34 protein-coding genes, 9 tRNA genes, 1 pseudogene and 1 riboswitch are annotated in these 46,943 nt (G+C 72.7%); of the genes and pseudogenes, 25 read left to right on the top strand and 19 right to left on the bottom strand.

Going from position 1 to position 46,943, the window contains the following annotated elements; genetic code table 11:
* From IE271_RS32410 to IE271_RS32430, 5 genes and pseudogenes are all read left to right on the top strand, one after another.
* A pseudogene (locus IE271_RS32410) lies at positions 1 to 732 on the top strand (DNA polymerase III subunit gamma and tau); the annotation flags it as partial.
* A gap of 194 nt (positions 733 to 926) precedes the next feature.
* Entirely contained in the window at positions 927 to 2,180 is a 1,254-nt protein-coding gene (gene purD / locus IE271_RS32415; RefSeq protein WP_190194068.1) for a phosphoribosylamine--glycine ligase, read from the top strand.
* Between the two features lie 318 nt (positions 2,181 to 2,498).
* Positions 2,499 to 4,586, top strand: a complete 2,088-nt coding sequence (locus tag IE271_RS32420) for a hypothetical protein (protein ID WP_373308878.1) — start codon at positions 2,499 to 2,501, stop codon at positions 4,584 to 4,586.
* Between the two features lie 210 nt (positions 4,587 to 4,796).
* Positions 4,797 to 6,590 (top strand): N,N-dimethylformamidase beta subunit family domain-containing protein, encoded by a 1,794-nt coding sequence (locus tag IE271_RS32425; RefSeq protein ID WP_229919696.1) that lies wholly within the window; start codon positions 4,797 to 4,799, stop codon positions 6,588 to 6,590.
* Between the two features lie 240 nt (positions 6,591 to 6,830).
* A complete protein-coding gene (locus IE271_RS32430; RefSeq protein ID WP_190194070.1) occupies positions 6,831 to 7,730 on the top strand; it encodes a phosphoribosylaminoimidazolesuccinocarboxamide synthase in 900 nt (299 codons plus the stop codon).
* A gap of 240 nt (positions 7,731 to 7,970) precedes the next feature.
* Here the strand turns inward: IE271_RS32430 and IE271_RS32435 are convergent.
* The 8 genes from IE271_RS32435 to IE271_RS32470 form a co-directional block, all read right to left on the bottom strand.
* A tRNA-Gly gene (locus IE271_RS32435) sits at positions 7,971 to 8,043 on the bottom strand.
* A gap of 23 nt (positions 8,044 to 8,066) precedes the next feature.
* Positions 8,067 to 8,696, bottom strand: a complete 630-nt coding sequence (locus IE271_RS32440) for a response regulator transcription factor (protein WP_190194071.1) — start codon at positions 8,694 to 8,696, stop codon at positions 8,067 to 8,069.
* Complete coding sequence (locus IE271_RS32445) at positions 8,696 to 10,072, bottom strand: sensor histidine kinase (RefSeq protein ID WP_190194072.1); 1,377 nt, start codon at positions 10,070 to 10,072, stop codon at positions 8,696 to 8,698. The genes IE271_RS32440 and IE271_RS32445 overlap by 1 nt, the downstream gene beginning before the upstream one ends.
* Positions 10,073 to 10,125: 53 nt before the next feature.
* Positions 10,126 to 10,968 carry an ABC transporter permease gene (locus tag IE271_RS32450; RefSeq protein WP_190194073.1) on the bottom strand — a complete coding sequence of 281 codons (843 nt, stop codon included), beginning with the start codon at positions 10,966 to 10,968 and terminating at the stop codon, positions 10,126 to 10,128.
* A complete protein-coding gene (locus IE271_RS32455; RefSeq protein ID WP_190194074.1) occupies positions 10,965 to 11,954 on the bottom strand; it encodes an ABC transporter ATP-binding protein in 990 nt (329 codons plus the stop codon). Before IE271_RS32455 ends, IE271_RS32450 begins: the two co-directional genes overlap by 4 nt.
* A gap of 146 nt (positions 11,955 to 12,100) precedes the next feature.
* Positions 12,101 to 12,173, bottom strand: a tRNA-Gly gene (locus IE271_RS32460).
* A gap of 79 nt (positions 12,174 to 12,252) precedes the next feature.
* Positions 12,253 to 12,324: transfer RNA gene (locus IE271_RS32465), tRNA-Gly, on the bottom strand.
* Between the two features lie 436 nt (positions 12,325 to 12,760).
* Positions 12,761 to 13,078, bottom strand: coding sequence for a histone-like nucleoid-structuring protein Lsr2 (locus IE271_RS32470; protein WP_190194075.1), 318 nt, complete (start codon positions 13,076 to 13,078; stop codon positions 12,761 to 12,763).
* A gap of 339 nt (positions 13,079 to 13,417) precedes the next feature.
* On the opposite strand from IE271_RS32470, the gene purS reads away from it, so the two are divergent.
* From purS to purM, 7 genes are all read left to right on the top strand, one after another.
* Positions 13,418 to 13,684, top strand: coding sequence for a phosphoribosylformylglycinamidine synthase subunit PurS (gene purS / locus IE271_RS32475; RefSeq protein WP_190194076.1), 267 nt, complete (start codon positions 13,418 to 13,420; stop codon positions 13,682 to 13,684).
* Positions 13,681 to 14,361 carry a phosphoribosylformylglycinamidine synthase subunit PurQ gene (gene purQ / locus IE271_RS32480; protein WP_190194077.1) on the top strand — a complete coding sequence of 227 codons (681 nt, stop codon included), beginning with the start codon at positions 13,681 to 13,683 and terminating at the stop codon, positions 14,359 to 14,361. Before purS ends, purQ begins: the two co-directional genes overlap by 4 nt.
* On the top strand, positions 14,358 to 16,616 hold the full coding sequence (purL, locus tag IE271_RS32485) for a phosphoribosylformylglycinamidine synthase subunit PurL (protein WP_190194078.1): 2,259 nt from the start codon (positions 14,358 to 14,360) through the stop codon (positions 16,614 to 16,616). The genes purQ and purL overlap by 4 nt, the downstream gene beginning before the upstream one ends.
* A gap of 440 nt (positions 16,617 to 17,056) precedes the next feature.
* Entirely contained in the window at positions 17,057 to 17,854 is a 798-nt protein-coding gene (locus IE271_RS32490; RefSeq protein ID WP_190194079.1) for a maleylpyruvate isomerase family mycothiol-dependent enzyme, read from the top strand.
* Between the two features lie 157 nt (positions 17,855 to 18,011).
* Positions 18,012 to 18,809, top strand: a complete 798-nt coding sequence (locus IE271_RS32495) for an META domain-containing protein (RefSeq protein WP_190194080.1) — start codon at positions 18,012 to 18,014, stop codon at positions 18,807 to 18,809.
* A 60-nt stretch (positions 18,810 to 18,869) separates the two neighbouring features.
* Complete coding sequence (purF, locus tag IE271_RS32500) at positions 18,870 to 20,405, top strand: amidophosphoribosyltransferase (protein WP_190194081.1); 1,536 nt, start codon at positions 18,870 to 18,872, stop codon at positions 20,403 to 20,405.
* Positions 20,406 to 20,451: 46 nt separating this feature from the next.
* A complete protein-coding gene (gene purM, locus IE271_RS32505; protein ID WP_190194082.1) occupies positions 20,452 to 21,519 on the top strand; it encodes a phosphoribosylformylglycinamidine cyclo-ligase in 1,068 nt (355 codons plus the stop codon).
* 99 nt (positions 21,520 to 21,618) lie between these two features.
* On the opposite strand, the gene IE271_RS32510 is transcribed toward purM, so the two are convergent.
* Entirely contained in the window at positions 21,619 to 21,870 is a 252-nt protein-coding gene (locus tag IE271_RS32510) for a DUF3073 domain-containing protein (RefSeq protein WP_190194083.1), read from the bottom strand.
* A gap of 289 nt (positions 21,871 to 22,159) precedes the next feature.
* Positions 22,160 to 23,254 carry a Leu/Phe/Val dehydrogenase gene (locus tag IE271_RS32515; protein ID WP_190194084.1) on the bottom strand — a complete coding sequence of 365 codons (1,095 nt, stop codon included), beginning with the start codon at positions 23,252 to 23,254 and terminating at the stop codon, positions 22,160 to 22,162.
* Positions 23,255 to 23,486: 232 nt separating this feature from the next.
* Here IE271_RS32515 and IE271_RS32520 point away from each other — a divergent pair, with 232 nt between their 5' ends.
* Together IE271_RS32520 and bldC are read left to right on the top strand one after the other, a co-directional pair.
* Positions 23,487 to 24,338 carry a DUF8083 family protein gene (locus IE271_RS32520; RefSeq protein WP_190194085.1) on the top strand — a complete coding sequence of 284 codons (852 nt, stop codon included), beginning with the start codon at positions 23,487 to 23,489 and terminating at the stop codon, positions 24,336 to 24,338.
* A 532-nt stretch (positions 24,339 to 24,870) separates the two neighbouring features.
* The gene (bldC, locus tag IE271_RS32525; protein ID WP_003949541.1) at positions 24,871 to 25,077 is read left to right on the top strand and encodes a developmental transcriptional regulator BldC; all 207 of its coding nucleotides are present in this window, start codon (positions 24,871 to 24,873) and stop codon (positions 25,075 to 25,077) included.
* A 537-nt stretch (positions 25,078 to 25,614) separates the two neighbouring features.
* Here the strand turns inward: bldC and IE271_RS32530 are convergent.
* The 3 genes from IE271_RS32530 to hrpA form a co-directional block, all read right to left on the bottom strand.
* Positions 25,615 to 25,806, bottom strand: a complete 192-nt coding sequence (locus IE271_RS32530; protein WP_190194086.1) for a DUF6274 family protein — start codon at positions 25,804 to 25,806, stop codon at positions 25,615 to 25,617.
* A 177-nt stretch (positions 25,807 to 25,983) separates the two neighbouring features.
* Positions 25,984 to 26,058, bottom strand: a tRNA-Asp gene (locus IE271_RS32535).
* 125 nt (positions 26,059 to 26,183) lie between these two features.
* Positions 26,184 to 30,158, bottom strand: coding sequence for an ATP-dependent RNA helicase HrpA (gene hrpA / locus IE271_RS32540; RefSeq protein WP_190194087.1), 3,975 nt, complete (start codon positions 30,156 to 30,158; stop codon positions 26,184 to 26,186).
* Positions 30,159 to 30,884: 726 nt separating this feature from the next.
* Between hrpA and IE271_RS32545 the strand changes: the two genes are divergently transcribed.
* A complete protein-coding gene (locus IE271_RS32545) occupies positions 30,885 to 31,856 on the top strand; it encodes an ABC transporter permease (RefSeq protein WP_229919697.1) in 972 nt (323 codons plus the stop codon).
* A 73-nt stretch (positions 31,857 to 31,929) separates the two neighbouring features.
* Here the strand turns inward: IE271_RS32545 and IE271_RS32550 are convergent.
* The 4 genes from IE271_RS32550 to IE271_RS32565 form a co-directional block, all read right to left on the bottom strand.
* Positions 31,930 to 32,006, bottom strand: a tRNA-Phe gene (locus tag IE271_RS32550).
* 24 nt (positions 32,007 to 32,030) lie between these two features.
* Positions 32,031 to 32,105 (bottom strand) — tRNA-Asp (locus tag IE271_RS32555).
* A gap of 39 nt (positions 32,106 to 32,144) precedes the next feature.
* Positions 32,145 to 32,217: transfer RNA gene (locus IE271_RS32560), tRNA-Glu, on the bottom strand.
* Positions 32,218 to 32,420: 203 nt separating this feature from the next.
* Positions 32,421 to 33,932: a metallophosphoesterase family protein gene (locus tag IE271_RS32565; protein WP_190194088.1), complete on the bottom strand. Its 1,512-nt coding sequence runs from the start codon at positions 33,930 to 33,932 to the stop codon at positions 32,421 to 32,423.
* Positions 33,933 to 34,200: 268 nt separating this feature from the next.
* On the opposite strand from IE271_RS32565, the gene IE271_RS32570 reads away from it, so the two are divergent.
* The 5 genes from IE271_RS32570 (at position 34,201) to IE271_RS32590 (ending at position 39,889) form a co-directional block, all read left to right on the top strand.
* Positions 34,201 to 34,551 (top strand): metallopeptidase family protein, encoded by a 351-nt coding sequence (locus IE271_RS32570; protein ID WP_190194089.1) that lies wholly within the window; start codon positions 34,201 to 34,203, stop codon positions 34,549 to 34,551.
* Positions 34,552 to 34,725: 174 nt separating this feature from the next.
* Complete coding sequence (locus tag IE271_RS32575) at positions 34,726 to 35,259, top strand: hypothetical protein (protein WP_190194090.1); 534 nt, start codon at positions 34,726 to 34,728, stop codon at positions 35,257 to 35,259.
* 426 nt (positions 35,260 to 35,685) lie between these two features.
* The gene (locus IE271_RS32580) at positions 35,686 to 37,920 is read left to right on the top strand and encodes a DEAD/DEAH box helicase (RefSeq protein ID WP_190194091.1); all 2,235 of its coding nucleotides are present in this window, start codon (positions 35,686 to 35,688) and stop codon (positions 37,918 to 37,920) included.
* Positions 37,921 to 38,190: 270 nt separating this feature from the next.
* Positions 38,191 to 39,726 carry an amino acid permease gene (locus IE271_RS32585; RefSeq protein ID WP_190194092.1) on the top strand — a complete coding sequence of 512 codons (1,536 nt, stop codon included), beginning with the start codon at positions 38,191 to 38,193 and terminating at the stop codon, positions 39,724 to 39,726.
* Positions 39,727 to 39,816: 90 nt separating this feature from the next.
* Positions 39,817 to 39,889, top strand: a tRNA-Lys gene (locus IE271_RS32590).
* A gap of 182 nt (positions 39,890 to 40,071) precedes the next feature.
* Here IE271_RS32590 and IE271_RS32595 read toward each other — a convergent pair.
* A complete protein-coding gene (locus IE271_RS32595) occupies positions 40,072 to 40,785 on the bottom strand; it encodes a GTP cyclohydrolase II (RefSeq protein WP_229919698.1) in 714 nt (237 codons plus the stop codon).
* A 119-nt stretch (positions 40,786 to 40,904) separates the two neighbouring features.
* On the bottom strand, positions 40,905 to 41,504 hold the full coding sequence (locus IE271_RS32600; RefSeq protein ID WP_190194093.1) for a MarR family winged helix-turn-helix transcriptional regulator: 600 nt from the start codon (positions 41,502 to 41,504) through the stop codon (positions 40,905 to 40,907).
* A gap of 60 nt (positions 41,505 to 41,564) precedes the next feature.
* Here IE271_RS32600 and IE271_RS32605 point away from each other — a divergent pair, with 60 nt between their 5' ends.
* The 5 genes from IE271_RS32605 to IE271_RS32625 all read left to right on the top strand — a co-directional run bounded on the left by IE271_RS32605 (position 41,565) and on the right by IE271_RS32625 (position 46,811).
* Entirely contained in the window at positions 41,565 to 42,695 is a 1,131-nt protein-coding gene (locus IE271_RS32605; RefSeq protein ID WP_190194094.1) for a dihydrofolate reductase family protein, read from the top strand.
* Between the two features lie 117 nt (positions 42,696 to 42,812).
* Positions 42,813 to 42,886 (top strand) — tRNA-Met (locus tag IE271_RS32610).
* Between the two features lie 252 nt (positions 42,887 to 43,138).
* Complete coding sequence (locus tag IE271_RS32615) at positions 43,139 to 44,335, top strand: PP2C family protein-serine/threonine phosphatase (RefSeq protein WP_229919699.1); 1,197 nt, start codon at positions 43,139 to 43,141, stop codon at positions 44,333 to 44,335.
* A gap of 243 nt (positions 44,336 to 44,578) precedes the next feature.
* Positions 44,579 to 44,725, top strand: a riboswitch (cyclic di-AMP (ydaO/yuaA leader).
* 11 nt (positions 44,726 to 44,736) lie between these two features.
* Entirely contained in the window at positions 44,737 to 45,774 is a 1,038-nt protein-coding gene (locus IE271_RS32620) for a M23 family metallopeptidase (protein ID WP_229919700.1), read from the top strand.
* A gap of 92 nt (positions 45,775 to 45,866) precedes the next feature.
* The gene (locus tag IE271_RS32625) at positions 45,867 to 46,811 is read left to right on the top strand and encodes an aldo/keto reductase (RefSeq protein ID WP_190194097.1); all 945 of its coding nucleotides are present in this window, start codon (positions 45,867 to 45,869) and stop codon (positions 46,809 to 46,811) included.
* Positions 46,812 to 46,943: the final 132 nt, after the last annotated feature.

A 46,943-nucleotide genomic window follows, 5' to 3' on the forward strand; every position in this document is an offset into this window, starting at 1 on the left:
GGCGGCTGGCCGAGCGTGGCCCCGGCGGGCGGCGGGCCCGGCCCGGCCGCCTCCCGCGGCCCCGGCCCCGCGGCGCCCGCCGCCCCGCCGGCTCCGGGACCGGCCGTCCCGCCGTCGGCGGCACCGTCGATGCCGCCCGCCGCGGCACCCGCCGCCGGCGGCATCGACCCGCGCCAGCTGTGGCCGAACATCCTGGAGGCGGTCAAGAACCGCCGCCGGTTCACCTGGATCCTGCTCAGCCAGAACGCGCAGGTCGCGGGCTTCGACGGCACCACGCTCCAGCTCGGCTTCGTCAACGCGGGCGCGCGGGACAACTTCGCGAGCAGCGGCAGCGAGGACGTCCTGCGGCAGGCGCTGGCCGAGCAGTTCAACGTGCACTGGAAGGTCGAGGCGATCGTCGACCCGTCGGGCGGCTCGGCACCGCCCCCGTCCGGCTTCGGCGGCGGTGGCGGTTACGGAGGCGGTCACGGAGGCGGAGCGCCCGTCCCGTCGCGCCCCGCCCCGCAGCAGGCCCCGGCCGCTCCGGCCCCGCGGCCCGCCGCGTCGGCGCCGGCCGCGCCGTCGCCCGCCCCGGCTCCCCGTCCGGCCGCCCCGGAGCCCCCGCCGGTCTCACCGGAGGACGACATCCCCGAGGACGACGATCCGGACCTCGACGAGTCGGCGCTGTCCGGCCACGAGCTGATCGTGCGCGAGCTGGGCGCCACGGTCGTCGAGGAGTTCAACAACGAGTAGGGGCACGGGGAGAGGTACGGAGAGGTACGGAGAGAGGTACCGGGAGAGGCACGGGGACGGGCCGGAGGAGCGGAGGAACGGGGCTGCTGAGAGGGGGACGGCGGCCGCGCTTGGACGATCGTCCGAAGTCCTGTCCCTCCCGTCCTCGGAAGCCCGTACAAGGAGCGCGGACCCCGCCGGTTAGGCTGGGCGGCGTGAAGGTCCTCGTCATCGGCAGCGGTGCCCGCGAACACGCCCTGTGCCGCTCCCTGTCCCTCGACCCCGACGTCACCGCCCTCCACTGCGCGCCCGGCAACGCCGGCATCGCGGAGGTGGCCGAGCTGCACCAGGTCGACGCCCTCGACGGCCGGGCCGTGAGCGCCCTGGCCGCCGAGCTCGGCGCCGAGCTGGTCGTGGTGGGCCCGGAGGCGCCGCTCGTCGCCGGCGTCGCCGACGCCGTGCGCGAGGCGGGCATCCCGGTCTTCGGCCCCTCGAAGGAGGCGGCCCGGCTGGAGGGCTCCAAGGCCTTCGCCAAGGACGTGATGGCCGCGGCCGGCGTCCCCACCGCCCGTTCGTACGTCTGCACGACGCCCGCCGAGGTCGACGAGGCGCTGGACGCCTTCGGCGCTCCGTACGTGGTCAAGGACGACGGCCTCGCCGCCGGCAAGGGCGTCGTGGTGACCGGCGACCTGGAGCAGGCCAGGGCGCACGCGAACGCCTGCGGGCGTGTGGTGATCGAGGAGTTCCTCGACGGCCCCGAGGTCTCGCTCTTCGCGATCACCGACGGCACGACCGTCGTCCCGCTGCAGCCAGCCCAGGACTTCAAGCGTGCCCTGGACGGCGACAAGGGTCCGAACACCGGCGGCATGGGCGCCTACTCGCCCCTGCCGTGGGCGGACCCGAAGCTGGTCGACGAGATCCTGGAGACGGTCCTCCAGCCGACGGTCGACGAGCTGCGCCGCCGCGGCACCCCCTTCTCGGGACTGCTCTACGCCGGCCTGGCGATCACCGGCCGCGGCGTCCGGGTCATCGAGTTCAACGCCCGCTTCGGCGACCCCGAGACCCAGGTCGTGCTCGCCCGGCTGAAGACGCCGCTCGCCGGGGTCCTGCTGGCGGCGGCCGAGGGCACCCTCGCCGACCTCGAACCCCTGCGCTGGAGCGACGACGCGGCCGTGACCGTCGTCGTCGCCTCGCACAACTACCCGGGCACGCCGCGCACCGGCGACCCGGTCACCGGCCTCGACGAGGTCGCCGCGCAGGACGCCCCGCACGCGTACGTCCTGCACGCCGGGACCCGGCACGACGGGGACACCGTCGTCAGCGCGGGCGGACGCGTCCTGTCCGTCACGGCGACGGGCGCCGACCTGACCGAGGCCCGCGCCCGCGCGTACGCGGCCGTCGCCCGCATCGGCCTCGACGGCTCCCAGCACCGCACGGACATCGCGGCGAAGGCGGCGGCCGGGGCGTAACCCCTCCGCACGGATCCGCACGGAACTCGGGCCCCGGATCCTGTTCGCGTGATCACGCGAACAGGATCCGGGGCCTTTTCGTCAGCTACCTCTGCCCAAAGCCATTCCATCGAGTGACCGATCCGCCATACGGCTGACGGGGGCCGGTGCCCCAACTATGGTGCGGCGCAAGCGTTCCGGCACTTGGCCCACCGGCATTGCGATGTCGGTCCCGGGTGCCACAGTGGGGAGTGAGCAACACCAAGGACGTCGGTCGGCGGTGGCGGGGTATGCGCGCGCCGGGCGGGCAACAGGGGGTGACGAAAGGTCGTGTCCGGTATGGGTGCGGAGGTGGGCGCGCAGGGCGCGCGCTCCCGGGCTGTCGCCGTGCTGCGCATCCGCAGCAGGGCGCTGGCCGTCGCTCTGCTGCCCGCGGCGGTGGCCGTCGTCCTCCTCGTCGGCGGCTCGACGGGGCATCTCACGGGCGCCGTCTGGGACGTACTGCGCTGGGTCTTCACCTGCCTGGCCCTGCTCGTCCTCCTGGCGGCCGCCGGCATCGCGCTCGTCGTGGCCCGAGCCCGCCCCGCCGTCAGCCCGACGGTCCCGATCACCGAGGAGTCGGCGCCCGACCTGTACCGGATGGTGCGCGACCTGGCCGACCGGCTCGACGTGCCCGCGCCCTCGGCGATAGCCCTGACCCCGGACTGCGACAGCTGGCTCGAGGACCGCACCCATCCGGCCCACGGCCCGCCCCCGGCGGCGACACCGGAGGACGACGGCGGGGACGGGGACGTACGCGGTCTGCCGGGCACCGGGCGGCAGCGCCGGGCGCCCGTCGCGCCCGTCCTCGTCATCGGATCGCCGTTCCTGTGGTGGATGCGCGTGGGCGAGCTGCGCGCGATCCTCGCCCCGGTCGTGGCCGGTACGGGCCCGTCCGCGCACCCCGACATAGCCGCGGCCCGCCGTTTCGTACGGGGGCTCGACGCGGCGGTGGCCGTGACCTCGCAGGGCACCCGCGGACCGGTGTCCCGCGCGGCGCGGTCCGCGGTGGGCTGGGTGGCCCGCCTGCTGCTGCGCAGCTGCCGGGCGCACGCGGCGGAGATGGAGCGCGGCGTGGCGGCCGCGGCGGCGGAGCGCGCACAGGCTGTGGACTACGGCGTGCGGATCGTCGCCCAGGAGCAGGTGGGGCTGGCGTACGCGGGCTGGGACCGGCTGCTCACCCGGGTCGCGCTGCCCGCCTGGCGGATGGGCCGCTGGCCCTCCCGGCTGGACGTCGGCGTGGTGGCCGCCCTCACGGAGCTGTCCCGCCGCGACCGCCTGGCAGAAGGTTTCGCCTCGCGCCTCGGCGAGCGGCCCGCGTGCGACCTGCTGGAGGAGCCCGGCGCGGTCGACGAGGCCGCGTCGCTGCTGGCCGCCCGCCTGTTCCACGGCGGCCCGGCGGAGTCGGGCCCGGACTGGGCACCGGTGCACTGGGACGACTACGCGGAAGAGGTCGTCGACCGCAAGTGGCGTACCGACGCGGCACGGTTGCACCGGGTCCTCGACGCGCTCGGTGTGAGCGGTTCCTCGGACGTCGCGCACGGCCCCACGGGGCCGGGCCCGGACGGCCCGACACTGGCCCGCGTACTGGACCACCTCGCGGAACCGGGATCGGGACCGGAGGCGGAACAGGGACCGGAGGCGGGACCGGAGGCAGGGGTGGGACCGGAGGCGGAGGCAGGAACGGCCGCGGGGGTGCGGACCGGCACGGAAGCGGCCACCGACGCCGCGGTTCCGTCCGCGGCCACGACCGCGGCCGCCCCCGTCCCCGACGGCGGGAAGTCCGACGGGGACGCCGGGCACGGAACCGGAGCCGCCGGTGAAGACGCCGAGCACGAGGGCGGAAGCGTCGACGAGGGCGCCAGGTGCGTGGCCGGAGCCGCCGACGAGGACGCCGGGCACCGGATCGGGGCCGTCGGCGAGGACGGGGACGAGGCCGGGCCGCGCAACGAGCGGGCCGCCGCACTCGCCGCCGCGCTCAGCGCGGAGGTGGCGCGGGAGGAGGCGGCCGCGCCGACCGGCCGGGGCGCGCAGTCGGGGGTGCCGGGAGCGGCCGGACTGCCCGCGTCCACCGGCGGCCAGGGACCGGACGCCGCGCTGTGGGACGACAGCGCGCTCCCTCTCTTCCCGCTGCAGCCGCCCAGGACCGGCCGCGAACTGCTGGCGGACCACGTCACCGCGATGGTGTGCTGTGCCGCCATGGACACGGCGGGGGCGGCGCCGGGTCTCGACTGGCTGGACGGCCCCGCGCTCCTCATGGCGGGCGAGCGGGACGCGGACCTGGCGCCCCGCGTGCTGAGCCTCGTCGAGGACGCCGACCCCGCGCCGCTGCTGGAGTGGCTGCGCCGCCAGGGCGTACGTCCCGAGAAGCCGGTCCGCCTGGTGTGACCGCCGACGGCCACCGTCCCCGGCGGCACGCGGTCCCGTCGGGCACGCGGTGTCGGCCACGGCTCCGTGACCGTGGACCCGTTCGTTCCGCCCCCGGTCGATTCGCGACGAACGGTGACGCGGTGAGTGCGGTATGTGATGTGCTGGGACCGCTCACGGACGCGACGCGGTCGGAACAGGGTGACGGGGGCGCACGGGAGGGACGGGCACATGGGCTCGGAGCAGTTCCAGCGAGGGGAGGCGGAGGTCCGCGCGCACGCCATGAAGGACCCTTTCGGCCACGTCCTCTTCCCGTGGCTGTACGACAGCGAGCCGTACCCGGACGACACCGACACCGACATCGACACCGGCACTGGTACCTGCACTGATGCCGGTATCGACACCGCCGCCGGCACCGGCACCGATACTGGTGGAAGAGGTTCCTCGCCGAGCGCGTACCGCTCGCCGTCGGCGTCAGCGCCCGCTCCCGAGACCGGCCCGCAGACCGGAGCCGGAGCCCCGGGCGACGGCAGGGCCGGATCCATCTCGGCCGGACCCGGCACCGGACCCGGCACCGAACCCGGCACCGAACCCGGCACCGGACCCGGACCCGGTACCGGCACCGCCGTCGGCGGACCTGCCGGACCCGCCACCGGTGCCGTCGGCGGGCCCGTCACCGGACCCGTCGCCATGACCCCGTCCCGCGTCCCGCCGCCCCGTACGCGTTCCCGCTCCTCGGGCCCCCGTCTGGCGGACGACGTCCACCGGCAGATCAAAGGTTTCGTCTCCACCGGCGCGGTCGCCCCGGGCGAGGCCGTCGACTTCCACGTCACCGTCGACCCGCCCCAGGAGTTCGGCGTCGACGTCTACCGCATCGGCCACTACGGCGGCGAGGGCGCGACCAAGGTCACCACGAGCCCCCGGCTGTCCGGGATCGTCCAGCCGCCCCAGCTCACCGCCGACCGCACCGTCTCCTGCCACCACTGGTGGCTGTCCTGGCGGCTGCAGATCCCGCCGTACTGGAGCGTCGGCGCGTACGTGGCGGTGCTGACCACCGCCGACGGCTACCGCTCCCACATCCCGTTCACCGTCCGCGACACCCACCCCGCCGACCTGCTGCTCCTGCTCCCGGACATCACCTGGCAGGCGTGCAACCGCTACCCGGAGGACAGCCGTACGGGGGCGAGCCTGCGCCACGCCTGGGACGGCGAGGGCCGGCTGCTCGGAGAGACCGCCGCCGCGACGACGGTCTCCTTCGACCGCCCGTACGCGGGCGGGGGCCTCCCCGCGCGTGTCGGCCACGCCTACGACGTCATCCGCTGGGCGGAGCGGTACGGCTACGACCTGGCCTACGCCGACGCCCGTGACCTGCACGCGGGCCGCGTCGACCCCACGCAGTACCGGGGGCTGGTCTTCCCCGGCCACGACGCGTACTGGTCACCCGCCATGCGCCGGACCGCGGAGTGCGCCCGCGCCCACGGCACGTCCCTGGTGTTCCTCGGCGCGCAGAGCGTGTACTGGCAGGTGGAGCCGCGGCCGTCGCCGTCCGGCGCGCCGGACCGTCTCCTCACCCGCCGCAAGCGCCGGGGCTCCGGCCGGGGCACCCTGTGGCGCGATACCGACCGCCCGGAGCAGGAGCTGCTCGGCGTCCAGTACGCGGGACGGGTCCCCGCCCCGCACCCCCTGGTGGTCCGCAACGCCGGCCACTGGCTGTGGGACGCGACCGGCGCGCACGAGGGCGACGAGCTGGCCGGTCTGGTGGCCGGTGAGGCGGACCGTTACTTCCCGCGCACCGGACTGCCCGAGCACCGGGAGCGCGTGCTCCTGGCGCACTCCCCCTACCGGGACGGCGACGGCGCGGTCCGCCACCAGGAGACCTCCCTCTACCGGGCGCCCTCCGGGGCGATCGTCTTCGCGTCCGGCACCTCCGCATGGTCCCCGGCCCTGGACCGCCCCGGGCACGTGGACGTCCGCGTCCAGCGCGCCACGGCGAACCTCCTGGACCGCATCTGCAAACGCGACTGACCCGCGGACCACGCCGCCCGTGCCGCGCGCCCGCCGCGGCCGACCCCGCCTGACGTCGCCGACCCGGCGCAACGCGACCGGTGTCCCGGAAGACGCGACCCGCGGGGCGCTTCGCGCGGCTGGGTACACATATGTGAAGGTCCCGATCCGGCCGTCCGCGGACGGGGGCGGCCCCTGGCCATGACCGCACGCCCCGGTACGGGAGAATCGAGTCATTGGACAGAACCACGGGGAGGAACCGTGTCCGGATTCGTCGAAAAGCCCGAACCGCTCCAGGTTCCGGGTCTGGTGCACCTGCACACCGGCAAGGTGCGCGACCTGTACCAGAACGAGGCGGGCGACCTCGTCATGGTTGCCAGCGACCGCATCAGCGCCTACGACTGGGTGCTGCCCACGGAGATCCCCGACAAGGGCCGCATCCTCACCCAGCTCTCGCAGTGGTGGTTCGACCAGCTCGCCGACCTGATCCCGAACCACGTCCTGTCGACGGACCTCCCGGACGGCGCCCCCGCCGACTGGGCGGGCCGCACCGTGGTCTGCAGGTCGCTGCAGATGGTGCCGGTGGAGTGCGTCGCCCGCGGCTACCTCACCGGCTCCGGCCTGCTCGAGTACCAGGAGTCGCGCACCGTCTGCGGCCTCGCCCTGCCGGAGGGCCTGGTCGACGGCTCGGAGCTGCCCGCGCCCATCTTCACGCCCGCCACGAAGGCGGAGGTGGGCGAGCACGACGAGAACGTCTCGTACGAGGAGGTCGCCCGCCGGGTGGGCGCCGACACCGCCGCCCGGCTGCGCCAGACGACCCTCGCCGTCTACAGCCGCGCCCGCGCCGTCGCCCGGGACCGCGGCATCGTCCTGGCCGACACGAAGTTCGAGTTCGGCTTCGACGGCGACCGGCTGGTCCTCGCCGACGAGGTGCTGACCCCGGACTCCTCCCGCTTCTGGCCGGCCGACCGGTGGGAGCCCGGCCACGCCCAGCCGTCGTTCGACAAGCAGTTCGTACGGGACTGGCTGACCTCCGCCGAGTCCGGCTGGGACCGCAGGAGCGAGCAGCCGCCGCCCCCGCTGCCGGACGAGGTCGTGGAGGCGACGCGCGCCAAGTACGTGGAGGCGTACGAGCGGCTGACCGGCACCAGCTGGTCCTGAAAGCCGGTGGCCGGCGTCAGCTGGTCCTGAGGACCGGTGACCGGCACAGGCTGGTCCTGGGAAAGCCGGTGACCGGCCGTACCGCCGGTCCCGAAACCGGGACCGGCGGTACGGCCGGTCCCGGGACCCGCGAGGGGAAGGGGCCATGCGCGCGGAGCGGGCGTCCCGTGCGCACGGACCGCCCCTCCGGTACGCACGGGAAAGGCCCCGGTCCTGAGGACCGGGGCCTTTCCCATCCGGAGCGGACGACGAGGCTCGAACTCGCGACCTCAACCTTGGCAAGGTTGCGCTCTACCAACTGAGCTACGTCCGCACTGCGCCGTGGCGCGAGAGCAACTATACCCAACCCCGCTCGCGTGCGAGACGCACCGCCGCGTGACGGTTCTCCGCCCCCAGCTTCGAGACGGCCGACGAGAGGTAGTTGCGGACCGTCCCCTGGGACAGCGCGGCCCGCTCGGCGATCTCCGCGACCGGCGCCCCGTCGGCGGCGTGCTCCAGTACCTCCGTCTCCCGCGCGGTCAGCGGCGAGTCCCCGGCGGAGATCGCGTCGGCGGCCAATTCCGGGTCCACGTAACGGTTCCCGGCGTGCACCGTGCGGATGATCTCCGCGAGCCGCTGTGCGCTGACGGTCTTCGGCACGAATCCGCGCACGCCCGCCTCCAGCGCCCGCTTCAGATGCCCGGGGCGGCCGTGGCTCGTCACGATCAGCACCCGGCAGCCGGGCAGTTCGGCCCGGAGCGATGTGGCGACACTCACACCGTCGGCCCCCGGCATCTGCAGGTCGAGGACCGCCACGTCGGGCGCGTGCGCCAGTGCCATGGCCAGGGCCTCGAGGCCGCTGGCGGCCTCCGCCACCACCAGCAGGTCGTCCTCCAGCGCGAGCAGCGCGGCGAGCGCCCCGCGGATGAGGTGCTCGTCGTCCGCGAGAAGCAGGCGGACGGGCCGGCCGGACCCCGCGGACGACATCACGACGCCACCTCGCTCATCGCACGGCCGACGCCCCGGCGGCCGCCCCGGCCGTCCCGACCGTCCCGGCCGTCCCGACCGTCCTGGTCGTCCCGGTCGGTGCGGCCGGGCCCGGCGTCCTGACCGTCCCGGTCGTCCCGGCCGGGCAGGGGCGCGGCGAGCGGCACCTCCGCGACCACCCGGAACCGCCCGTCCCCGGCCGGTCCGGCCCGCAGCGTCCCGTCCACCGCGGACAGCCGCTCCTGGAGTCCGGCCAGGCCGGTCCCGGTACGCGTACCGCTGCCGCCGCCCGCGGCCTCCCCGGTCGGCGCCCCGTCGTTCTCGACCGTGAGGACGACACGGCCGTCCTCCGCCCGCAGGGACACCGAGCAGACCGCGGCGTCCCCGTGCCGCAGCACGTTCGTCGTGGTCTCGCGGACGACCCAGCCGAGCGCGGACTGCACCGGCGCCGGCAGCCCGGAGGCCGAGCCGGTCACCGTGCAGTCGATCCCGGCCGCGGCCAGGACGCCGCGCGCGCCCGCGAGTTCGGCGGCCAGGTCGGCCTGGCGGTAGCCGCGCACCACTTCGCGCACCTCTTTCTGTGCCTCGTGCGCTATGCGCTGGACCTCGATCATCTGCTCCACGGCCTCGGGCCGTTCGCGCCGCGCCAGTTGCACGGCGAGTTCGCTCTTGAGGGCGATCACGGCGAGGTTCCGCCCCATGACGTCGTGCAGGTCGCGCCCGAAGCGCAGCCGCTCCTCGGCGACGGCGAGCCGGGTACGGGTCTCGCGCGCCTCGTCCAGGGCGTACACCGCGTCGAGCAGCCAGACGGAGAACGCGGCGGTGAAGGTGAGGAAACCGGCGGCGATCAGCACCGCCAGGGCCGTGATCACCGCGACCGGCCCGGGGAACCCGAGGGGGAACGACACCGCCCCGGCGCCCACGGTCGCGCCGCCCACGATGTACAGCATGCGCCGCTTGTTCCGCGTCCCCAGCGCGAGCGTGCCGGTGCCGAATCCGATGACGCCCACGAACAGAGCGGCGCCCGCGGACGCCGCGGAACCACCGGCGGTGTGCCGGTCCGTGCCCGCCAGCGTCATCCCCACGACGGCGGTCGCGGCCGTCGTCACGGCCACGGCCGCCGGCAGCCGGAGCGGCTGCGGCCTGGCGCCGCGCGTCCAGTCCAGGGCCCTGGACGAGGCCGCCGCGCAGAGCAGGGCGTGCGCGGACACCAGCCCGAACAGGGTCCAGGCCAGCGGCGCCGGGACGTTCCCGAAGGGAGGGAGGCCGAACGTGACCACTTCGATCACTCCGAAGGAGTGGAACGACCACCGCGTGTACGACTCGACCTTCGCCGGTGTGCTCTTGCCCCGCCACACGCGGGCCGTCCTGCGCATCCGACCGCTCCCTCCTCGTCCGCCGTCCCTGCCGTCGCGCCCGACCTGCTCGGTCAGCGCCGCGGCTCCCACCGGAACCACCGCTTCACAGCAAACACCGCGACCACCGTCCAGGCCATCGCCGTGGCGAGGGCGCCCAGAGCCTCGGACGCGGGCAGGTCGCCGGTCCAGCCACCGCGTATCAGCGTGATGATCGGCGTCAGGGGCAGCAGTTCGAGGACCGAGGCCAGCCGGTCGGGCATGACCTCCAGCGGTACGAACGTGCCCGAGCCGATCATGGACGCCAGCATCAGCGGCATCGCGGCCACCTGGGCGCCCTCCACGCTCCTGCTGAAGATCGCGGTGACCGCGGCGAGCGCGGGCCACATCACGAGGCCCAGCAGCAGCCCGAGCACGGCGAGGTGCGGGGCCGAGGGCGCGTCCAGGTCCAGGAGGAGCGCGCAGGCCGTGACGAGCACCAGGGACTGCACCAGGCCGATCGCGACGGCGGGCAGCGCGGCGCCCGCGAGGATCTCCGCGTCCCGCAGCTCGCCGGTGCGCAGCCGCTTGAAGACCAGGTCCTCGCGGCGTGCGGCGTACACGCTCACCATCGAGCTGTAGACCGCGAAGAGCAGCGAGAAGCCGATGACGGACGGCAGCAGCATCGAGCCGACCGAGAGGCCCTGCTCCTCCAGGTCCACGCGGTCGATCGTGGAGTACACGCTGAACGGCAGCACGAGCGGCACGAACAGGGCCGCGACGAGCGTGCCCTTGGTGCGCCCCAGCAGGACCAGCTCGGCGCGGGCCAGGGCGCGCATCCGGCCCAGGGCCGTGGTTCCGGCCGAGCCGTCCGCCGCCGGCGTCGTGCCCGGGCCTGTGCCGGTGGTGCCGGTGCCGGGACCGGTGGTGATGCTCATACGGCGCTCTCCTTCTCCCGGGCCGTCCGCTCCGTCCGTTCCGCCGGGGGCGTCTGCCGGGACGCGTCGCGCGCTATGCGCAGGAACGCCTCTTCCAGGGAGGCCGACCGCACGTCGAGACCGCGCAGCTCGATGCGGTTCTCCTCGGCCCACAGCAGCAGCTTCGTGGCCGCCCTCTGCAGCTCGTGCGTGCGCAGGACGACGCTCCGGCCGTTCGTCTCGTGCCCCGTGACCCCCAGCGCCGGCAGCGGGGGGAGGTCGCCGAGGACGTACCCCTCCGGCAGGTCGAAGGAGATCCGCGACGGCTGGGAGGCGGTCACCTCGGCGGGCGTCCCCGAGGCCGCGATCCGCCCCTCGTGCATGATCGCGAGCCGGTCCGCCAGCCCTTCCGCCTCCTCCAGGTAGTGCGTGGTCAGCAGCACCGTCGTGCCGCCCTCGCGCAGCTCGCGCACCAAGTCCCAGGTGTCCTGGCGCCCTTCGGCGTCCAGACCCGTGGTCGGCTCGTCCAGGAACAGCACCTCGGGGCGGCCGAGCAGCGCGAGCGCCAGGTCCAGGCGCCGCCGCTCACCACCGGACAACTGCTTCACCCGGACACCGGCCCGCCGCCCCAGACCGACCAGGGACAGCGCCTCGTCCTGGGGCCGGGCGCCGCTCGTGCAGCCCGCCCACATCCGCACGGTCTCCGCCACGGTCAGCTCGGACGGGAAACCGCCCTCCTGGAGCATCACGCCGATACGGGGCCGGACGGCCGCCCGTTCCGCGTACGGGTCGTGGCCGAGGATCCGCACCCGGCCGCCGGCCGGCGGCGCGAGTCCCTCCAGCAGTTCGACGGTGGACGTCTTCCCCGCGCCGTTCGTCCCCAGGAGGGCGAAGAGCTCGCCTCGCCCCACGGAGAAGGAGACTCCCCGTACGGCCTCGAACCCGCCCCCGTAGACGCGACGCAGATCCGTGACGTCAATCACGTGTTCGCGTTCGTTCGTGTCCATGTGATCAGCTTCTCAGCCGATCCTCTGCCGGAGGCAGTGCGCGTTGTCATCGACCCGTATGACAAATGTCAGACGCGGTGCGGGGGCGCGGACGAAGGCGTACACGAACAAGGCCCCGGTCACCAGGACCGGGGCCTTACTTCCAGAGCGGACGACGAGGCTCGAACTCGCGACCTCAACCTTGGCAAGGTTGCGCTCTACCAACTGAGCTACGTCCGCATTGCCTCCGACCGGCTCTCACCGATCGGCGCGAGCACCACTCTACCTGATCCACAACAGTGGTCCGTAGACGATGCAGAGCGGGTGACAGGAATTGCACACTGCGCCTCCCCCTTGGAAAGGGGGTGTTCTGCTACTGAACTACACCCGCATGTACTCCGTGAGGTGGGCCTTTCGGCCTCGCCCCTCGGCGTGCTCCAGACTCTATCTGACCAGCGGGGGTGCTGCGCAAGTCGGTTGTCTCCAGGGGATCGTGGAGGACGGGGGGCCGGCTCGCGGTCCGGCCGGGAAGTGTCCCGGTCCGCCCGGAACGCCCTCTCGGAGCGGGCCCGGAACGAACCCGGAGCGGGCCCGGAACGAACCCGGAGCGGGCCCGGAACGAACCCGGAGCGGGCCGAACCGGCCGCCCGCGGCTCCTCCGGACCGGCCCCGCACCACCCTTCCCCATGGCGGCCCGGCCGGGCGCCTCCCGCCTCACCGCGGGGAGAGCCGCCCGCCGAGCACCTGGTCACCGCGCCGCGCAGGGAGCCGCGCGCGCCGTGATGCGGACCCGCGCGCGCCGTGAAGAGGCGCGCGCCGGGCGTCTCTCACTGCGCCGCGGCGAAAGCCTCGTACACCGACTTCGGAATCCGCCCGCGCACCGGCACCTCCATCCTGTGCGAGCGCGCCCACGCGCGGACGGCCGCCGGGTCGGGGGCCACGTCCGTCTGCCGGTACGTGCGCCCGGAGCGGGCCCGCTTGCGGCCGGCCTCCACGTAGGGGGCGAGGGCCTCCCGCAGTTTCTCGGCGTTGGCCGGGTTGAGGTCGATCTCGTACGACATGCCGTCCAGACCGAAGGCGATCGTCTCCGCCGCTTCCGAGCCGTCGATGTCGTCGAAGAGAGTGACCACGACATGCTGCGCCACGAATATCGGTCCTTTCGTGCGACACCTTCGGAATCACGTCCGACGACGTGCCGGGATGCCGACTGTCCGGCTGCTTTCCAGAGCGTTCGGTGCAAAGTATCGGCTATTGCCTTTTTCCTTGTACAGCGCTCGGGATTGAAATGTGTAGACCGACTAAATCCCCCCGCGCGGCCCGGGGCAATAGGGACTCGGCATCTTTCCCTGGATTTTCCGTGAAGGGGTCCCGCCCGATGTGCGGACGTGACGGGCATCACGTGCTTTCCTACGAGTCTACTCGCGTAGAGTTTTTGTGCGGGTAGTCTGAAGGAACCTGCTCAGCACCACACACCGGGAGTGCCAGTGGCACGCGTCGTAGTCGACGTCATGCTCAAGCCGGAGATCCTCGACCCCCAGGGCCAGGCGGTGCAGCGTGCACTGCCGCGCCTCGGTTTCGAGGGCGTCTCCGACGTACGTCAGGGAAAGCGTTTCGAACTCGAAGTGGACGGGCCGGTCGACGACGCCGCGCTCGCCCGCATCCACGAACTGGCGGAATCCTTCCTCGCCAACACCGTGATCGAGAACTTCACCGTGAAGGTGGAGGAAGAGAAGGCGGAGGCCGGCGAGTGACCGCTCGTATTGGCGTCGTCACTTTTCCGGGAAGCCTCGACGACCGGGACACCCAGCGCGCGATCAGGCTCGCCGGCGCGGAGCCCGTGGCCCTGTGGCACAAGGACAAGGACCTCAAGCAGGTCGACGCCGTGGTGCTGTGCGGAGGCTTCTCCTACGGCGACTACCTGCGCGCCGGCGCCATCGCGCGCTTCTCGCCGGTGATGGAGCCCCTGATCGAGCAGGCGAAGTCGGGACTGCCCGTCCTGGGCATCTGCAACGGCTTCCAGATCCTCACCGAGGCGCACCTGCTGCCCGGCGCGATGCTCGGCAACGACCACCTGCACTTCATCTGCCGCGACCAGAAGCTGCGGGTGGAGAACGCGGACACCTCCTGGACCAGCGACTACGCGTCCGGCCAGGAGATCCACATCCCGCTGAAGAACATGGACGGGCGGTACGTCGCCGACGAGCGCACGCTCGACATGCTGGAGGCGGAGGGCCGGGTCGCGTTCCGTTACGTCGACTTCAACCCCAACGGCTCCCTGCGCGACATCGCGGGCGTCACCAACGAGGCGGGCAACGTCGTCGGCCTGATGCCGCACCCCGAGCACGCCGTCGAGCCCCTCATCGGGTCCGGCCGCACGGACGGCCTCCCCTTCTTCACCTCGATCCTCAAGAAGCTGGTCAACGTATGAGCCGCACGCCTCTGGACACGGTCGAAAATGCGGCCGCTACCCCTGACGTCGAGCTGCCCTGGGCCGAACTCGGCCTGAAGAAGGACGAGTACGAGCGGATCGTGGAGATCCTCGGCCGCCGCCCGACCGGCGCCGAGCTCGCCATGTACTCGGTCATGTGGTCCGAGCACTGCTCGTACAAGTCCTCCAAGGTCCACCTGCGCCAGTTCGGCGAGAAGGCCCCGCAGTCCGACGCGCTGCTCGTCGGCATCGGCGAGAACGCCGGCGTCGTCGACGTCGGCCAGGGCTACGCGGTGACCTTCAAGGTCGAGTCGCACAACCACCCGTCGTACGTCGAGCCCTACCAGGGCGCGGCCACCGGCGTCGGCGGCATCGTGCGCGACATCATCGCGATGGGCGCCCGCCCGGTCGCGGTCGTGGACCCGCTGCGCTTCGGCGCGGCCGACCACCCCGACACCAAGCGCGTCCTGCCCGGCGTCGTCGCCGGCATCGGCGGCTACGGCAACTGCCTGGGCCTGCCCAACATCGGCGGCGAGGTCGTCTTCGACGCCTGCTACCAGGGCAACCCCCTGGTCAACGCCGGTGCCATCGGCGTGATGAAGCACGAGGACATCCACCTCGCCAAGGCGTCGGGCGCCGGCAACAAGGTCATCCTGTACGGGGCCCGGACCGGCGGCGACGGCATCGGCGGCGCCTCCATCCTGGCCTCGGAGACCTTCGACGACGCCAAGCCGTCCAAGCGCCCGGCCGTCCAGGTCGGCGACCCCTTCCAGGAGAAGCTCCTCATCGAGTGCACCCTGGAGGCCTTCCAGGAGAAGCTGGTCGTCGGCATCCAGGACCTCGGCGCGGCCGGCCTGTCCTGCGCCACGTCCGAGCTGGCCTCCAACGGCTCCGGCGGCATGCGCGTGACGCTGGACGACGTCCCCCTGCGCGACTCGACCCTGTCTCCTGAGGAGATCCTCATGAGCGAGTCGCAGGAAAGGATGTGCGCGGTCGTCGAGCCCGACAAGGTCGACCGCTTCCTCGCGATCTGCGAGAAGTGGGACGTCATCGCCACGGTGATCGGCGAGGTGACCGACGGGGACCGCCTGGAGATCTTCTGGCACGGCGGCAAGATCGTCGACGTCGACCCGCGCACGGTCGCGCACGACGGCCCGGTCTACGAGCGCCCGTACGCCCGCCCCGAGTGGCAGGACGCCCTGCAGGCCGACGACGCGAACAAGCTGCCGCGCCCGCAGACCTCCGAGGAGCTGAAGGACCAGGTCCTGAAGCTGGTCTCCTCCCCGAACCAGGCGTCCAAGTCCTGGATCACCTCCCAGTACGACCACTTCGTGCAGGGCAACACGGTGCTGGCGCAGCCCGAGGACTCGGGCATGATCCGCATCGACGAGGAGTCCGGGCTCGGCGTCGCCATCGCCACCGACGGCAACGGCCGCTACGCCAAGCTCGACCCGTACACGGGCGCGCAGCTCGCCCTGGCGGAGGCGTACCGCAACGTCGCCACCACCGGCGCGAAGCCCCTCGCGGTCTCCGACTGCCTGAACTTCGGCTCGCCCGAGGACCCGGCCGTCATGTGGCAGTTCGCCGAGGCCATCCGCGGTCTGGCCGACGCCTGCCGGCAGCTGGGCACCCCGGTGACCGGCGGCAACGTCTCGCTCTACAACCAGACGGGCGAGGCCGCCATCCACCCGACCCCGGTGGTCGCCGTCCTCGGCGTCATCGACGACGTGGCCCGCCGCACCCCGGTCGCCTTCCAGGAGGAGGGCCAGCTCCTCTACCTGCTCGGCGACACGGAGGAGGAGTTCGGCGGCTCGGCCTGGTCGCAGGTGGTCCACGACCACCTCGGCGGTCTGCCGCCCAAGGTCGACCTGGAGCGCGAGCGGCTGCTCGGCGAGATCCTGATCTCGGCCTCCCGCGACGGCATGATCGACTCCGCGCACGACCTGTCCGACGGCGGCCTGGTCCAGGCCGTGGTCGAGTCCGCGCTGCTCGGCGGCAAGGGCGCGCGCCTGGTCGTCCCGGACGGCCTGGACGCGTTCACCTTCCTGTTCTCGGAGTCGGCGGGCCGCGCGCTCGTCGCCGTCCCGCGCTCGGAAGAGGTCCGCTTCAACGACATGTGCGGAGCGCGCGGTCTGCCCGCCACCCGCATCGGCGTCGTCGACGGCGACACGGTGGAGGTCCAGGGCGAGTTCGGCCTCACCCTGGAGGAACTGCGCACGGCCCACGAGAGCACGATCCCGGCGCTGCTGGCGTAAGCGGCCGGTCGTCGTACGCCCCTGAAGGCCCCGCCCGGCTCCGGGCGGGGCCTTCAGCGGGGAGCGCTGGTTCTTCACGGGGGGCGGCGGGTGTGCTGCCGGGAAGCGGTCCGGTCTCCCCGGAGGACTCCATGCACCTGGTCGTGGGCCCGTCGTAGGCGGACCCCGCCCATCCCGCCGAACCGCTCGGCGGCGGTATCGCGGGGCCGGTCAGCGACACCGGGTGACACCGGGTCGCCGTCGGGCTCCCCTGCCCCGGAGGCGAGGCGGGCGGAGAGCCGGCCGAAGCGCTGTGGGCGCGGGCCCCGCCGAGGGAACCCGGCCGGGCGAACGGCGTCCACCACGCCGCGGCCGGCGAGATCCGCGGCTCCTCCGCCGCGACCGTCGCGTCCGGGCCGTGCCCCGCCGCCCCGCCCCGCGCAGGAACTACGCTCACCGCCATGTCACCGGCCAAGAAGCGTGCCCGCACCTACGATCCCGTCAAGACCCGTACCGCCGTGCTGACCCAGTTCGGGCACGTGCGGGCGGCCGTCCGCGACCTCACGGACGAGCAACTCGCGCTGCCCACCCGCCTGGGCGACTGGACCGTGCGCGAACTCGTCGCGCACTTCGGCATGGTGTTCGCGGTGGTGGGCCGGCTGCTCGGCGAGCCCGAGCCCGTGAAGCGCGACGGGCTGCTCGCCGCGTGGCCGTTCGCGATCGCCGACGAGGCCCCCGCCATCGCCGGCGCCGCCCGCCTGCGGGCCGAACAGCACCCCGACCTCGACGCCTACCTCGCCGACGCCGAACGCGAGTTCACCGCGCACCTCGACACGCATCTCGGCGGCCGGCTGCTCCCCACCGGCGCGGGCGCCCTGTCGCTCGCCGACTACCTGGTCACCCGCACCGTCGAACTCGTCGTCCACACCGACGACCTGAACGCCGCCGTGCCCGGCCTCGACGTGCCGTACGACCGCCAGGCCCTCGCCGCCGCCACCCGGCTGCTCGCCGACGCGCTCGCGGTGAAGGCGCCCGGCGCCTCCACGGAGGTCCGCGTTCCGCCGTACGCCGTGGTGCAGTGCGTGGAGGGTCCGCGCCACACCCGCGGCACCCCGCCGAACGTCGTGGAGACCGACCCGCTGACCTGGGTCCGGCTGGCGACGGGGCGTACGGAGTGGGCGGAGGCCGTGGCCGGTGCCCAGGTCGGCGCGAGCGGCGAACGCGCCGACCTGAGCGGCCTGCTGCCCCTGATGCGCTGAGGCCCGAGGGCCTGAAGGTGCCGAGGCCCGGCTCCCCTGACGCGCCGGGGTCCGCGAGGAGCACGTATGCGCAGCTCACGCCGGTGTGCCGGGGAGGACTTCGCGTCCTGTGCGGGGGAAAGGGAACCGATCACGCCGGTCGTTCCGTCGAAGCGGCATGTACAGGCAACGTCTCACCCTCATCGCCCTGATCGTCCTCCCGTTGGCGGCGGCCTGCGGGAGCGAGCCGGCCGACAGCGGCCCGGCCGGCACGCGGCCGCGGCTGACCGGCGTCCAGTGGAAGGTGGACAGCGTCACCGTCGACGGCACCACGCACCGGGCCCCCGCCGGGGCCACGGTCCGCTTCGGCGAGGACGGCGGGGTGCGGGGGAACTACGGTTGCAACACGTTCTCCGCGAAGGCCGCCGTCGAGGGCGACCGCGTCGACCTCGGACAGGCGAAGGCGACCCGGATGGCGTGCGAGAAGGAGCCCATGGGGTTCGAGCGGGTCCTCTCCCGCACGCTGGCCGCGGGCCCGCTGAGGGCCGACGCGAGGAACGACGGGGAACTGACGCTCACCACCGACGGAGGCGACAAGGTGGACCTCAGCGCGGAGGAATCCGCTCCCCTGCTCGGCACGACCTGGGTGGTCGAGTCGCTCGGCTCCGGCAAGGGGGCCCGCTCCCTGCCGCGCGAGGCGGCCGGAAAGGCGTACCTGACCTTCGACGGGAAGGACGGCACGGTCGCCGGGAGCCTCGGCTGCAACCGCGTCTCCGCCAAGGCCACGGTCGGCGACGGCACTATCACCCTGGGGACCCCGACCACCACCCGGAAGATGTGCTCAGAGTCACTCATGGAGACCGAGAAAGCCCTCCTGGAGCTCTTCGACGGCACCGTCTCGTATGAGGTGGATCACCGCACCCTCACTCTGACCAGCGAAAACGGCAAAAGCTTCAGTGCTGTGGCGAAGGAGTGACGACAGATGTGAGCCATCCCCAATTCGGACCAGTGGTCGATCTCGCCTACACTCGGTGGCGTGCCACGTGGTGACGGTCGACTCAGTCATGATCTTCTCCCCGGCGAGAAGGGCCCTCAGGACGCTTGTGGCGTCTTCGGGGTCTGGGCCCCGGGTGAAGAGGTCGCAAAGCTCACGTACTTCGGGCTCTACGCCCTCCAGCATCGGGGTCAGGAATCCGCGGGAATCGCGGTCAGCAACGGCTCCCAGATCCTCGTCTTCAAGGACATGGGCCTCGTCTCCCAGGTCTTCGACGAGACCTCGCTCGGCTCCCTGCAGGGTCACATCGCGGTCGGACACGCCCGCTACTCGACCACCGGGGCCTCCGTGTGGGAGAACGCCCAGCCGACGTTCCGCGCCACCGCGCACGGCTCGATCGCGCTCGGCCACAACGGCAACCTGGTCAACACGGCCGAGCTCGCCGAGATGGTCGCGGACCTCCCCAAGCAGAACGGCCGCTCCACCCAGGTCGCGGCCACCAACGACACCGACCTGGTCACGGCCCTCCTGGCCGGCCAGACGGACAGCGGCGAGGCCGACGGCACGCCGCTGACCATCGAGGAGGCGGCCGCCCGCGTCCTGCCGAAGGTCAAGGGCGCCTTCAGCCTCGTCTTCATGAACGAGCACACCCTGTACGCGGCGCGCGACCCGCAGGGCATCCGCCCGCTGGTCCTCGGCCGCCTGGAGCGCGGCTGGGTCGTCGCCTCCGAGACCGCCGCGCTCGACATCTGCGGCGCCAGCTTCGTCCGCGAGATCGAGCCGGGCGAGTTCGTCGCCGTCGACGAGAACGGCCTGCGCTCCTTCAAGTTCGCGGAGGCGAACCCCAAGGGCTGCGTCTTCGAGTACGTCTACCTGGCCCGCCCCGACACGGACATCGCCGGCCGGAACGTGTACCTCAGCCGGGTCGAGATGGGCCGCCGCCTGGCCAAGGAGGCGCCCGCCGAGGCGGACCTGGTCATAGCGACCCCGGAGTCCGGCACGCCCGCCGCGATCGGCTACGCGGAGGCCTCCGGCATCCCGTTCGGCGCCGGCCTGGTGAAGAACGCGTACGTGGGCCGGACCTTCATCCAGCCCTCGCAGACGATCCGCCAGCTCGGCATCCGCCTGAAGCTGAACCCGCTCAAGGAAGTCATCAAGGGCAAGCGGCTGGTCGTCGTCGACGACTCGATCGTCCGCGGCAACACCCAGCGCGCCCTGGTCCGCATGTTGCGCGAGGCGGGCGCCGCCGAGGTCCACATCCGGATCTCCTCGCCCCCGGTGAAGTGGCCCTGCTTCTTCGGCATCGACTTCGCCACCCGCGCCGAGCTGATCGCCAACGGCATGACGATCGAGGAGATCGGCACCTCGCTGGGCGCCGACTCCCTGTCGTACATCTCCATCGACGGCATGATCGAGGCGACCACCATCGCCAAGCCGAACCTCTGCCGGGCCTGCTTCGACGGCGAGTACCCGGTGGAGCTCCCCGACCCGGAGCTGCTGGGCAAGCAGCTCCTGGAGACCGAGCTGGCCGCGGGTCCCGCGGCCACCGCCGCGGCCGACGCGATCCGCCGCCCGTAGGACCCCGCAGCACTACAGCTGTACGACACGAAAGTTCTCAACAGTCATGACTGAGACCACAGGTGCCAGCTACGCGGCTGCCGGCGTCGACATCGAGGCGGGCGACCGCGCGGTGGAGCTCATGAAGGAGTGGGTGAAGAAGACGCAGCGCCCCGAGGTCCTCGGCGGCCTCGGCGGCTTCGCCGGCCTCTTCGACGCCTCAGCCCTCAAGCGCTACGAGCGCCCCCTGCTGGCGTCCGCCACCGACGGCGTCGGCACCAAGGTCGACCTCGCCCGGCAGCTCGGCGTGTACGACACCATCGGCCACGACCTCGTCGCGATGGTCATGGACGACATCGTGGTGTGCGGCGCCGAGCCGCTGTTCATGACCGACTACATCTGCGTCGGCAAGGTCCACCCCGAGCGCGTCGCCGCCATCGTCAAGGGCATCGCCGAGGGCTGCGTCCTGGCCGGCTGCGCCCTGGTGGGCGGCGAGACCGCCGAGCACCCCGGCCTGCTCGGCCCGGACGACTTCGACGTCGCGGGGGCCGGCACCGGTGTGGTCGAGGCGGACCGCCTGCTGGGCTCGGATCGCATTCGCAACGGTGACGCCGTGATCGCCATGGCGTCCTCGGGACTTCACTCGAACGGGTACTCACTGGTGCGGCACGTCCTCTTCGACAGGGCCGGCCTGAGCCTGGACCGGCAGGTCGAGGAGTTCGGCCGCACGCTCGGCGAGGAGCTCCTCGAGCCCACCCGGATCTACTCGCTGGACTGCCTGGCCCTGGCCCGCACCACCGAGGTGCACGCCTACAGCCACGTCACGGGCGGCGGCCTCGCGGCCAACCTCGCCCGGGTGATCCCGGACGGGCTGCACGCGGTCGTCGACCGCTCCACGTGGACCCCGGCCCCGGTCTTCGACCTCGTCGGCCGCACCGGCGACGTCGAGCGCCTGGAGCTGGAGAAGACGCTGAACATGGGCGTCGGCATGATCGCGGTCGTCCCGGGCGAGTCGGCGGACGCCGCGCTCGCCGTCCTCGCCGACCGCGGCGTGGAGGCCTGGGTCGCCGGTGAGATCACCGACCGCGGCGAGCACACCACCGGCGCGGCGCTGATCGGCGACTACGCGGCCTGATGCGACGGCAGCACGAAACCCGGTCCGGCGCCAAGGCCCCGGACCGGGTGAAGTGCAGTTGCTACGGGAACCGCGTGAACTGCGAAGGGTGCAGCTGCGTCAAGCGCCGCGGCGTTGCGACGACGGACCGGACTCGTCGTCCTCGTCCTCGTCGTCGTCGTTGTACAGATCCGCGTACCGCGCGTACGGGTCGTCGTCTTCGTCGTCTTCGAACGGCTCGCTGTTCGGCGGCTGGTTCGAAGTCGATGCGCCCAGTTCATGGGCCAGACGCGACAGGTCAGTCCCACCGCTGTTGTACTTCAGCTGGCGGGCGACCTTTGTCTGCTTGGCCTTGGCCCGGCCGCGCCCCATGGCTCGACCCCCTCGGTGACGGGGCTCGACGGCCCCAGAGTCTTGACACGCGTTCATGATCTGGAACGGGCTCTCCGTGGAGAGACCGGTCCGTAGGGCTTCCACGGTACCTGAGCCCGCGCCCATACGGTACGTCGCCCGCAGGACGGGCGTGTGCGCGGGTCCCGCGAGGCGCCCTTTCCTCGCTGGTCACCGGCGATTTTAACCACTTATCGGGGAACGACCCGCCGACGGAAGTGAGAGTTCTCTCCAACCGGCCCGCCGACGGGTACCCGACGGAGGCGGAAGGTCAGCGTCCGGCGCCGGCCGCGATCGCGTCGGCCATCCGCTGCTCGGCGATCCGGTCGGCCGCGGCGGCGGGCGGAATCCCGTCCTCATTCGCACGTGCGAAGATCGAAAGCGTGGTGTCGAAGATCTTCGCGGCCTTCGCGCGGCACCGCTCGAAGTCGAAGCCGTGCAGCTCGTCGGCGACCTGGATCACGCCGCCCGCGTTCACCACGTAGTCCGGTGCGTAGAGGATTCCGCGGTCCGCGAGGTCCTTCTCGACACCGGGGTGCGCCAGCTGGTTGTTGGCGGCACCGCAGACCGCCCGCGCGGTGAGCACGGGAACGGTGTCGTCGTTCAGCGCGCCGCCGAGCGCGCAGGGCGCGTAGACGTCGAGCCCTTCGAGCCGGATCAGCTTCTCCGTGTCGGCGACGGCCCGTACGGACGGGTGCCGCTCGGTGATCCGCGCCACCGCGTCCTGCCGCACGTCCGTGATCACGACCTCGGCGCCGTCCTCCAGCAGGTGCTCCACCAGGTGGTGGCCGACCTTGCCGACGCCCGCGACGCCGACCGTCCGGCCGCGCAGCGACGGCTCGCCCCACAGGTGCCGCGCCGAGGCCCGCATCCCCTGGAAGACGCCGAACGCGGTGAGCACCGAGGAGTCGCCGGCGCCGCCGTTCTCGGGCGAACGGCCGGTCGTCCAGCGGCACTCGCGCGCGACGACGTCCATGTCCGCCACGTACGTGCCGACGTCGCACGCGGTCACGTACCGCCCGCCGAGCGAGGCCACGGCGCGCCCGTACGCCAGCAGCAGCTCCTCGGTCTTGTCGCGCTGCGGGTCACCGATGATCACCGCCTTCCCGCCGCCGTGGTCGAGCCCGGCCATGGCGTTCTTGTACGACATCCCGCGCGCGAGGTTCAGCGCGTCGGCGACGGCCTCCTCGTCGCTCGCGTACGGGTAGAAGCGCGTACCGCCCAGGGCGGGGCCCAGGGCGGTGGAGTGGAGGGCGATGACGGCCTTGAGGCCGGTGGCGCGGTCCTGGCAGAGCACGACCTGCTCGTGGCCGCCCTGGTCCGAGCGGAACAGGGTGTGCAGGACGCCGTCGTTTGCGTCGGTCACGGTGGTGACTCCCGGTCGAGTAGCGGCGATGGAAACGGTGCCCGTGCGGGTGGCGGGCCTCCGTGGGCACGAGAGTAGGGCCTGGGCGCATCCGCCATCCGCGCAGTGGTCAGGATCACCCCCTCGCGGAGTACGGTCACAGTGTCCCGTGCGACGATTTGCAGGGTTTTCCGGCCCGTTCGTGTGCGGATTCCATGGGTTTTCCGCCAGGCCCGCGGGGGAGGGAGCAAGCGTGCCCCAGGTGTCCTCGGTGATCGTCCCCTACGCCTCCTACCTCCGCGTGTACGAACCGCTGGCCGCCTTCCCCGAGCCGGAGCGCGGCCACTGGGCCCGCTACGCCGAACGCTCCGACCTGCCCACGTACCAGGACGAACTGCGGCGCTCCCTGGCCGACTTGCTGCCCACCCCGCCGGTCCCGGTGCCGGTGCACGAGAGCGGCGACGCCTTCGTCGTCGACGTGGACGGCGTGCTGTGCGTGTGCCCCTGGCGCACCCGGCTGCGCGGCTGGCAGGCGCTCGGCGAGCTCGCCGAGGAGCTGCCGGCGTCCGTCCTGGACGCCGTCCTGCCGCCGGTCGTGCGCCACCAGGCGACGCGGGACCACGAGCGCTGGGCGGCCCGCAACCCCGACGCCCGCCCCTGGATCCGCACCTCGACCTGGCAGGTCCCGCTGACCTGGTTCGTCCTGGTCTCCGACGAGGAGCGCACGTACGACAAGGGGGCGGGGACCCCGGACGGCGAGCCGCCCGTGCTGCGCTACCGGACGCCGATGGTGCAGGCGCGGCGGCGCGTGGCGCGGGGCCTGCGCACCCTCAGGGACACGGTCGACGAGGGGCCGCTGATCGACGGCCTGGTGGACGTGGGCCGCTGGCTGGAGGAGTTCCACCCCCGCTCGCTGGTGGAGCTCGACTACGGCGGCCTGGTGCACGTCCTGCCGCCGGGCCAGCTCGACGGCGACCACTCGGCGGCCGACGTGGCCGAGGGGATCGAGGCGCTGCGCACCGGGGACGGCGAGGGCGCCGCGCGGGCGTACGCGCGCCTGGTGGAGCGGTGGCGCTCGGTGCGCGAGCGACGCTCCGCGAACTGACGGGGCGTAAGATTCCCCTGTCCCCTTTCTGAGGCCAGAGGTTCACGGCACGCTTACAGTTCCTGGAGCGGGCGTCGGTGACCCGATGGGACGTAGGTCCCGATCCGGTCCTATGTACGCAAGCGTGACGGACTGCACGTGACAAGCGTCTTGCGTCTTACGCCCCCCCTCATGCCAAAATAGGACAAGGAGTCCGGGGAGGACTCCATCCGCTCTCTTATGAGTGGAATCTCCGCATTGCACGCTATGGGGGGTCTGGTGACTCCTGATCGTCCTGTGACTGATCGTCACAGTGGCGTGACTGTCCGCTATGGCATGGTCCATCGGCTTCCGTCGCTGATGAACACCTGGGAGGGCAATTCCATCGGTTTGGCCGACGCGGCTGGACAGATGGTGTAGTTGTAGTGCCGAGGACAAGCCGTTCGTCCTATAACCGACTCGACTCGCGTCCGCCATTTCGGGCAACGCGGGTCAAGGTGCAGAATTTAGAGGAAAGAACCGAGAAGGTTCGGTTCTCCCGAGGAGGCCGCTCATGACCGCTCGCACCCCTGATGCCGAGCCGCTGCTGACCCCGGCTGAGGTCGCCACGATGTTCCGCGTCGACCCGAAGACGGTCACGCGGTGGGCGAAGGCCGGCAAGCTCACGTCGATCCGTACGCTCGGCGGGCACCGCCGCTACCGCGAGGCGGAGGTCCGCGCTCTGCTCGCGGGCATCCCCCAGCAGCGCAGCGAGGCCTGACAACCGCATATCAGGGCATTTCGGCAGGCCCCCAACCCGGCCGGAACGCCCGCACCACAGCTCCAAGCGACGCGGGGCCTGCCCCAACAGGACCCACGCCCACTCCACTTGCACGACTGATCAGGGTGCGTCGTAGATCGCGCTGGACTCCGCCGGGTCCAGCGCGATCTTTTTTGTGCCCGCCACGAGGGGCCTACGGGTCGTCCGTGTGCGGCCTTGTCGGAGTCGGGGGAGGTCTGTCGGATCTCCTGTGGAAGGCCTCCGGGAGTAGTGCAATTGCACATATTAAATTGACCCGTTGTAGGTCGTGCGTAAGTACCGCACCTCTGAAAACTTATGCGGTGACTCCCGTCACACAGTCGAGAGTGCCGTGATCGCGACGTACGGCAGCGGAGGGCGGGTTCACGGGCGGCGGGGGTACGCCCGGACGGAAGATCCGCAGAGGGGCCGCAGAGGGGCCGCAGAGGGGCCGCAGAGGGCCCGCAGGGGCGTTCCGGGGGGCTTGCGAGCCGCGTTGCCGGTCCCTGGAGGGAGCGTTCAGACCTCGGAGGGGATCTCGTCGGCGGAGGCACCGCCGGCGCCCTCGGCGTCGTGCGCGGACTCCATGGCCAGCCGCAGAAGGCGGTGACAGACGGGGCAGCGGCGCGTCAGGTGGCGGTACCCGCCGGAGGCGGCCGACAAGTGGGCGCGGAGCAGAGCGCGCGTCTCGTGCCTGCCGGACGTCGTCATACGCCACCTCCGCGGGGTCATCACCCTTTTTATTGAGGTACCGGCGGAATGTGACGCCGTCAAGGGAACGGGCGCCGACGGGCCCGGCCGCCGTTCGCGCGCGCGGACGCGTGGAAGGTTCCGCGCGAACATGCGGAAGGCCCGCTTCCGAAACGGAAGCGGGCCTTCTGATCACTGCGGTCCTGACGGGATTTGAACCCGCGGCCTCCACCTTGACAGGGTGGCGAGCACTCCAAACTGCTCCACAGGACCTGGAGCACCTCTCGGTCTCCGGGAGACCGGCGAGGTTTCGCGGCGCGAACCGTGCGGTGCGCTGCGAGAAGGACTGTACAGGAGGGTGGGCCCGGTGGTCGAACTCACCCTCCGTGCACGGTCCGTCACGGTGCTGCCGCGTCGATCGCCTTCACGATGCGTTTGTCGGAGACGGGGTACGCCGTCCCCAGCGCGTGCGCGAAGTAGCTGACGCGCAGCTCCTCGATCATCCAGCGGATGTCCAGCACCTGCTGGGGCACCGGCCGCCCCTGCGGCAGTCGCTCCAGGAGCCAGGCGTACTCGTCCTGCATCTCGTGGACCTTCTCCATGCGCGTGGTGTCGCGCTGCACGGCCGTCGGCATCTGCTGCAGCCGGCGGTCCGCGGCGACGAGGTAGCGCATCAGGTGCGGCAGCCGGCCCAGTCCGGCCTCGGTGACGAAGCCCGGCCTCACCAGGGCGTCCAGCTGCGTGCGCACGTCCGTCAGGTTCGCCAGCAGGGCGGGGCTGCGGACGGCCTTCAGGCGGCGCTCACAGGCCTGCCAGGCGGCCAGGACCTGCTGCACCTGCCCGACCGTGCGCACGGTCGTGTCGACGATCTCCGCGCGCACCTTGTCGTACAGCTTGCGGTACGACTCCTCGTCCCACGCCGGGCCGCCGAAGTCGGCGATCAGCTTGTCCGCCGCCGCCATGGCGCAGTCGTCGAACAGCGCCTGGATCGACCCGTGCGGATTCGCCGACAGCGCCAGCTTCTGGGCGTTCGTCAGCTTCTCGGACGCGAACTTGGCCGGGTTCACCGGGATGTTGCGCAGGATCAGCCGGCGGGTGCCCTTCCACATCGCCTGCTGCTGCTCGGCCTCGGTGTCGAAGAGCCGTACGGAGACGGTGTCGCCGTCGTCCACCAGCGCCGGGAAGGCCTTGACCGGCTGGCCCGCCCGCCGCGTCTCGAAGACGCGGGTGAGCGCGCCGATCGTCCAGTCCGTCAGGCCCGTGCGCTCCAGCGACTCCCCGCCCGTGCGCTCGGCGGTGGCCGCCGCGGCCTGCGAGATGGCCTTGCGCGCCCTGGGCTTGAGCCGGAGCTTCAGCGCCTGGAGGTCCTTGTCCTCGGCGAGCTTGCGGCGCCGCTCGTCGACGATCCGGAAGGTGATCTTCAGGTGGTCGGGGACCTTGGACCAGTCGAAGTCGTCGGCGGTGAACGGCACGCCCACCATCCGCTTCAGTTCCCGCGCCATGGCGGCGGTCAGCGGCTCCTGCGAGGGCGCCGTGCCCTCCAGGAACCGCTTCGCGAAGTTCGGCGCGGGCACGTAGTTGCGCCGGATCGGCTTCGGCAGGGAGCGGATCAGCTCCGTGACGACCTCCTCGCGCAGGCCCGGGATCTGCCAGTCGAAGCCCTCCTCCGTCACCTGGTTCAGCACCTGGAGCGGGATGTGGACCGTGACGCCGTCCGCGTCCGCGCCCGGCTCGAACTGGTAGGTCACCCGGAACTTCAGCCGGCCCTGGCGCCAGGAGTCCGGGTAGTCGTCCTTGCTGACGTCGCCCGCGCGCTCGTTGATGAGCATCGACCGCTCGAAGTCGAGCAGTTCGGGCTCCTCGCGGTGCTTGTGCTTCCACCAGGAGTCGAAGTGCGCGCCGGACACGACGTGCTCGGGCACCCGCTGGTCGTAGAAGTCGAACAGCGTCTCGTCGTCGACGAGGATGTCCCGGCGCCGCGCCCGGTGCTCCAGCTCCTCCACCTCGGTGAGCAGCCTGCGGTTGTCGGCGAAGAACTTGTGGTGCGTGCGCCAGTCGCCCTCGACGAGGGCGTTGCGGATGAACAGCTCGCGGGAGACCTCCGGGTCGACGCGCCCGTAGTTCACCTTGCGCTGCGCCACGATCGGCACGCCGTACAGCGTGACCTTCTCGTACGCCACCACCGCCGCCTGGTCCTTCTCCCAGTGCGGCTCGCTGTAGGTGCGCTTGAGCAGGTGGCCGGCCAGCGGCTCCACCCACTCCGGCTCGATCCTCGCGTTGACGCGGGCCCACAGGCGGGAGGTCTCCACCAGCTCGGCGGACATCACGAACCGCGGCGGCTTCCTGAACAGCGCCGAACCGGGGAAGATCGCGAACTTGGCGTTCCGCGCCCCCAGGTACTCGTTGCGGCCGCCGTCCTTGCGCGCGCCCGCGCCCTGGTCCTTGGACTCCTTCACGTCCTTCATGCCGACGTGCGAGAGCAGACCGGCCAGCAGGGAGACGTGGACGCTCTGGTCGGGCGCGTCCTCCTCGTTCGGCTGGATGCCCATCTGCTTGGCCACCGTGCGCAGCTGGGCGTAGATGTCCTGCCACTCGCGGATGCGCAGGAAGTTCAGGTACTCCTGTTTGCACATGCGGCGGAACGAGGACGAGCCGCGCTCCTTCTGCTGCTCGCGGATGTACCGCCACAGGTTCAGGAAGGCGAGGAAGTCGCTGCTCTCGTCCTTGAAGCGGGCGTGCTGCTGGTCCGCCTGCGCCTGCTTGTCGGCGGGCCGCTCGCGCGGGTCCTGGATGGACAGCGCGGCCGCGATCACCATGACCTCGCGCACGCAGCCGTTCTTGTCCGCCTCCAGGACCATGCGGGCCAGACGCGGGTCCACGGGCAGCTGCGCCAGCTTGCGGCCGGTCGGCGTGAGCCGCTTGCGGACGTCCTTCTCCGCCGGGTCGAGGGCGTTCAGCTCATGGAGGAGCTGCACGCCGTCGCGGATGTTGCGGTGGTCCGGCGGGTCGATGAAGGGGAACTTCTCGATGTCGCCGAGGCCGGCCGCGGTCATCTGCAGGATGACGGAGGCCAGGTTCGTCCGGAGGATCTCCGCGTCCGTGAACTCCGGCCGGGCGAGGAAGTCCTCCTCGCTGTAGAGCCGGATGCAGATGCCGTCGCTGGTGCGGCCGCAGCGTCCCTTGCGCTGGTTGGCGCTGGCCTGCGAGATCGGCTCGATCGGCAGCCGCTGCACCTTGGTGCGGTGGCTGTAGCGGGAGATGCGCGCGGTGCCCGGGTCGATGACGTACTTGATGCCCGGGACGGTCAGCGAGGTCTCGGCGACGTTCGTGGCCAGCACGATGCGGCGACCCGTGTGCGGCTGGAAGACGCGGTGCTGCTCGGCGTGCGACAGCCGCGCGTACAGCGGCAGCACCTCGGTGAACCGGTAGTTCTTCTTGTTCAGCGCGTCCGCGGTGTCGCGGATCTCCCGCTCGCCGGAGAGGAAGACGAGGATGTCGCCCTTGCCCTCGGCCATCAGCTCCTCGACGGCGTCGGTGATCGCGGTGATCTGGTCCCGGTCGGTGTCCTCGGAGTCCTCCTCGAGGAGCGGCCGGTACCGCACCTCCACGGGGTACGTACGGCCGCTGACCTCGATGATCGGGGCGTCGCCGAAGTGCCGCGAGAACCGCTCGGGGTCGATGGTGGCCGACGTGACGACGACCTTCAGGTCCGGGCGCTTCGGCAGCAGCTGGGCCAGGTAGCCCAGCAGGAAGTCGATGTTCAGCGACCGCTCGTGCGCCTCGTCGATGATGATCGTGTCGTACGCGCGCAGCTCGCGGTCCGTCTGGATCTCGGCGAGCAGGATGCCGTCCGTCATCAGCTTGACGAAGGTGTCCTGGCCGACCTGGTCGGTGAAGCGGACCTTCCAGCCGACGGCCTCGCCCAGCGGGGTGTCCAGCTCGTCGGCGACGCGCTCGGCGACCGTGCGGGCGGCGATGCGGCGGGGCTGGGTGTGCCCGATCATGCCGCGCACGCCGCGCCCCAGCTCCAGGCAGATCTTCGGGATCTGCGTCGTCTTCCCGGAACCGGTCTCACCGGCCACGATCACGACCTGGTGGTCGCGGATGGCCGCGGCGATCTCGTCCTTCTTCTGGCTGACGGGCAGCTGCTCGGGGTACGTGATTTCGGGCAGGCGGCCGCGCCGCTCGGCCATCCGCTCCTCGGCGCGCGCGACCTCGGCCTCGATCTCGGCGAGGACGGCGGCCCGGGCCTCGGGCTTGCGGATCTTTCGTGCTCCCTCGAGCCGGCGGCCGAGGCGATGGGCGTCACGCAGGGACAACTCGGCGAGACGCGGAGCGAGAGCGCCCAGGGCGGGGGCAGGATGCGTAGACATACGCGTTCCAGGATCTCACCTCGCGGAAAGAAGGGGCGAACGGTTTTGGACCGGGCCCGATGCGGTGCTCGGTATGCCCCGATCCGGGGTGACCGCGTACGTACGACGTCGATCCGGGATGTAACGGACGTATGCGTGTTTTAGCGTGCTCTTATGTCGCAGACGCCCGAAGAGCCGCAACAGTCCGCAGGACCGACGCCGGAGACGTCCGGGGGGCTGCCGACGCCCGAGGGGGCGGCGTCGGCCGGAGGGACGGTGCCGCCCGCGGGACGGACGCCGGCCGGCGGGCCGACGGGGGCCGAGGGAGCAGGGACGGGCGGAGGACCCGCGATGCCCGAAGGGCCGGCGGGGGCGACGACACCTGGGGGGGAGACGGAGGCCGGAGGACCCGCGATGTCCGAAAGGCCGGCGGAGGCCGGAGGCCCGGCGGGCTCCGAGGGGCTGCCGGTGACCGGGAGGCCGCAGGGGTCCGGGGGACCAGAGGCGTCCGACGGGGTGACAGCGGCGGGAGGGACCGGGACGCCCGAAGGGGCGACGACGTCTGAGGGGGCGAGGCCGGCCGGAGGAGCGACGCCGGCCGGCGGGGCGAAGGCGGCCGGAAGCGCTGCGGGGGGCGGAGGAGCGCGGCCCCGTGCGGCGCATGCGCCGCACGGGGAGCACGGACGGCCGCCGACCTGGTCCGACCGCTGGACCGGCTTCAAGAAGTCGCCGTTCTTCCCGGCGACGGTGCTGGTGTTCATCCTGGCCGTGGCGGCGGGGCTCTTCGCGGCCTCGTACACGTACGCCATGGCCAGCCCGACCCCGCACCACATGCCGACCGGCGTGACCGGGCAGTACGACGAGGCGCGCGGCAAGGAGTTCGTCGGCGCGATGGAGAAGGCGCTGGGCGCGGAGCTGGACCTGAGGCCCTACGGCTCCCGGGAGGCGGCCCGGCACGCCCTCGACGAGCAGCAGATCTTCGCGGTGCTGGACGTCCGCGACGGCGGGGACCGCGTCGACCTGGACATCTCCAGCGCCTCCGGGTACACCGTCGCCCAGGTCTTCACCTCGGCGGCGGCCCCGGTGAGCAAGGCGACCGGCGTCCCCGTGGCGGTCCAGGACCGGCACCCCCTGCAGAGCGGCGACCCGCGCGGACTGACGATCTTCTACATCTCGCTCGCCGCCGTGATCATCGGCTTCGTCGGGGCGATCCAGCTGAGCGTGCACGCGCGCGGCCTCGACCCGGCCGAGCGGATCGCGTTCACGATCGTGTACTCCCTGCTGGGCGGGTTCGTGATCGCGGCGGTCGTGGACTGGTGGCTGGGCGCGATCGACCTGCCGTTCGTGGAGTCCTGGCTGATCCTCGCGCTGACGATGTTCAGCTGCGGCATGGTCTTCACGATGTTCAACACGTTCTTCCACCGCTGGGCGATGATCCCGACCTGGGGCCTGCTGGTGCTCCTCGGCAACCCCGCCTCCGGCGGCGCGGTCGCCTGGCCGCTGCTGCCCACGGTGATCGGCCGGATCGGCCAGTACCTGCCGCCCGGAGCCTCGGTCAACGCCCAGCACACGGCGGTCTACTTCCAGGGCCACCAGCACGCCGAGCCCTTCCTGGTGCTCGCCTGCTGGGCCCTGGTGTCGTGCGCGGCCTTCTGGTTCTGGCGCCACCGTCACCCGGGCGGCCGCGGGACGCAGCCGCTGCACGCGGCACCGGTCTGACCGGGGAGGCGCATTCCGGTGCCGGACCGGTGCCGGGAACGCCGCAGGCCCCGTCCGAGGACGGGGCCTGCACTGGTGGCTGGGGCCGGGGTCGAACCGGCGACCTTCCGCTTTTCAGGCGGACGCTCGTACCAACTGAGCTACCCAGCCACGAGACCCGGTGAGGGGTCTCAGCGGTCCTGACGGGATTTGAACCCGCGGCCTCCACCTTGACAGGGTGGCGAGCACTCCAAACTGCTCCACAGGACCAAGCTGTTGTGTGTGAACAGTGTCGCACACGATCTTGCGTGCCCCCAACGGGATTCGAACCCGTGCTACCGCCTTGAAAGGGCGGCGTCCTAGGCCGCTAGACGATGAGGGCGAACAGCCTGTACCGCTCTGCTTCGTCTTCGCGTTCCCGCAGGGGACGTGAGAAGCATGTGACTCCGCTTCACCTCGATGAGATGAAGCTTCTCTCTCGCTTCGACGGAAGCTCAAGACGGTCAAGCCCTGACCGGTGCCCTTGGGCACGAACAGACTGTACTACGTGGCCAGGACGCGGACCAAACCGGATACGGAGGCGGCTCAGGGCTGGTTCTCCTTCGGCAGATGCCGGCTGACCTCGGCCGTCGTCAGGCCCAGACCGCCCAGTTCGATCTCGTCCCAGGCCTGCAGCCGGCGGGTGTCCCGGTCCAGGTAGAGGACCGAGGCCTGCACCGGGTCGGGGTGCTTGCCCTCGACCGCGCGCAGCCCGCTGCCGCCCGTCGAGCCCTCGACGCGCAGCCGGGTGCCGTACTTCAGGATCTCCGTCTCCTCGTGGTGGATGTGCCCGGCCAGGACCAGCGGGACCTCGCCGTCCGTCTGGCGGGCCGCCGTCGGGTTGTGCGCGACGGCGATGTCGACCGGCGTGCCGGCCGCCTTCTGGTCGCGCAGCGCCGAGGCCAGGCGGACCCCCGCCAGCTCCTCCGAGGCGTCGCCGCCCGGCTTCGCCGAGCGGTCCGGCGTGTACTGGGGGTCGCCGGTGCCCGCGAAGCGCAGGCCCGCGACCGACACGGCCCGCCCCTCGTCCAGGACGTGCACGTTCTTCATGCGCGCCAGGTAGCGCTGGGTGGTCTTCGAGTCGTGGTTGCCGCGCACCCACACGTACGGGGCGCCGAGGTCGGCGATCGGGTCCAGGAAGCCGTTCTCGGCCGCGCTGCCGTGGTCCATGGTGTCGCCGGAGTCGACGATCACGTCGATGTCGTACTGCTCCACGAGCGAGGCGATGATCTTCCAGCTCGCCGGGTTCAGGTGGATGTCGGAGACGTGCAGGACGCGGATCGTGGAGGGGTCCGGCCGGTAGGCGGGGAGGGTGGACGTGACGTCGTAGAGCTTGGTCACGTTCGTCACCAGGCGGGCCAGCTCCTTCTGGTAGACGTCGAACTCGCTGACGATGCTGCGGGCGTTGCCGACGACGGAGGGCGCCGAGGACAGCAGGCCGGAGAACTTCGGCTCCAGGACGGAGTTCGCGTTCCAGGTGGCGAAGGCCGTGGCGCCGGAGACGGTGAGCAGGGTGAGGGCGAGGCCCCCGGCGGCCAGGGCGCGGCGCGGCCTGCGGTAGACCGCGAGGCCGAGCGCGGACGCGCCGACGACGACGGCCGCGCAGGAGCGCAGGGCGACGTCCAGCGCGCCGCGCTCGACGTCGCGGGTGACCTCGTCCTGCAGGCCGGAGATGCGCTCGGGGTGGTCGACCAGCGCCTGGGAGCGGGCCGGGTCCAGCCGGTCGACGTCGACGTCCAGCCGGATGGGCGCGTGGTGGCTGTCGAGCTCCAGCGCGCCCAGCGGCGAGACGTTGATCTTCGTACCGCCCGCCAGGGACGGGCGCAGCGTCATGGTGGTGTCCATGGGGCCGACCGGCACGCGGACGTTGCCCACGACCAGCAGGCCCAGCCAGGCGCCGAGCAGCACGACGGCCACGAGGCCGAGGGCGCGGGCGTAGGGGTGCGGCTGGTGGACGAGCTGGACGGTGGGGCGGGCCCGGCGCCCGCGGTAGTGGCGCAGGAGGGCGCGCGAGGCATGGCGTGCGCGGTGCGGGAGGGCTGCGAGGACGCGGACCATTGGTCCCGTATGCCCAAGCGCGCGGACGGATATGCGGACGCGCCTCCCGGTCCGGTGGCGTGGACACCGCGCCGACGTGCGGTTTCGGGGCGCGGGTGGGCACGAGGGGCGTACGGGGGCGGGCGGTGGGCCGGACGCCCGGAATCCGGAGGGCACCCGGACGGCGTACGGCGGGGCGGCGCGGCGGACGGGGGACTCCCGGAGGGAGCGTGCGGGGCGGGGCGGTTCCCGGCGCCGTGCCCGGGACGCCGTGCCCGACAATGGCTGCGTGCTGGAGATGACGCGCGAGGAGTTCGAGGAACTGGTCGCCGAGGCGCTCGACCGGATCCCGCCGGAGCTGACACGGCTGATGGACAACGTGGCGGTGTTCGTCGAGGACGAGCCGCCGGCGGACGACCCCGAGCTGCTCGGGCTCTACGAGGGGACCCCGCTGACGGACCGCGGCGAGTGGTACGCGGGCGTCCTGCCGGACCGGATCACCGTCTACCGGGGTCCGACCCTGCGGATGTGCGAGACGCGGGAGGACGTGGTGGCGGAGACCGAGGTGACCGTCGTCCACGAGATCGCCCACCACTTCGGCATCGACGACGAACGGCTGCACGCGCTCGGCTACGGCTGAGCGCGCCCCGGTCGCGGGCGGACGCGCCCGGCCGAGGACGAACGCGCCCGGCGCGGGCGGGCCGGCGGCGTGTCCTCGCGCGGGCGGCGGGAGTTGGGAGAGGGGGAGTCAGCTCTCCGCATCCCTTTCCCTCTTCCGTGCACTCCTGTGCACCGCCCCCGGAGGTGGCCGCCCGTGCGTCCCGTGTACGTACCCGTCCGTCTGGCCGCCGCGGCCCTGGCCGTCGCCGCGGCCTCCGGCTGCGTGAGCGTGGGGAACGACGAGGGGGGCGGGGCCCGGCCGGCGCACCCCGCCGGGCAGCGGGGCGGTGCGGTGCCGGACGGCGGTTCGGCGGTGACCGGCGGCGGGCCCGGGTACCGCGGGACGAGCGACGGCAAGCGGGCCACCGCGCAGGACGGCGTGTCCGCGCCCGGGCCGGCCTCGTCGCCGAGGGCCGGGAAGGACCCCTCCGCGTCCGCCTCACGGCCGGCGGGGCCGGACCGCGGCGACGGCGGCGACGGCGGTGCCGGTCCGTCGGAGAGGCCCTCCACCGCGGGGCCGCGGCCCGCCCCCACCCGTACGGCGCCGTCGTCCACGTCGGCGGGGGAGTCGCCGTCGCCGTCCCCGGACCCGACGGTCGCGGAGCCGTCCTCCTCGGCGCACGAGGAGACGACGCCCCAGCTGGCGCAGCGCCGCGAACCGGCGCCGCGGGCGGGGGCGCCGGCGTAGCGCCGGACACCGCCACGGCCGCGACCGGCGCCGCCGCGGCGCTGGCTGCGGCTATGGTTGCGGCTGCGGGCGCGGACCGGAGCCGTTCGCGTCCGGCCCCGCGAACGGAACCGGACGGACGGGAATGGAACCGGCGCAGGGCCTGTTGGAAGAACCACGCACCACTCCCGGGCAGCGTCGCGGACGGATCCGCGAACCGCTCGCGGAGCGCCTGTGACCTGCGGGTCCGCGGCCGGTTTGCCTTCCTGGGCAGAGGGTGCGTATGGTAGTAGATCGTTTGATCCCATTTGCCCGGCGCCACCGCAGAGCGCGCCGTGTGGCGCGTACTCTCCTTTGCCGTGGCTGACTGCATAGAGGCGGTCGAATCGCGAGAACACGGAGTTGACGGGCGCGTGCCGACGAGACTCCGGAAGGTTTCGCATTCGCATGTCCATTTCCAGTACTGATCACGTCGTCGTGCCCGAGAACAGCGGGGACGAGGCCGTCGAGACCGCCGCCGCGGCTCCCGAGGCCCCCGAGACCACCTTCGCCGACCTCGGCCTCCCCGAGGGCGTCGTGCGCAAGCTCGCGCAGAACGGCGTGACCACCCCCTTCCCGATCCAGGCCGCGACCATCCCGGACGCCCTGGCCGGCAAGGACATCCTCGGCCGCGGCCGCACCGGCTCCGGCAAGACGCTCTCCTTCGGTCTGCCGACCCTGGCCTCGCTGGCCGGCGGCCACACCGAGAAGAAGAAGCCCCGCGCCGTCATCCTCACCCCGACCCGCGAACTCGCGATGCAGGTCGCGGACGCCCTCCAGCCGTACGGCGACGTCCTGGGCCTGCGGATGAAGGTCGTCTGCGGCGGTACGTCGATGGGCAACCAGATCTACGCCCTGGAGCGCGGCGTCGACGTCCTCGTCGCCACCCCGGGCCGGCTGCGCGACATCATCAACCGCGGCGCCTGCTCGCTGGAGAACGTCCAGATCGCCGTCCTCGACGAGGCCGACCAGATGTCGGACCTGGGCTTCCTGCCCGAGGTCACCGAGCTGCTCGACCAGGTCCCGGCCGGCGGCCAGCGGATGCTCTTCTCCGCGACCATGGAGAACGAGATCGCGACGCTCGTCGAGCGCTACCTGAACGACCCGGTCTCGCACGAGGTCGACGCCGCCCAGGGCGCCGTGACGACCATGTCGCACCACATCCTCATCGTGAAGCCCAAGGACAAGGCGCCGGTCACCGCCGCGATCGCCTCCCGCAAGGGCCGCACGATCATCTTCGTCCGCACCCAGCTGGGCGCCGACCGCGTCGCCGAGCAGCTGCGCGACGCGGGCGTGAAGGCGGACGCGCTGCACGGCGGCATGACGCAGGGCGCGCGCACGCGGACCCTGGCCGACTTCAAGGACGGGTACGTCAACGTCCTCGTCGCGACCGACGTCGCCGCGCGCGGCATCCACGTCGACGGCATCGACCTGGTGCTGAACGTGGACCCGGCCGGCGACCACAAGGACTACCTGCACCGCTCCGGCCGCACGGCCCGCGCGGGCCGGTCCGGCACCGTCGTCTCGCTGTCCCTGCCGCACCAGCGCCGGCAGATCTTCCGGCTGATGGAGGACGCGGGCGTCGACGCCACGCGCCACATCATCCAGGGCGGCGCCGCCTTCGACCCCGAGGTCGCCGAGATCACCGGCGCCCGGTCGATGACCGAGGTCCAGGCCGAGTCCGCGGGCAACGCCGCCCAGCAGGCCGAGCGCGAGGTCGCCCAGCTCACCAAGCAGCTGGAGCGCGCGCAGCGGCGTGCGGCGGAGCTGCGCGAGGAGGCCGACCGGCTGATCGCGCGGGCCGCCCGCGAGCGGGGCGATGACCCGGAGGCCGCGCTGGCCGAGGCCGCCGCCGTCGTGGAGGCCGCCGCCGAGGCAGCGGCCGTCTCGCTGCCGGAGCAGCCGGGCGAGCGGGACACCGCGGGCACGGCGCCGGAGCGCGAGGAGCGGGGCCAGGGCTCGTACGAGCGCCGCGACCGTCGTGACAACGACCGGGGTGACCGCGGCTTCCGTCGCGACGACCGCCGTGACGGCGACCGCGGCGGCTTCAACCGCGACCGTGACCGTGGCTTCGAGCGCCGTGACAACGACCGTGGCGGCTTCCGCCGGGACGACCGCCGCGACGGCGACCGTGGCGGCCGTGGCTTCGAGCGCCGCGACGACCGAGGCGGCTTCCGCCGGGACGACCGTCGTGACAACGACCGTCGTGACAACGACCGGGGTGACCGCGGCTTCCGTCGCGACGACCGCCGTGACGGCGACCGCGGCGGTTTCAACCGCGACCGTGACCGTGGCTTCGAGCGCCGTGACAGCGACCGTGGCGGCTTCCGCCGGGACGACCGCCGTGACGGCGACCGTGGCGGCTTCAACCGGGACCGTGACCGTGGTTTCGAGCGCCGTGACAGCGACCGTGGCGGCTTCCGCCGGGACGACCGCGGCTCCCGCGGCTTCGACCGCCGGGACGACCGGGGCGGCCACCGCGGCAACGACCGCCCGTTCAACCGCGACCGCCAGGGCGACCGCCCCTCGGGCGGCTACCGCTCCGGCAACCACGACCGCCCGTACGGCCGTCGTGACGACCACCGCGGTTCGTCCTCCTTCGGCCGCCGCGAGGACAAGCCGCGCTGGAAGCGCAACGGCTGACCGGGACCGCACCCGGTAAGGCCGCACCCGGAGGGCCCGGACGATCCGATCGTCCGGGCCCTCCGGCGTTCCCGCCCCGCCGGTCCCGGTGCCGGCGACGGCTCCGACGAGTCGCCGGGGCACTGAGGAGCGGAGCCCGGACCGCCCGACTGCGTGCTTACGCGGCGGCCGGCCGACCGTGGCACCCCTGTCACGCGGGGCCTTCCCCCGGCCGAAGGGAGACCCCGCACGGGTGCATGGCGCCGTCGTGCCCAGGGCATTGCTGGGGGCATGACAGATGACGCGCGAGCGGGTGGGCTGTCGGACGAAGAGCGGCTCGCCCAGCTCGGTTACACACAGGTGCTCGCCCGCCGCATGTCGGCGTTCTCCAACTACGCGGTCTCCTTCACGATCATCTCCGTCCTCTCCGGCTGCCTGACCCTGTACCTGTTCGGGATGAACACCGGCGGGCCCGCCGTGATCACCTGGGGCTGGGTCGGGGTCGGGCTGATGACCCTGTTCGTCGGGCTCGCGATGGCCGAGATCTGCTCGGCGTACCCGACCTCGGCCGGTCTGTACTTCTGGGCGCACCGGCTGGCGCCGCCCCGCACCGCGGCGGCCTGGGCCTGGTTCACGGGCTGGTTCAACGTGCTCGGACAGGTCGCCGTGACCGCCGGGATCGACTTCGGCGCGGCCTCGTTCCTCGGGGCGTACCTGAACCTGCAGTTCGGCTTCGAGGTGACGCCGGGGCGCACGATCCTGCTGTTCGCGGGCATCCTCGTGCTGCACGGACTGCTCAACACCTTCGGCGTCCGCATCGTCGGGCTGCTCAACGGCGTCAGCGTCTGGTGGCACGTCCTCGGCGTCGCGGTCATCGTCGGCGCGCTGGCGTTCGTGCCCGACCACCACCGGCCGGCGTCGTTCGTCTTCACGCACTTCGTGAACAACACCGGCTGGGGCAGCTCCGTGTACGTGGTGCTGCTGGGCCTGCTGATGGCGCAGTACACCTTCACCGGGTACGACGCCTCGGCGCACATGACCGAGGAGACGCGGGACGCGGCGACGGCGGGCCCGAAGGGCATCGTGCGCTCGATCTGGACCTCGTGGATCGCCGGGTTCGTGCTGCTGCTCGGCTTCACCTTCGCGATCCGGTCCTACGACGCGGCGCTGGAGTCGCCGACCGGCGCGCCGCCCGCGCAGATCCTGCTCGACGCGCTCGGCGCGACCGCCGGCAAGCTGCTGCTGCTCGTCGTGATCGGCGCGCAGCTGTTCTGCGGCATGGCGTCGGTGACGGCCAACAGCCGCATGATCTACGCCTTCTCGCGCGACGGCGCGCTGCCGTTCTCGCGGGTGTGGTGCACGGTCAGCCCACGTACGCGCACCCCGGTCGCGGCGGTCTGGCTGGCGGCGGTGGGCGCGCTGGTGCTGGGCCTGCCGTACCTGATCAACGTCACGGCGTACGCGGCGGTGACCTCGATCGCCGTCATCGGCCTCTACATCGCCTACGTCGTGCCGACGCTGCTGCGGCTGCGCAAGGGGGAGGCCTTCGAGCGCGGGCCGTGGCACCTGGGCCGCTGGTCCCGCGCGATCGGCGTGGTGGCGGTCGGGTGGGTCGTCGTCATCACGGTCCTCTTCATGCTGCCGCAGGTGTCACCGGTGACGTGGGAGACCTTCAACTACGCCCCGGTCGCCGTCCTGGTGGTGCTGGGAACCGCCGCGGCCTGGTGGTTCGCGTCGGCCAGGCACTGGTTCCTCGATCCCGGCCACGAGCGCACCCGCGCCCGCGAGCGGGCCCGTGCGAACGCGCCGGAACCCGTCGATCCGTGACGCCCGCCGAGGCCCGACGCGGCCGGGTCCCCGATACCCGATCGGATCCCCGGCCACGTCGGGCTATGCTCGGGGTGGCACATCGCCAGGGGGCCCTTAGCTCAATTGGCAGAGCAGTGGACTTTTAATCCATTGGTTGTGGGTTCGAGTCCCACAGGGCCTACGGAGGAGGCCCGGACCGGAAGCCCTTCCGGTCCGGGCCTCCAGCGCGTTCGCGGCCCGACGCGACCCGGGCGGCACCGGCGCGGTGCTCCGCGCGTCCCGTCCCGCCCCACGGCCCGTCCCGCCCCACGACTCGGCCCGCGTACGGGCCGGTCCGGCGTACGGGTCCGTCCGCCGTGCGACTCAGCCCGCCGTGCGGCCCGCCGCTCCCACCACTTCCGCCGCTCCCACCCCTTCCGCCGTCCCCGGCGCGCCCGCCGTCTCCATACGCTCCGTCAGGGCCGGGAGCGGCAGCGTGTGTTCCGTCTGGAGGACCTTCGCGCGCAGGTAGCGGACGTTGTGCGGGGTGGTGAACACGCCCGTCGGGACCCGGTCGCGCACCGTCATGCCGAGGTCGCGCAGCTGACCGGCCTTGTCGGGGTTGTTGGAGAGCAGGTCCAGTTCGCGGATGCCCAGGGCGGTCAGCATCTGCGCCGCCGCCGTGTAGTCGCGGGCGTCCTCGGGGAGGCCGAGCGCGGTGTTCGCGGCGTAGGTGTCGAGGCCCTTGTCCTGGAGGGCGTACGCGTCGAGCTTGTTGTAGAGGCCGATGCCGCGGCCCTCCTGGCGGAGGTAGAGGAGCACGCCGCCGCGCCCGGCGATCCGCTCCACCGCCTCGCGCAGCTGGGGGCCGCAGTCGCAGCGGGCCGAGCCGAAGACGTCACCGGTCAGGCACTCGGAGTGCAGCCGCACCAGCGGGACCGCGCCGGGGGCGGGGTCGCCGAGCACGACGGCCACGTGCTCCCGGCCGTCGGCCAGGCCGTGGAAGGTGACCAGCTCGGCGTCGACGGCGTACCCGTCGTGGAAGCGCAGCGGGACCCGGACGCGTGCGCGCGGGGTGGCGGCGGGGATGTCGGACATGCGGGTCCTCCGGTTCGAGCGGGGGTGCGGGCGTGTTTCAGTTTTGAAGCACCTACCGGGACGTGACTCTACGCTTGCTTTAAAGTTCAAGCAACGAATTCCGGCGCTTCCCGGGCGGGTCAGAAGTCCTCGCGCGGCGGTGCCACCGGAGACGGCGGCCCCGGCTCCGTGCCTGCCTCCGCCGGCTCCGGGCACGCCGCTGCCGAGGGCGTCGAGCGGCGGCGCCACGGCAGGCTCTCCGCCGTCCGGGGGCCGTCTCCCTGGATCGCCCGCGCGATGCCGTCGCAGATCTCCTCCAGCTGGCCCACCTGCTCCGGCGTGAGGTGGTCGAAGACGGCCGCGCGGACCGTCTCGACATGGCCCGGCGCCGTACGCCGCACCAGGTCGAACCCGGCCTCCGTGAGCACCGCGGTGCTGCCGCGCCCGTCCGCCGCGCACCCCTCGCGGCGTACCGAGCCGTCCTTCTCCAGCCGCCCCACGGCGTACGTCAGCCGGCTGCGCGTGATCTTCAGCTGCTCGGCGAGGTCGGTCATCCGCAGCCGGTGGCCCGGCGTCTCCGAGAGCGTGGCCAGCACGGAGTAGTAGAGGTGCGGCATGCGCGCCTCCCGCTGGAGCCCGCGGTCGATGACGTCCTCCAGGAGCAGGGACGCGGCGCGGTACGCCCGCCAGGCACGCTGTTCCCCGGGGCTGAGCCAGCGCGGCGTCGTGTCTCCGGTCATACGGCCAGTCTAGGTATTGTTCAAAAGTTGAATCACTCAGGTGAGCGGAGAGTGCGTTCCATGCCCCACCCCTACGTGCTGCTGTCCGCGGCCGTCTCGCTCGACGGCTGCCTGGACGACACCGGGCCCGGCCGGCTGCTGCTCTCCGGGCCCGCCGACTTCGACCGCGTCGACGGGGTGCGGGCGGAGTCGGACGCCATCCTGATCGGCGCGGGCACCCTGCGCACGGACAACCCCCGGCTGCTGGTCAACTCGCCCGGGCGGCGCGCGGCCCGGGTGGCCGAGGGGCGGCCGGAGTACCCGCTGAAGGTCACCGTCACGGCCTCCGGCGACCTCGACCCGGACGCGCCCTTCTGGCACACCGGCGGCGAGAAGGCCGTCTACACGACCGACAGGGCCGCGAAGTCGCTGAGCGGCCTGGCCGCCGACGTCGTCCCGGTCGGCCCCGAGCTCGACTGGCGCGCCATCCTGGAGCACCTCCACGACGTGCGCGGCGTCCGGCGGCTCATGGTGGAGGGCGGCGGCCGCGTGCACACGCAGCTCCTCGCCCAGGGCCTCGCGGACGAACTCCAGCTCGCCGTCGCCCCGCTCGTCGTGGGCGAGCCGCACGCGCCCCGCCTCTTCGGGCCGGGGGAGTACCCGGGCGGCCCGCGCGCCCGGATGCGGCTGGTGGAGACGCGTCCCGTCGGGGACGTCGTCCTCATGCGGTACGTGCCCACCGCCCCCGGCACCGGGGACCGGGCCTCCGCCGCCGACCGGCGCTGGCTGGAGCTGGCCTGCGAGCTGGCCGCGCAGTGCCCGCCCTCGGAGACCGCGTTCAGCGTGGGCGCCGTCGTCGTCGCGGCCGACGGCACGGAGCTCGCCCGGGGGTACTCCCGCGAGACCGACCCCGTGCGGCACGCCGAGGAGACCGCGCTCGCGCGGATCGACCCCGCCGATCCGCGGCTGTCCGGGGCCACCGTCTACAGCAGTCTGGAGCCGTGCGCCCGCCGCGCCTCCCGCCCCAGGCCCTGTGCCCGGCTGATCCTCGACGCGGGCGTGCGCCGGGTGGTCACCGCCTGGCGGGAGCCCGACACGTTCGTCACGGCCGCCGACGGCAGCGGGGTGCTGAGGGCGGGCGGCGCCGACGTCGTCGTCCTGCCGGAGTTCGAGGAGCGGGCGGTCGCGCCCAACCGCCGGCTGCTGGGCTGAGCCGGGGCCCGCCCGCCTGCCCGGGCGGGCCGGACCGGTCCGCGGCACGCGGAAGCGGCACCGCGTGGAAACCCGTGTGCGGTGCACTCCCCGCATGACGTACACTGGTTTCACCGACGCGGGGTGGAGCAGCTCGGTAGCTCGCTGGGCTCATAACCCAGAGGTCGCAGGTTCAAATCCTGTCCCCGCTACTGAAGGCCGAGGGCCGGAATCTTCCGAGATTCCGGCCCTCGGTGCGTGTACGGGCCTTGAGCCCGCGGGCACGGCGCATGCCCGGTGCACGGGGGCACGGCCCTTCGGCGGCTCCCGTGGTCCCCCGGGGCCCCACGCGTCAGGGCCGCCGCCCCTCCGCCGTCACCCGGCCGGTCCCGTCCGGCTCGCCCGCCGCCGTCCGTGCGGGAAACCTGGACGGACCGTGGTGCGGACTGGGCAGGAGACGAGCGGTGGGGCCTGGAGACGGTCGTCAGGACGAGGGGCCGTACGCCCGGGCGGGGGGACGCCTGCCGGGGGACCCCGCCCCCGACCCCGGTCTGGGCGACGACCCGCCGCCCGTGCCGCCGCGGCAGGCGGAGGCGCGGCGCGCGCCGGCCGCGCAGAGGCTCGTCCGGCCGCTGCCCGCGCTGCTGATCGCGGCCGGGATCGCCTACGACCACTTCACCCCGCAGGACTTCACCGCGGCGCCCTTCTTCACGGCGGCGCCGCTCGCCGCCGCGTCCCTGTACTCGCTGCGCGCCACCCTGCGCACCGGGGTCGCGGCCGTCTTCGCCGTCGTCCTGGTCCATCTGCAGTTCGCCCCCTCCGCGAGCGGGATCACCGAGATCGTGACCGTGGCCACGGTCGCCTTCCTGGCCTGCGTCGTCAACCGCGTCGTACGCCGTACCGGCGCACGGCTGGCCTCGGCGCGGGAGATCGCCGAGGCCGCGCAGCTGGCCGTGCTGCCCACGCCCGCCGCGCGGATCGGCGGACTGGAGATCGCGGCCCGCTACGAGGCGGCGCAGCAGGACGCGTTCATCGGCGGCGACCTGTACGCGGTGCAGGACAGCCCGCACGGCGTGCGGCTCGTCGTGGGGGACGTGCGGGGCAAGGGCATGGGCGCGGTGGCGGCGGTCGCCGTCGTGATCGGGGCGTTCCGGGAGGCCGCCGAGCAGGAGGCCACTCTGGAGGCGGTGGCGCAGCGGCTGGAGCGGGCGCTCGCGCGGGAGGGCACCCGGCGCGACGGCCTCGACGCCTTCGAGGGGTTCACCACGGCCCTGCTCGCCGAGTTCCCGCACGGCGCGGGCGCCGTCCGGGTCGTGAACCGGGGCCATCCGCCGCCGCTGCTGCTGGAGTCCGACGGAACGCTGCGCGTGCTGGCCGGACCCGAGGCCGCGCTGCCCCTGGGCATGGGGGAACTGGGCATCTGGCCCGACCGGGCCGTGTCGTTCCCGTTCCCCCGCGGGTCGATCCTGCTCTGCCACACGGACGGGCTCTCCGAGGCCCGCGACGCGCACGGCGCCTTCTACGACCCCGCCGCCCGGCTCGCGGGCCGGGTCTTCTCCGCCCCGGACGGACTGCTGGCCTTCGTCACCGAGCAGGTGCGCCGGCACACCGGCGGCGGCGCCGCGGACGACATGGCGATGCTCGCGGTGCGCCGGCCGTGACGCCCGGCGCCCGGTGTCACGAGCGGTAGTCGGGCGACGCCGCTGTGCATAACAACTGACGAACAGTCAGTTGACGCGATGTTTATGGGGTGGAGCCGACTCGCCCGGATATGAGACTCGAAGTCGCTTTGGCCTACCCCGATTTCCCCGCCCATAACGCCGAACAGCTTGGAATCCAGCCCCCGTGTCTATTAACGTTCGATAACGCAGCGCGGTCGTCCCAGCCGTCACAAGAGGCGGCTCCGTGCGCACGCGCCGAATCCCGCAAGGGAACCGGGGAACCACCATTCCGGGGTGAATCGGGCGTCGGCCAGGTCTGGTTGACGCGCGTAGGAGACCTTCCTGCTCCGAACCCGTCAGCTAACCCGGTAGGCGAGAAGGAAGGAAAGGAGCGCGCCCACGTGGCGTCCAACCGCCCTGCCTCCGTCACCTCGTCCGCACCGGGTGAGACCGGCTCTTTCGCCTTCGGCGCCCGTCAGGACGGCGAGACCTGGGAGGAGTGGAACCCCACCGCGGAGTCCGTCCGCCCGGTCCGCGGCCGGCACCGGGTCGCCAAGCAGCGCGGGGGCGGACTCGCGCGCAGTTCCACGGTCCTCGGCGTCGGCGTCATCGCCGCCGTCGGCGCGGGCGGCATGGCCACCGCGCAGAGCGGCAAGCCGCCGGTCGCGATATCCGTGCCGGACCTGTCGGTCGCGGACCTGCCGGGCGTCGGCTCGCTGGTGGCCGACGAGAAGGAGCCGGAAGGCACCGCCACACCGCTCACCAGCGCCGGACTGACCAGCGCCGACACCGCGCAGGGCACCACCGACGCGGGCGAGGCGCTGCGGGCCCGCATCATGCTCCAGGCCGAGCAGCAGCAGGACCAGGTCGACAGCGCCTCCCAGCGGGCCGCCGAGGCCGCCGCCGCCAAGAAGGCCGCCGAGCGGGCCGCCGAGGAGCGGGAGGAGGCCGAGACCGAGGCCGCTGCCGCGAAGAAGAAGGCGGAGGAGGAGAAGAAGGCGAAGGCCGAGGCCGAGCGCCTGGCGAAGCTGGCCAAGAGCTACGCGCTGCCGACCTCCTCGTACACCATCACCTCGACGTTCGGCCAGGCCGGCTCACTGTGGTCCTCCGGGTACCACACCGGCCTCGACTTCGCGGCCCCCACCGGTACGCCGGTCAAGGCCGTCCACGGCGGCACCGTCACCGAGGCCGGCTGGGCCGGGGCCTACGGCTACCGCACGATCCTCACGCTCGACGACGGCACGGAGGTCTGGTACTGCCACCAGTCCTCGATCAACGTCAGTGTCGGGCAGAAGGTCGCCACGGGCGACCTCATCGGCCGCGTCGGCGCCACCGGCAACGTCACCGGCGCGCATCTGCACCTGGAGATCCACCCGGGCGGCGACGCCACCGGCATCGACCCGACGGCGTGGCTGCGCGGCAAGGGCCTCAACCCCTGACGGGACGCCGGACCCGGGCCCGCACGGGTGAACCGGGCCGGTCCGGGCCGGCGGCGGAATGCGTGGCCATTGCACGTATGTTGCAGTGAAGCATGACCTCACTGCGCACACTGGGCTCGTCCGGCCTCGAAGTGTTCCCCCTCTGCCTCGGCGGCAACGTCTTCGGCTGGACCGCCGACGAGAAGGAGTCCTTCGCCGTCCTCGACGCCTACACGGCCGGCGGCGGGAACTTCGTCGACACCGCCGACACCTACTCCTCCTGGGCCCCGGGCAACGAGGGCGGTGAGTCGGAGACCGTCATCGGGAACTGGCTCGCCTCCCGCGGCAACCGCTCCGGCGTCCTGATCGCCACCAAGGTCGGCGGCCACCCCCGGTACAAGGGCCTGTCCCCGGCGAACATCAGGGCCGCCGTCGACGCCTCGCTGCGCCGGCTGCGCACGGACCACATCGACCTGTACTACACGCACTTCGACGACCCCGAGGTGCCCGTCGAGGACATCGTCACCACGCTCGACGAGCTGGTGCGGGCCGGCAAGGTGCGGGCCCTCGGCGCGTCGAACATCTCCCCCGAGCGGCTCCGGGAGTCCCTCGACTTCGCCGACCGCGAGGGCCTGGCCCGCTACGTCGCCCTCCAGCCGAAGTACAACCTCGTCGAGCGCGACGGCTACGAGGGCGCGCTGCACGACGCCGCCTCCCGCGCGGGCCTCGCGGCCGTGCCCTACTACGGGCTCGCCTCGGGCTTCCTGACCGGCAAGTACCGGCCCGGCACCGAGGTCGACAGCGCGCGGGCCGGCTCGGCCGCGGCGTACCTGGAGACCGAGCGCGGGCGGCGCGTGCTGGCCGCCCTGGACGAGGTCGCCGAGGCCCACGGCGCCGCGGTCGCGTCGGTGGCCCTGGCGTGGCTGCTGTCCCGCCCGACGGTCGCGGCGCCCATCGCCTCCGCCCGCACGGCCGGCCAGCTGCCCGCCCTGCTCGCCGCCGCCGCACTGGAGCTGACGGACGAGGAGCGGGCGAAGCTGACCCGGGCCTCCGCCTGACACCGGCGCGGCCCGGGGCGCCCGGCGGGGCGCTCTAGGTCGTTTCTGATGGCTCTTGAACGGTGTCGCGGAGCCAGATGACGATGGCGGTGACGGTGAGGGTGCCGTTGAAGATGTAGTCGCGTTTGTCGT

Source organism: Streptomyces minutiscleroticus (assembly GCF_014650875.1).
GTDB classification, from domain to species: domain Bacteria; phylum Actinomycetota; class Actinomycetes; order Streptomycetales; family Streptomycetaceae; genus Streptomyces; species Streptomyces minutiscleroticus.

Coding starts and splice junctions, on each gene's coding strand:
- IE271_RS32420 (WP_373308878.1), top strand. CDS start 2,499: ATGGGTGCGGAGGTGGGCGCGCAGGGCGCGCGCTCCCGGGCTGTCGCC.
- IE271_RS32425 (WP_229919696.1), top strand. CDS start 4,797: ATGGGCTCGGAGCAGTTCCAGCGAGGGGAGGCGGAGGTCCGCGCGCAC.
- IE271_RS32440 (WP_190194071.1), bottom strand. CDS start 8,696: ATGTCGTCCGCGGGGTCCGGCCGGCCCGTCCGCCTGCTTCTCGCGGAC.
- IE271_RS32445 (WP_190194072.1), bottom strand. CDS start 10,072: ATGCGCAGGACGGCCCGCGTGTGGCGGGGCAAGAGCACACCGGCGAAG.
- IE271_RS32450 (WP_190194073.1), bottom strand. CDS start 10,968: ATGAGCATCACCACCGGTCCCGGCACCGGCACCACCGGCACAGGCCCG.
- IE271_RS32455 (WP_190194074.1), bottom strand. CDS start 11,954: ATGGACACGAACGAACGCGAACACGTGATTGACGTCACGGATCTGCGT.
- purL (WP_190194078.1), top strand. CDS start 14,358: ATGAGCCGCACGCCTCTGGACACGGTCGAAAATGCGGCCGCTACCCCT.
- IE271_RS32490 (WP_190194079.1), top strand. CDS start 17,057: ATGTCACCGGCCAAGAAGCGTGCCCGCACCTACGATCCCGTCAAGACC.
- IE271_RS32495 (WP_190194080.1), top strand. CDS start 18,012: ATGTACAGGCAACGTCTCACCCTCATCGCCCTGATCGTCCTCCCGTTG.
- purM (WP_190194082.1), top strand. CDS start 20,452: ATGACTGAGACCACAGGTGCCAGCTACGCGGCTGCCGGCGTCGACATC.
- IE271_RS32510 (WP_190194083.1), bottom strand. CDS start 21,870: ATGGGGCGCGGCCGGGCCAAGGCCAAGCAGACAAAGGTCGCCCGCCAG.
- bldC (WP_003949541.1), top strand. CDS start 24,871: ATGACCGCTCGCACCCCTGATGCCGAGCCGCTGCTGACCCCGGCTGAG.
- IE271_RS32530 (WP_190194086.1), bottom strand. CDS start 25,806: ATGACGACGTCCGGCAGGCACGAGACGCGCGCTCTGCTCCGCGCCCAC.
- hrpA (WP_190194087.1), bottom strand. CDS start 30,158: ATGTCTACGCATCCTGCCCCCGCCCTGGGCGCTCTCGCTCCGCGTCTC.
- IE271_RS32565 (WP_190194088.1), bottom strand. CDS start 33,932: ATGGTCCGCGTCCTCGCAGCCCTCCCGCACCGCGCACGCCATGCCTCG.
- IE271_RS32580 (WP_190194091.1), top strand. CDS start 35,686: ATGTCCATTTCCAGTACTGATCACGTCGTCGTGCCCGAGAACAGCGGG.
- IE271_RS32585 (WP_190194092.1), top strand. CDS start 38,191: ATGACAGATGACGCGCGAGCGGGTGGGCTGTCGGACGAAGAGCGGCTC.
- IE271_RS32595 (WP_229919698.1), bottom strand. CDS start 40,785: ATGTCCGACATCCCCGCCGCCACCCCGCGCGCACGCGTCCGGGTCCCG.
- IE271_RS32600 (WP_190194093.1), bottom strand. CDS start 41,504: ATGACCGGAGACACGACGCCGCGCTGGCTCAGCCCCGGGGAACAGCGT.
- IE271_RS32605 (WP_190194094.1), top strand. CDS start 41,565: ATGCCCCACCCCTACGTGCTGCTGTCCGCGGCCGTCTCGCTCGACGGC.
- IE271_RS32625 (WP_190194097.1), top strand. CDS start 45,867: ATGACCTCACTGCGCACACTGGGCTCGTCCGGCCTCGAAGTGTTCCCC.